Genomic DNA, 56,915 nt, shown 5'->3' on the forward strand with positions numbered 1-56,915 from the left:
GAACGCGCCGACGTACTTCGCGAGCGCGTCGCCGACGCCGGTCGCCGACAGGCTCTCCGGGCTCGTCGTGCGCAGCCACGGGTCGCCGAGGACGTCCGAAAGGCCCAGTTCGCGGACCCAGATGTTGGCGCGGATCGCGTAGCCCTTGAGGACGATCGCGACGCAGAAGATGGGCATCGAGAACATCAGGAACGCCAGCGTCGTCGCCAGGTAGTCCCAGATCGAGTACTGCTTGACGGCGGCGAGGACACCCACCAGCACGCCGAAGACCAGCGCCAGCACGGACGCCGCGAGCACCAGCTCCAGCGTCACCGTGAACGCGGCCATCACCTTCGGCTGGACCGGGGCGAACGCGTTGCCCTGCGCGATGGAGGTGCCCCAGTCGCCGGTCAGGAAGTGCCCGAGCCAGGTGAAGTAGCGTCCGACGATGCTCTGGTCGAGCCCGAGCTTGTGCTCGGTCTCGGCGATCGCCTGCAGGCTGACCCCCGGCTTGCCCCGCAGCTCGCCGAGCGGGTCGCCGGTGTTGGCCACCATGACGAAGCACAGGAACGTGCCGATCAGCAGGACCGGGATGGAGATCACCAGCCGCCGGAGCACGTACAGCACAAGATTCATCCGAAACCCCCAGATCCGGCGATTCTCGCGGCGAGAACGAGCGCGGGGGTGACCGGAACCCGGTCACCCCCGCGTCGTGCGTCAGGCCTTCATTCTCCGCTGGCGCGGGTCGAAGGCGTCGCGAAGACCGTCACCGATGAAGTTGATCGTCAGTGAAATCAGCACGAGCACGACGAACGGCCCGAAGAACAGCGCCGGCCGCGTCTGCAGCTGGGCGTAGTTCTCCAGGATGACGCGGCCGAGCGAAGTGTCCGGCAGCTGGACACCCAGGCCGATGAACGACAGCGCGGCTTCCGCCAGCACGGCCTGCGCGACCGCGAGGGTCGCGTTGACCGTGATGCTGCCGACCATGTTCGGCACCAGGTGCTTGAAGATGATCCGGAACGTCCCGGCGCCCGACGCGCGGGCGGCGTCGACGAACTCGCGCTGGGACAGCGACATCGCCTCGGCGCGGGTGATCCGGGCGATCTGCATCCAGCCGAACGCCGCCAGCACCAGCGCGACGATGTACCAGGAACCGCCGCCGAACACCTTGGCGAGGATGGCCGCCGCGGCGATCTGCGGGATGATCAGGAACAGGTCCGTCACTCGCGAGATCGCCGAGTCGGAGAACCCGCGCAGGTAGCCGGCGATCGCGCCGAACACGACACCGACCACGGTCGAGAGGACCGACACCGTGAGCGCGATCAACAGCGAGTACTGCGTACCGCGCAGCACCTGCGACACCATGTCCTTGCCGACCTGCGTCGTCCCGAGCGGGAAATCACCGTTGGGCTTGGCGAACGACGGGAACGAGCTGTCCTGGTAGCTGTGCTTCCAGAAGATCGGCAGCAGGATGCTGATCAGCACGATCAGCAGCAGCACCGCCGTCGACACCATCGCCAGCTTGTGGTGCAGGAACTTCCGCAGGACCAGCTTGCCCTGGCTCCGCGGTTCCGGCAGTGCCTCCGGCGGCAGCGTGCCGTCGGCGGTTTCGGTCTCGCTCGCCGCGATAAGAGAGTTCAAGTCAGCCAACGCGAATCCTCGGGTCCAGGATGCCGTACATCAGGTCGGCGATCAGGTTGGCGACGATGACACTGGTGGCGATCACCACGAGCCAACCCATCATCACCTGAGTGTCGTTCTTCGTGACGGCTTCCACCAGCAATGTGCCCATACCGTGCCAGTTGAACACCGTCTCGGTGATGATCGCGCCGGCCAGGACCGAGCCGAAGTTCACCGAGAACAGCGTCGTCACGGGGATCAGGGCGTTGCGGAACGCGTGCCGGAAGATGACCCGGCCGTTCGCGAGGCCCTTGGCCCGCGCGGTGCGCACGTAGTCCGAGTTCATCACCTCGAGCATCGAAGCGCGCTGGAACCGGCTGTACGCGGCGAAACTGATCGCCATGATCGACAGGGTCGGCAGCAGGTACGCGCCGATCGTGCTGGTGATGAAGTCGCCGACGCCGTCGGTCTTCAGCTGCTCCGGGCTGGTCGTGCGCAGCCACGGGTTGCCGAGGACGTCCTGCAGACCGAGGTCGCGGACCCAGCCGTTGACCTCGATCGCGTAGTTCTTCAGCACGATCGCGACGCAGAAGATCGGCATCGAGAAGAGCAGGAAGGCGAGGGTGGTCGCCAGGTAGTCGATGATCGAGTACTGCTTCACGGCGGCCAGCACGCCGACGATGATCCCGATGATCAGCGCGAGGATCTCGGCCCCGACGACCAGCTTGAGGGTGACGCCGAAGGCGGCCAGCACCTTGGGGGCGACCGGCGCGAGGGCGTTGCCCTGCGCGATGGAGGTGCCCCAGTCGCCGGACAGGAAGTGCCCGAGCCAGCTGAAGTAGCGGGGCACGATGCCCTGGTCGAGGCCCAGCTTGGCGGCCGTGGCGGCCAGCGCGTCCTTGCTGATGGTGGGGTTCTGCCGCAGCTCGCCCAGCGGGTCACCGGTGCCGGCGACCATGACGAAACACAAGAAAGTCCCGACCAGCAGGACGGGAATCGAAATCGCCAGACGGCGAAGGATGTAGATCACCAGGTTCAACGAACTGCTCCTCATCCGGGCCTGGTCGTCAGAAGTGCGCTGGACCGCTACCCGGTTGTCTACCGTAGTGGCGGTAACCCTACGGTCAACAGCTACTTCCGGCGGGTACCGGGGCCCGGCTCGTGGCCGGACCCCGGGTACCCCCCAGGTCATCTGGAGCGAGGGGAAAGAAGAGGCGGGACGAGCCCTACTTCTTCGGCTCCCACTCGCCGGCGGACCACAGGACACCGTCGTACGACTGCATGTACACGCGGTCGATGCCCTTGAACGCCCACATGCTCGGCGTCTGGAACAGCGGCAGGGTCGCGTACTGGTCCGCGATCGCCTTGTCGACGTCCTGGTAGGCCTTGGTCTTCACGGCCTCGTCGGTCGCCTTGATCGCGATGTCGTAGTTCTTGTCGATGCCTTCTGGGTCGCACAGGCCCTGGTAGTTCTGGTCGCCACCGTTGGCCTTGCAAACGTAGATGGAGCGCGACTCGGCCTTGGCGGGCGAAGCGGACCAACCGAAGAGCGCGATGTCGTAGTCACCGGTCGAGACGCGGCCACCCTTGAGGAAGTTGGCGTCGGTCTCGTCCTTGACCTCGATGCCCGCCGCCTTCGCCTGCGAGATGATGATCTCGACGGTCTGGCTGCGACGCGCGTTCTGGTTGTGCGTGATCTTGAACGAAGCGCGCTGGCCGCCCTTGGCGAAGATGCCGTCGCCACCCTTGACCCAGCCGGCGTCGGACAGGGTCTTGGCCGCCGCGTCGGCGCCCAGACCCGCCTTGCTGCTGTACAGGTCGGTGTAGCCTTCCTCGCCCTGGTAGAACTCGACCGAGTTCAGGGGCTCGGCGTCGGCCTGGACTTCCTTGAGCAGCTTGTCGGTGATCTCCTTGCGGTTGACCGCCTCGAAGAACGCCTTGCGCAGGTCCTTGTCCTTGAACATGCGGGTGAAGTTCAGGTCGAGGTGCTCGTAGGTCAGCTGCGGGGCCGAACCGTAGACCACACCCTGCGCCGCGAGGCCCTTCATCGTCTGGGCCGCGGTGGCGTCCGGCTGGGTCGACGCCGCGACGTCGATCTCACCGTTCTGCAGCGCGGTGGCCATGGCCTTGGTGTCTTCCATGGCCTTGACGACGATCTTCGACGGGCCGCCCTTGCCGCCCGACCAGTTCGCGTTCTTCTCGAGGGTGACGGCCTTCTGGTTGGCGTCGAACGCGGTGATCTTGTAGGGACCCGACGACGGCATGATCGACGCGTCGAAGCCCTTCCACTTGTCCGTCCAGAAGTCACCGGCCGCCTTGAGCTGCGCCGGGTCACCGGTCGGAGCCAGCTTGGTGATGTCCGCGATGCCGGTCTTGGCCTCGAGGACGTGCGCCGGCATGATCGCGACGCCGTTGAACAGACCCTTGTAGTCGAGGTACGGAGCGCTGTAGTCCGTCTCGAACGTCAGGTTGTCCTTGCAGGTCGCGGTCTTGATCTGGGCGTACCCGGTGGTCGAAGCCGAGTTGAACGGCGTCTTGCCGTCCGGGCCCTTGGCCAGGCCGCTCTGGGACAGCCACGCCAGGTACAGATCCTTGCAGTCGTACGGCTGACCGTCCGACCACTTGAGGTTCGGCTTGAGCTTGTACGTGACGACCTGGGGGTCCTTCGACGTGATGGCCGCCGAGTCGAACACGTCCCCGTTCAGCACCTGCTTGTTGTTGCCGTCGAGCTTGAAGGCACCGGAGAGCACGGCGTTGACGATGTAGTTGTTGTAGGAGCTGTTGGTGTCCGGCGTCTGGTTGTTGTACGCCGAGTACCCGTCGTCGATACCGATCGTGACCGTCGCGTTGTACCCCGGGGTGTCCGCGAGCTTGAACACGTCGCCTTGCTCGGCCTTGCCGACAGCCATCGCCTTGACGTCGGTCGACGATCCGTTCTGGTCGGTGCTGCCCGAACCCGAATCGCCGCCGCTGCAGGCGCTCAGCAACAGCGAAGCGCCGGCGACGAGCGACAAAGCGGAGACTGCTTTGGATCTCCTCATGAAGTGTGCCCTCCTAGCACTGAGCCCTTGAATATCGGGACAAGGGCCCACACCGCTCCGGTTTGGATGGGCCGGAGCCTACGACACGCCAAGCGACACTCAACTGGCGCACTGCGGGAGCACGCTAGAAAGGAAAAGCACCGACAGTCACCAGTTCAGGGTCGATCGTGACCAAAGGGTGACATCCAGTCGACATCCAGAAATACGACGGTTACCTCATGGATTCACAAGCTCCCACTCGAACGCGTTGGTGAAGATCACCCGGTAGTACTGAATGCGTAGCCAAGCGATTACTTGGGGCCGCGTGTCCAGTTCACCGCGGACCCGAACGGGCCCACCATCGGGGGGCCCGGCGTGACGCCCGAGATGCCCGATCCGATCGCCAGGGTGTCAGCCAATTGGAACAACGGGATTACCACGTTCTGACGCCAAAGTTCAGGCTCAAGAGTGGTGAGCGCTTCGGCGATCGGCGTCGATCCGGACAGCGCCGCGTCGATCGACGGCTGGAGCGACGGGTCGCAGAGCCCGGCGGAATTGCCCGGAACGATCGGCTTGGTCTTGTCCGTTCCCGAGGCGGTCTGCTCCGGGCGGCAGCCGAAGGTCGACGCAAGCACCGACGCCGTGTCGCCGCCGACCGCCTGCGGGACGACGGCGATGTCGATCCCGACGTTGCCCGCCGCGTCGCCGGACGGCTGCTGGACCCCGTCGACGACCGGCATCGCCAGCAGGCCGCTGAACAGGTCGCGCGGCGGCGGGGTGATCGCGTTGACTTCGACGCCCTGCGCGACGAGCTCGGCGCTGAGCTCCTTGGCGATCGTCGCGTACGGCTCCTGGGCGGCCGGCGAGGCGATGACCAGCGAAAGGGCCTTGCCGTTCTTGCGCCAGGTGCCCGCGGTCTTGACGTAGCCGGCCGCCTTCAGCGACTCTTCGGCCTTCGCGACGTCGGGCGCGGTGGGCGGGCCGGGCGGGATGGTCGCCGCGTACCCGGCCTCCGACGGCGCCTTCACCTGGGCGTCGGCGTGGAGCGTCGACGACGGGCCGCCGTTGACGCCTTCGGCGACCAGCTTGCCGCGGTCGATCAGCGCGGCGACGCCGGCCCGGACCTGGCTGTCCCGCAGCGTGGCGCTGACCGGGCGCAGCAGCACGCCGGCCATCACCGGCCGGGCCACGGTGTGCAGCTTCACGGCCGGGCCGAGGTCGCCGAGCCGCTTGAGCTCATCGCCGGTCGTCCTGGCCAGCGCGAACTGGTCGTTGCCGCTCTGCAGCGCGGGCAGCAGGGTGGTCTGGTCCGCGCGGCGCAGGACGACCCGGTCGATCGCCGCGGGCTTCTCCCAGTAGCGCTCGTTGCGCTCGAGGATGACCTCGCCGCGGGCGGTGTCGATGCTCTTGATCGAGAACGGACCGGCGACGGCGGGGAAGTTCGAGGCGAGCGCGCCCCGCCAGCCGTCGGGCGCGTCCTTGAGCAGGTGGGCGGGCAGCAGGTCCGAGAACAGCGTCCGCCAGCCGGGGTACGGCTTGGCGAAGGTGACCTCGACGCGCTTGCCGCCTTCGCGGGACTGCAGGTCGGTGATCTGCCGGTACCCGGCGGGCTCGATCACGCCGGGCTGGTCGCGCATCTGGGTGCGCAGGTAGTCGAAGTCCTCGGCCGCGATGGGCGCGCCGTCGGACCAGGAGGCGTCGGCGCGGATGTCGTAGGCGACCACGAACGGCTGCTGCGAGATCACCTGCGCGGCCTTCATCAGGTTCTTGTCGAGCTGGGTGCTGCCGTCGTCCTTCTGGCGGAACACCGAGGGCAGCAGCAGCTGCGACAGCGCCGAGGTCGCCTGGGACGAGTCCGCGAGGTTGTGCGGGTTGTACCCGCCGAGCACGTCGTCGACGCCGACGACGATCTGCGACGGCGTCTTCCCGGTGGTGGACACGGGCGCGACCGACGAGGAGACGACCGGGGGCGGCGGGGTGTTGGAGCAGGCGGCGAGCAGCACGGCCGCGAGTGCCAGTACCGGCACCGCCTTGCGATTCACTCGCACGCCCAGTTCCTCCCAGATTCCACCGATCGGGGCAGCCATGCTCCCACGACCGCCCTCGCCGCCGGAACCGAGATTCCCATACCCGGATCACCCGGGCCCGGCCCCCCGTGGTGCCGCTATGGGGAAGGACGCGCGGACCACCGTCCGGGTTCCCGGACTGTTCCGGAACGGCGGAACGAACACGGGCCGGACACGAGAAAGGTTCACATCGGTGGTGAGCACCAGGCGCCGTGGCCGTCGGAGCCCCTATAAAGATATAAGGAGAAGAACAGCGGAATTCGTGACGCCGGGTTCGGTGTCACTCTACCCAGCGTGGCGAACCGGAAACGAAAGAGCCTCCCGGCGGAAGACACCGGGAGGCTCTTTCGGGTTTCGGGAAAGGTCAGCCGTTGTCGCGGCTCTTGGCGCGCGAACGCTCCTTCGCGCGGGTGTTCACGTCCAGGGTGACCTTGCGGACCCGGACGACCTCGGGCGCGACCTCGACGCACTCGTCGACCGAGCAGAACTCCAGCGCCTCTTCCAGGCCCATCTTGCGCGGGCGGGCCAGCGTCTCCATCACGTCGGCGGAGGACTGACGCATGTTGGTCAGCTTCTTCTCCTTGGTGATGTTGATGTCGAGGTCCTCGAAGCGCGGGTTCTCGCCCACGACCATGCCCTCGTAGACGTCGGCGCCCGGCTCGACGAAGAAGGTGCCGCGGTCGGCCAGCTGGATCATCGCGTACGCGGTGACCGGGCCCGACCGGTCGGCGACCAGCGAGCCGCTGTGCCGGGTGCGGATCTCGCCCGCCCACGGGAAGTAGCCCTCGAACACGTGGTTCGCGATGCCGGTGCCGCGGGTCTCGGTGAGGAAGTCGGTGCGGAAGCCGATCAGGCCACGCGCCGGCAGGACGTAGTCGAGCTTGAGCCGGCCGGAGCCGTGCCCGCCCATGTGCTCCATGCGGCCCTTGCGCGAGGCCAGCAGCTGGGTGATCGCGCCGAGGTGCTCTTCCGGCGAGTCGATCGACAGGCGCTCGAACGGCTCGTGCACCTTGCCGTCGATGATGCGCGTGACCACCTGCGGCTTGCCGACGGTCAGCTCGAAGCCTTCGCGCCGCATCTGCTCGACGAGGATCGCCAGCGCCAGCTCGCCACGGCCCTGGACCTCCCAGGTGTCGGGGCGCTCGGTCGGCAGGACGCGGATCGAGACGTTGCCGATCAGCTCCTGGTCGAGGCGGGCCTTGACCAGGCGCGCGGTGACCTTGTCGCCGCCGTTGCGCCCGGCCAGCGGCGAGGTGTTGACGCCGATGGTCATCGAGATCGCGGGCTCGTCGACGGTGATCCGGGGCAGCGCCACCGGGTTGTCGGAGTCGGCGAGGGTGTCGCCGATGGTGATGTCGGGGATGCCGGCGATGGCGACCAGCTCGCCCGCGCTGGCCTCGGTCGCCGGGACGCGGGTGAGCGCCTCGGTGACCAGCAGCTCGGAGATCCGGACGTTCTGCACCGTGCCGTCTTCGCGCATCCAGGCCACGGTCTGGCCCTTGCGCAGCTTGCCGGCGTGGATGCGGATCAACGCGATGCGGCCGAGGAAGTTGGACGCGTCGAGGTTGGTGACCAGCGCCTGCAGCGGCGCGTCGAGGTCGGCGGCGGGCGGCGGCACGTGCCGGAGCAGGGTGTCGAACAGCGGGTCGAGGTTCTCGCTGTCGGGGATGTCGCCGTCGGCGGGCTGCTCCAGGCTCGCCTTGCCGGCGCGCGCGGAGGCGTAGACGACCGGGAGGTCGAGGATCGCGTCGTGGTCGGCGTCCTCGATGTCGCTGGCCAGCTCGAGCAGCAGGTCGTGGGTCTCCTCGACGACCTCGGCGATCCGGGCGTCCGGGCGGTCGGTCTTGTTGACCAGCAGGATCACCGGCAGGCCGGCTTCGAGGGTCTTGCGCAGCACGAACCGGGTCTGCGGGAGCGGGCCCTCGCTGGCGTCGACCAGCAGGACGACGCCGTCGACCATGGCCAGGCCGCGCTCGACCTCGCCGCCGAAGTCGGCGTGGCCGGGGGTGTCGATGACGTTGATGGTCACCGAGCCCTCTGGCGTCTGGCGGTGGATCGAGGTGTTCTTCGCGAGGATCGTGATGCCCTTTTCGCGCTCGAGCTCACCCGAGTCCATCACGCGGTCGACGAGCTCGGCGCGCTCGGCGAAGGCGCCGGACTGGCGGAGCATCGCGTCCACCAGCGTGGTCTTGCCGTGGTCGACGTGGGCTACGATCGCGACATTGCGCAGGTCGGGCCGGGTCTTACCGGTCGGCCGGCCGGTTTCGACGGTAGCGCTGGCTGCGGGCACGCGAGAACTCCTGAACTTCAAGGGTTGGATGGCCGCGTCAGCCCGTCAGGGGTCTCGTGACCGGCTCTGGTCACACGCGGACCTCACCAAGGATACCTGGCGCCCCCATGTGAGCAGTCCCACGCCCCCAGATCGGTTAGGCTCACCTAACGTGGATACCCGGTGAGCATCGCCGATCCGAGGGAGCGTGCGCGTGGGCAAGAAGCCGGACGACCCGCGGAAGGTCGTGCGCAAGCTGATGAAGGCCGGCAAGGTCAAGAAGAAGTGCTGCCGGTCGAAGCCGCGCTGCAAGAAGTGCCCGGTATTGGCTCTGAAGAAGGCGAAGCTGGACCTGGCCGCCTAGCTTTCGGATGACTCAGTGGGGCACGGCCTCGTTGATCTGCCTGAGTTCCGGCGCGGTCTTCGTCGGCGAGAACTCGATGACCTCGTACTGCGCGAGGTGCTTCACGCAGAAGGGGTCGGACGCCAGGATGGCGTCGAGCTTCCCGCGGGACATCGGCCGCGTGATGATCACGCCGCCGGTGCGCGGGTTCCGCCGCCCGGAGGCCAGGAAGTGGCCGTGCTCGTACTGCTTGTTCAGCCAGTCCGCGTGGTCCGGCAGCGCGTAGTCGATTTCCTCGATCGGGGCCGTGTAGTTCAGCAGGACGACATACATGCCAAGACCGTAACTCCGTTCGCGCGCTCGCGCGTCGCGGCGATGCGAACTGGTGACGGACCGGGCTATAGTCACGGCATGCACGCGCAGACCGCCAGCTGGTGGCCGCCCTCGGCGGCCGTCTAGTCCTGCGCTGAACCACCAGCGGCCGCCCCGGACGGGCGGCCTTTTTCGTGCCTTCTCCGGGGTGGTCCCTCCTCGGAAGGAAGACACACATGAGCAAGCTGTCCGGGATCACGCCGTCCGGTCACGTCCACCTCGGCAACCACCTCGGGGCGGTCCGCCGCTGGGCTCTCGATGGCGGGGCGGACGACCTGTACTTCGTCGCCGACCTGCACGGCATGACGACCCCGCACAACCCGGCCAGACTCCGATCCTTGGCGAGCGAACAGCTCGCCGTGCTGATCGCCGCCGGCATCGATCCCGAGCGGGTGTTCGTCCAGTCCGACCTGGCCCGCGAGCTGGGCGCGCTGATCTGGGTCCTGGAGTGCACCTGCAACTACGGCGAGGCCGCCAGGATGATCCAGTTCAAAGAAAAATCAGCGGCGCGCAGCGCCTCCGTTGAGGGCGGCGGCGGGGGCATGGATGGAAAGTCGAAGGGCCAGGCCGGCGTGCGGCTGTCGCTGCTGACCTACCCGGCGCTGATGGCCGCGGACATCCTCCTGCAGGGCGCGGGCGAAGTCCCGGTCGGCGAGGACCAGCGCCAGCACGTCGAGCTGACGCGGACCCTCGCGAAACGCTTCAACAGCACGTACGGGGAGGTGTTCACCGTCCCGGAGGCGGTGCTCCCGCCGGCGGGCGCGCGGGTGAAGGACCTGACCGACCCGACGCGCAAGATGTCGAAGTCGACGCGCGACGCGGCGGGCGTGGTGTTCGTCCTCGACGAGCCCGACCAGGTCCGCCGCAAGATCCGCCGCGCGGTCACCGACGGCGGCTCGGTACCGGTGCACGCCCCGGACACCCGCCCGGGCATGGCGAACCTGCTGGAGATCCTGGCCGCGTGCCGGGGCGGCTCGCCGTCGGACCTGGCGGAGGAGTTCTCCTCGTACGGAGCGGTGAAGGACGCCGTCGCCGACGCCGTGATCGAGGAGCTCCAGCCCCTGCGTGAACGAGCGTTAACGCTGCTCGACGACGTCGCGGAGCTGGAGCGGGTCCGCAAGGCGGGCGCGGAACGCGCTCGCGAGCGCGGCTCGCACCGGCTCGACGCGGCGCTGCGGATGATCGGCGCTAACTGAGCAGCTGCCGGAAGGCCGGGAGCAGGATCCGGTCGGCGGGCAGCCAGTCGACGTCGTCGAGGTCGTCGGGCCCGAGCCAGCGCAACGCCCGGTGCTCGACGGCCCGCGGCTCGTCACCGGTCGAAACGAGCGAAGCCGCGTAGATCCGCAGGACCTTCCCGCCGGGGAGCGGGACGTCTTCGCCGACGCGGTCGCCGACCTCGACGACGACGTCCAGCTCCTCGCTGCACTCGCGGGCCAGGGCGAAAGCCTCGGACTCCCCCTCCTCGACCCGGCCGCCGGGCAGTTCCCACTGCCCCGCGTGCTTCGGCGGCCACGCCCGCTGCTGAGCCAGCAGCTTGCCGTCACGCACCAAGGCGGCTCCCACGATCACAGCGTTCACAGTCCCGGAACTTACCCGGAAGCCCCGCCGGGGACCGCACGCCAGGCGACCACGAAGCGCGCGCCGCCGTCCGGCGACTCGGCCACCTGGACCCGGCCTCCCCGCCGCCGCACGGTCTCGGCCACCATCGCCAGGCCCAGTCCCGTGCCGCCGGAGGACCGGGCGCGGTCGTCGGCGATCCGGTAGAACCGGTCGAACACCTTCTCCCGGTGCTCCGGGGCGATGCCCGGCCCGTCGTCGTCGACCACCACCCGCACGGACGAGCGGGACGCGAGCACCGAGACGACGATCTGGCCGCGCGCGTAGCGGCACGCGTTACGCAGCAGGTTGTCGAGCACCAGTTCCACCTCGGCGTGCGCGGCGGACGCCCAGGCCTGCGCGACCGCGTTGCTGACCCGCGTCTCCGGCGCCCCGGCCGGTAGCCGGGCCACCGCCGCGCGGACCTCGCTCACCAGCTCGACCGGCTCCGGCTGCGGCACCTCCCCCGCGTCCGAACGGGCCAGCGACAGCAGCCCGTCCAGCAGCGCCGACAACCGCTCGGCTTCAGTGAGGATGTCCGAAAGCGTCTCCTGCGCCAGCTCCGGATCGGGGTTGGCGACGGCGACCTCGGCCTGCACCCGGATCGACGCGACCGGCGAGCGCAGCTCGTGCGCGGCGTCGCCGGTGAAGCGCCGCAGCCGTTCGCTCGCCTGCTCCTGCCGCTCGAGCAGGGCGTTGAACTCCTCCGCGAGCGCGCGCAGCTCGTCGTGCGAGTCCGGCAGCGTCAGCCGCGCCCCCGGTGGCAGCGACCGCACCGAGCCGCGCATGCGCGCGACCGGCCGCAGTGCCAGCCGCACCACCAGCCACGTCGCGAAGCCCGCCACCAGCGCGCCGATCGACGCGACGACCACCAGCCACACGCCGCCGTAGTGCACCGCGGCGGAGAACCCGACCAGGCCGGCGCCGGCGACGACCAGCCGTTGCGCACCGTCCGGCGCGCTGACGACCGTGCCCAGGTACCGCGCGCCGTCCCGCTGCACCGGCTGTCCCGCCTTGAGCGCCGAGATGTCCGCGGGGCCGAGCCCGGCCGGGGCACCGCCGTCCACCGGAGCACCCGCGATGTCCAGCAGCCGCAGCGTGACCGGGGCCGCGCCGGACAGCGGCCGGCCGGCGCTCACCTCGGCACCGGCCGGGCCGAGCGCGCTCACCAGCTCGCGGTCGACCGAGTCGATGAGCAGCGGAGAGAGGCTCGACGCGGCGAGCGCCGCCAGGCCGAGCAGGCAGGCCAGGGTGATCGTCGCGGCCAGCACGGTGATCCGGGCCTGCAGGGACCGGCCCCGCCACCACGAGATCACGGGGTGATGACCTCGTCGAGCTCCGCGTCGGACGCCAGGTAGCCGTGCCCGCGTACGGTCCGCAGGAGCGCGCCGGCGCCGACCGCGTCGAGCTTGCGCCGCACGTAACCGACGTAGACCTCGACGAGGTTGCGCGTCACGGCCTGCTCTTCGCCCCAGACCGCGCGCAGCAGCTCGTCCTTCGTCACGACCGTGCCCGCCCGCCCGACGAGCACGTCGAGCAGCGCGAACTCGCGCGGGCTGAGGCCGACCTCCTCGCCGTTCCAGTGCACCTGCCGCAACCCGCGGTCGACCTCCAGCGCGCCGAGCCGCAGCGTGCCGCGGCCGGCGTCCGGCCCCACCCGGCGCAGCACCGCGCGGACCTGCGCGACCAGCACCACGAAGGAGAACGGCTTGACGAGGTAACCGTCGGCGCCGAGGTCGAGGCCGTCGGCCTGGTCGATCTCGCCGTCCTTGGCCGAGACCAGCAGCACCGGCGTGGTGACGCCGTCCTTGCGCAGCCGCTCCAGCACGCGGTAGCCGGACAGGCCCGGCAGCATGATGTCGAGCAGCACGACGTCGAACGAGCCGGTGCTCGCCAGTTGCAGCCCGCTGGGGCCGTCCGCGGCGGTGACCACGTCCATCCCCTCCGCGCGCAGCCCGCGCTGCAGGGCCTTCCGCACGCCCGGTTCGTCGTCGACCACCAGCACCCGAGGTTTCACGAGACTCATCATGGCCGGTTCGCGCAGGTCGTGCCTCGGTTCTCAGCGCGATCTCAGCGTGGGAGGGAGAACCTTCAGGGGTATCTCAGCCTCGAGAGGGAAGCGTCGTGGCCAGGGAGCCGGGCACACTCGAGCCCGGGCACACCACAGGGAGAGACGCATGAAACCGAAGACGAAGGGCATCACCGCCGCGGTCGTCGGCACCGCGCTCGGTGCGGGCGGCCTCGCGTTCGTCGCGATGCCGGCCAGCGCCGACGACAAGCCCGCCCTGCCGCAGATCAGCGCCGAGGACCTCGTGCAGTCGGTCGCGCAGGCGAAGCCGGGCGCGTTCGACGGCACGGTGAAGGTCAGCAACGACCTCGGCCTGCCCGCGATGGCGGGGAACGCGCTGCCGGGGGCGTCGGCGCTGAAAATGGACTCGGCGCACATCTTCAGCGACGGCGCGGGCAAGAGCCGCCTCGCCGTCACGCAGGGGGCCAGCCAGGAGACCGTGGTCCACGACGGCACGACCGTCTGGGACTACAGCTCCAAGACGAACACCGCGACGAAGGTGACCGTCCCGGCCGATGTGGCCAAGCAGAAGGGCGCGGGCAGCGAGAAGACGCCCGACCCGGTCACGGCGTCGGCGGAACTGCTCGCGAAGGTCCGCGAGAGCAGCACGGTGTCGGTCGACGGCACCGCGACCGTCGCCGGCCGCCCGGCGTACGAGCTGGTCCTGACGCCGAAGCCGACCGAGCGGACGCTGCTGCGCGAGATCCGCGTCGCGGTCGACTCGCAGACGCGGATGCCGCTGCGGGTGTCGGTGCTGAGCAACGGGACGGCGACGCCGGCGCTCGAGGTCGCGTTCACCGAGGTCGAGTTCACCCAGCAGCCGGCCGACCTGTTCACCTTCACCCCGCCGAAGGGCGCCAAGGTGCAGGAGAAGTCGCCGACGATCGACCAGAAGGACAAGGACCTGGCCGAGCAGGCCAAGCAGGACGTCAAGGTCGTCGGCGACGGCTGGGACACCGTCGTCACCGGCAAGGTCCCGGCGGACGCGCTGAACGCGGCGCCGAAGCAGCAGTCCGGTCGTGAAGGCCGTGGCGGCAACGTGGACCCGAAGGCGCTGCTCGAGCGGTTCGCCAAGAAGGTCAACGGCACCTGGGGCAGCGGCTACCTCGTCACCACTAAGGTCGGCAGCGCGGTGCTGACCGACGACGGCCGGTTCGCGGCCGGTGCGGTGCCGGAGCAGGTCCTGTACGAAGCGCTGGGTCAGAAGTGACCAGCACTGCTGTCGAGTCCGGGGCGGACGTCTCTTCGGAGGCGTCCGCCCCGGCGGTCCCGCTGGCCGCGCGCACCCGGGGCCTGCGCAAGGTTTACGGCAGCACGGTCGCGGTGGACCACGTCGACCTCGACATCCCGGCGGGCGCGGTCGTGGGGATGCTCGGGCCGAACGGCTCGGGCAAGACGACGACGATCCGGATGCTGCTCGGCCTGGTCCGGCCGACCGAGGGCGAGGTCGAGCTGCTCGGCCGTCCGATGCCGGACGCCGCCGCGCACGCGTTGCCGGACGTCGGCGCGCTGGTCGAAGGGCCGGGCTTCCACCCGTTCCTGTCCGGGCGCGACAACCTGCTGCGCTTCGCCGCGGCGGAACCGCGGTTGTCGTCGGCCGGGATCCCCCGCGCCGTCGACACCGCTTTGGAGCGCGTCGGCCTGACCGGCGCGGCGCGGCGGCGGTATCGCGGTTACTCGCTCGGCATGAAGCAGCGGCTCGGGCTCGCTTCGGCGTTGCTCGTGCCGCGGAAGATGGTCGTGCTCGACGAGCCGACCAACGGTCTCGACCCCGCGGGTACCAGGGAGATCCGCAGGATCATGGCCGAGCTGCACGCGGAGGGCGTCACCGTGCTGGTGTCGTCGCACCTGCTGGCCGAGGTGGAGGCGACGTGCACGCACGTGGCCGTGCTGCAGGCCGGCAACGTCGTCGCGCAGGGCGAGCTGGCGGAGCTGCTGGAGTCCGGGAACGCGGCCCTGCTGGTCCGCACGCCGGACGCGGAGCAGGCGGTGGAAGTGCTGCGCGAGAACCGGATCGGCGCGCGGCTCACGCCGGACGGCGTCCGCGCGGATCTGACGGCGACGGAAGCACCGCGGGTGCTGCAGGTCCTGGTGGGCGCGGGGGTCGCGGTCCACGAGGCGACACGGGCCCGCACCGGGCTGGAAGACCTGTTCGCGCGGCTGACGGAGGGGTCGGAATGACGGCGGTCCTCGAAGCACCGGCGGCCCGCACGGGCCACGACACGGTGCCCTTGACCCGGCTGCTGGCCGCGGAGCTGCGCTGGATCTTCCGGCGGCCGCGCACGCTCGCCGTGCTGGGCCTGCTGGCCCTGATCCCGGTGGTGATCGGCATCGGCTTGACGCTGGTGAGCGGGCCGCCCGACGCCGGCGGACCGAACCCCGACGGCGCGTTGCTGGCGTCCGCGGTCAACAACGCGTTCGTCCTGCCCATCGCGGCGATCGTGATGTCGCTGGCGCTGCTGCTCCCGCTGGCCTCGGCCATGGCGGGCGCGGACGCGATCGCGGGAGAGACCTCGCACGGCACGCTGCGCGGCTGGCTGATCGCCCCGGTCGGCCGCGGCCGGCTGCTGGCGGTCAAGGCGTTCGGCGTCGCGACGGTGTCGGTCGTTTCGGTGCTGGCGATGTGCGTGACGGGCGTGGTGACGGGGCTCATCATCAACGGCACGGACTCGCTGTTCACGCTATCGGGCACGACGTTGTCGCTGGGCGGCGCGCTGGCGCGGATCCTGCTCGTCGCGGGCTGGGTGGTGCTGCAGCTGTGGGCGGTCGGCGCGGTGGCGCTGGCGATCTCCAGCTGGACCGAGCACCCGATGCTGGTGGTGGCTTCGGTCCTGGCGGGCGACATCGTGTTCACGATCCTCGGGTTCCTGACGTCGCTTGACTGGCTGCACCCGTTCCTGCTGACGCAGAACTGGTCGGTGGCGCCGGCGGAAGTGCTGCAGGACCCGATGGGCACGCAGATGCTCGGCGAGGGCGCCCTGCGGGCCGCGTGCTACATCGTGATCGGCCTGTCCCTGGCCTACGCACGCCTGTCCACTCGCGACGGCTGAGACCGGTCGTGAGTGAGAAACAGTGTTAGAACACTGTTTCTCACTCACGACAACCCGACCACCGCAAGGCCGTCGGGGTCCAGCGTGAGGTGCACCGCGTCGCCGGCGCGCAGGTCCGAAGCCGCCGGGGCGACCGCGTCCACTGTGGACTCGGTCAGCCGCACCACCAGCCGCACGTGCTCACGCCGGTGGACCGCCGCCACGACCTCGCCCGGCACGCCTTCGGCCGCCACCCGCAGTGCGTGCGGCCGCATGCCCAGCCGCACCGGGCCGTCGTCGACGTCCGGCAGTGCCACGTCGCCCAGCTCCGTGTGCACGTGCCCGGCCGCCGCAGTTCCGTCCACGAACGTCGTCACCCCCAGGAACCGGGCCACGCCGTCGTCGGCCGGGTTGCGCCACACCCGCCGGACCGCGCCCTCCTGACGGACTTCGCCGGCGTCGAGAACCGCGACCCGGTCGGCCAGCGTGAACGCCTCCTCCTGGTCGTGCGTCACCAGCAGCGCCGTGATCTTGCTGCGCCGCAGCAGGTCCGCCAGGTCGATGGCCAGCTGCTCGCGCAACCCGGCGTCCAAACCGGACAGTGGCTCGTCGAGCAGCAGCAACCGCGGTTTCGGCGCCAGCGCCCGGGCCAGCGCCACCCGCTGGGCCTGACCGCCGGACAGCTCCGTCACCCGCCGTCGTTCGAAGCCGGAGAGTCCCACCAGCTCCAGCAGCTCGGCCACGCGCGGAGCCCACGAAGCCCGCGGCACGCCGTGCATCCGCAGGCCGAACGCGATGTTCGCGGCGACGTCGCGGTGGCCGAACAGCTGGCCGTCCTGGAACACCAGCCCGAACCCGCGCCGGTGCACCGGCACCGCGCCCAGGTCCTCGCCGTCCCAGCTGACCGAGCCGTGCGCCGACGGCTCCAGCCCGGTGATCGCGCGCAGCAGCGTCGACTTCCCCGATCCTGACGGGCCGAGCAGCGCCAGCACCTCGCCGTCGGCGATGTCCAGGCGGACGTCGCGGACCGCCGCGAACGATCCATAGTGGACGGTCAGGTCCCGCACCGACAGCGCCATCAGAACTCTCCCACCCGGCCGCGCGCGGCCCCGAGCCGGTCGATCAGCGCGACCGCCAGCACCGTCACGAGCATCAGCAACGCGCACGCCGCGTACGCCATCTGGTTGTTCAGCTCGCCCGGACGCGCCATCAGCGTCGCGACCGCGACCGGCAGCGTCGGCGCCGTCGGCCGGGCGAGGAAGCTCGTCGCGCCGAACTCGCCGAGCGCCACGACGAACCCGAACCCCGCGGCCGCGACCAGCGGGCGCAGCGTCAGCGGCAGGTCGATCTCCCGCCACACCCGCAGCGGGCTCGCCCCGAGCGTCGACGCGGCCTGCCGCAGCCGGACGTCCACCGACCGCAGCACCGGCAGCACCATCCGCACGATCAGCGGGATGATCACCAGCGCCTGGGCCAGCGGCACCAGGTACGGCGACGTCCGGAGGTCGCCAGGCAGCGCGTCGAGCGTGACCAGGTAACCGAACCCGACGGTCACGGCGGACACGCCGAGCGGCAGCATCAGGACGGCGTCCATCGTCTCGCCGAGACCACGCGCGGCACGCACGGGTGAGCGCCGCAGCGCCACCAGCACCACGGACGCGAGCACACCGACCACCATCGCCAGCAGCGTCGCGTCGACGGCCACCTTCAGCGAGTTCAGCGCGGCGTCCCAGCCGGACACCTGCAGGGCGCCCTTCTCGCCGGTGCCCGTGAGGGCCCGGTACCCGGCGAGGCTCCAACCGTCCTCAGTGGACACGGACTCGGCGAGCAGGGCGACGATCGGCGTCAGCAGCAGCCCCAGCACGATGCCCGCGGCCCCGACGACCCACCACTCGCCGCCGCTCGGCCGCCGCGCTCCACCGGAGCCGGTCCGAGCACCGTCCTTTCGCCGTCGCGCCAGCCCGCCGAGCACCAGCGCGGCGACGACGGCGGCGAACTGGATCAGCGACAGCGCCGCGGCGCCCGACAGGTCGAGGAGGTCGACCGTCCGCAGGTAGATCTCGGTTTCCAGGGTCCGGTACCGGGCACCGCCGAGGATCAGGACGACGCCGAAACTGGTGGCGCAGAACAGGAACACCACGGCCGCGGCCGACGCGATCGCGGGCGCCAGCGCGGGCAGCGTCACCGACCGGAAGGCCCGCCACGGCGACGCGCCCAGCGCCCGCGCGGCGTCGGTCGTCCGCGAATCCAGCCGCGCCCACAGCCCGGCGACGGTCCGCGCGACGACGGCGACGTTGAAGAAGGCGTTGGCCAGCACGATCGGCAGCACGCCGCCGTCCGGCCACAGCGCGCGGAACGCGAGCCCGACGACGACCGTCGGCAGCACGAACGGCACGAGCACCAGCGTCCGCGCCAAGCCGACGCCGGGCAGCCGCACCCGCGCGAGCAGGAACGCGACCGGCAACCCGGCCAGCACCGCCACGACCGTCGACGCGGCCGCCGTCCCGACCGTGAAGCCGGCCAGTTGCCAGGTCCGCGGGTCGCCGAGGACGACGTCAAGACCTCCGGCGGCGAACCCGCGGCCGACGATCGCCACCACCGGCCAGGCGAAGAACACCACCAGGAACCCGATCGGGGCCAGGCCGAGCAGCGCCAAGCCGAGCCCGCGGCCGGTCCGCGATGGCGCTAAGACTGGTGCTTTTCGGGGGTTCCGGGTGGCGGAGCCCCCGGCCCGGGGCGGAGCCCCGGATGTCACTGCAGGAGCGTGCGCCATTCGCCGATCCACTTCTCGCGCCCGGCCTGCACCTGGTCCGGCGGCAGCGTCTGCGGCTTCTGCGGCAGCGGCGCGACCTGCGCCCAGCCCGCGGGCAGGTCGACGCCCTGACGCGCCGGGTAGACGTACATGTTGGCCGCGACGGTCGCCTGGAACTGCTGCGAGAGCAGGAAGTCGACGACCTTGCGCGCGTTCTCGGCCTGCTTGCCGTTCGCCAGCACACCGGCGTACTCGACCTGCCGGTAGCAGGTGTCGAGCAGCGCCTTCGTGCGCGGCTTCCCGTCGTCGCCGACCTCGGCGGCCGGCGAAGACGCGTACGAGACGACGATCGGCCGCGGCCCCTTGCCGGACGAGCCCGAGAACTGCTTGGTGTAGGCCTCTTCCCAGCCGCTGACCACCTTGACGCCGTTGGCCTTGAGCTTGGTCCAGTAGTCCTTCCAGCCGGTGTCGCCGAACTTCGCGATGGTGCCGAGCAGGAAGGCCAGGCCGGGCGACGCCGTCGCCGGGTCCTCGGCGACCAGGAGGTCCTTGTACTTCGGGTCGGCCAGGTCGTCGTAGGTCGACGGCGCCGGGATCCCCTTGGTGCTGAAGTAGTTCGTGTCGACGTTGACGCAGACGTCGCCGACGTCGACCGCGGAGAGCCGGTGCTCGGGGTCGACGGCGTAGCGCTGCGGCCCGCGGTCGGCCTCCGGGCTGGTGTAGGGCTCGAAGACGCCCTCGGTGAGCGCGCGGGAGGCGAAGGTGGAGTCGACGCCGTACGCGACGTCGCCGATCGGGTTGGCCTTCGTCAGCACGAGCTTGTTGGTCAGCGATCCGGCGTCGCCCTGCCTGAGCACGGAGATCTTGATGCCCGACTGCTTCTGGAAGGCGTCGAGCACCTCCTGCGGCCCCAGGAAGGAGTCGTGCGTCACGAGGGTGACGGTGGGCGTCTGCTGCGTGTCACCGGACCCGTCCGACAGCGAGCACGCCGCGGCCACGGCACTGACGGCGGCGATGGCCGTCGCGGCGCGAACAGCCCTGCGTTTCATCTACCCTCCTGCACTTCGCCGGACGAGGAGGTCGAGCCCTCCCATCGCCGGCATGATCCGGTCAGGTGCGAACGGTCGCGGGTGACCCGCCTCTCAGCCCGGCTGACCGGACTCCCGTGGCAACCGTGCAGCGTAGTCCAGGACGGACGACCATGGAGACATGACGGAAATCTTGAGCGACGACGAGGCCGACCGGCGCCTGGGTGCCGGCTGGACACGGTCCGGTGCGGTGATCTCCCGCGAGGTGGAGCTGGCGAGCTTCCCCCAGGCGATCGAGGTGGTCGACCGGGTGGCGGAACTCGCCGAAGCCGCCGACCACCACCCCGACATCGACATCCGCTGGCGCACGCTGACCTTCCGGCTCAGCACCTACTCGGCGGGCGGCCTGACGGCGAAGGACTTTTCTCTCGCGGCCCAGATCGACTCGGTCATCTCGGGACTGTGATCTCGGTAACGCTGAGTGCACTTTTCCGGCGGTTTGACGTCTCTCGGTTACCGGAACCTTCGGGAGGGAGACAAGACATGACCCAGGCAATCGTGGTCGGAACGGCGGCTTTCGCATCGATGGTGGCGGCGGCCGGCGGTGTGCTCTGGTTCACCGCCCGCAACCGCCGTCACCTGGACGGCTGAGAGTTCGATCACAGCGGCTAACGCCGGGGGTGATCAGCGCGCTGTTCCTGCGGAAGCATCGGTTTTCGGCCCTAGGAAACGCCATGAACAGCACCGCCGCCCTCACCCCCGCTCAGCGCGCCTGGATCAACGCCCTCGCGCCCGCGGTGGTGTTGATCGCCATCGCGCTGCTGGGCCTCCTCGGCTGACCGAAGCCGTCACCGGCGCGATCAGTAGCGGGGCATGTTCGGGATCGCCTTCTCGGCGACGCCGATGAGATCCTCGACCTTCGCCACATCGGCCGTCACGTCCTCGGCCGTCACCGATGGCGCCTCCGAAGAACGGTAGGCGACTTCGTTGCGCCGCACCCGCATCCGGTTGAAGGGCCGCAGAAGCGGCCCCAACGGCGGATCGAGCTGCGCGAGAACCGCTTCGTACACGGCGATGTGGCCACCACGGCTGGTGGCACGCAGACCTTGGTTCTGCAGGACGGCCGCCAAAGCACGACGCGCGCCGTCGTACGCCAGTGTGTAGGCGCCTTCCGGATCCGAGTCCAGCAGCTGCCGGGCCGAAGCGACGTGCGTGCGAGCCCTGGCGATCTCCGCTTCCGCAGCCTCTCGCGAAGCCGGGACGGGTTCGAGCGAACCGCGCGCGATGAGCGCGTCGATCGTGGCGCGCCCCTGGTTCCACCGGGTCATCGGGTCTCCTGATCGAGAGGCAGCGGGACCAGCGGACGTTCACGCACGCTGGTGAGGAACGGATCCGTGCTGCTCGCCGCCCACGACGCCGGCGAGATCCGGTGGACGTTGACCTCGCGGCCCAGCCGCCGCGACACACCCTCGGCCAGGTCGAAGAGCGTGTCCGGATCGGGCGAACCGACGACGAGAACGTCGACGTCACCGGGCGGCGGCCCCGGTTCGCCGCGGTAGCGCGCGGCCCAGGACCCGTAGATGTAGGCCTCGCGCACGTCCGCCAGTCCGGACAGTGCTTCGGCGAGCAGCGGCATCGGCCCGAAGGTGACTGAAATGACCTCGCTCAACGGCTGGTAGAGCGCAGTGTCCGTACGCGCTTTGACGAGACGGCTCCGGCCCACCCGCCGGTCTTCCAGGATGCCGCCACCGACGAGCCGTTCGACCTCGCGCAGCACGGCCGTCGGCGTGACGCCACAAGCCTCGGCGAGCTCGGTGATGCTGTACTCGCGCTCCGGGTGAAGCAGGACCAGCGCGAGCAGCTCACCCTGCATGCGCGAACGCAGCAGCGGCAGCAGACTGGGCGAAGCTTTCATTGGACGCAGTATATCCTGCGTCCAATGAAAACAACAGTCAGTAGTTCTCGCTCACGAAGCGTGGGTCAGACGTTGAAGCGGAATTCGACCACGTCGCCGTCGGCCATGAGGTAGTCCTTGCCCTCCATGCGGACCTTGCCCGCCGCCCGGGCCGCCGCCATCGAGCCCGCCTCCATCAGGTCGTCGTACGAGACGATCTCCGCCTTGATGAAGCCGCGCTCGAAGTCCGTGTGGATCACGCCCGCCGCCTGGGGGGCCGTCGCACCCTGGGGGATCGTCCACGCGCGGGACTCCTTCGGGCCCGCCGTCAGGTACGTCTGCAGGCCGAGGGTGTGGAAACCCGCGCGGGCCAGGGAGTACAGACCCGGCTCCGGCTGGCCGACCGACTCGAGCAGCTCGCGCACCGACTCCTCGTCGTCCAGCTCCAGCAGCTCCGCCTCGACCTTCGCGTCGAGGAACACCGCGTCCGCCGGTGCGACCAGCTTGGTCAGCTCCTCGCGGCGCGCCTCGTCGGTGAGCACCGACTCGTCGGCGTTGAAGACGTACAGGAACGGCTTCGTCGTCAGCAGGCTCAGCTCGCGCAGCGCGTCGAAGTCGACCTCCTTCTGCGCCTGGAAGAGCGTGCGCCCGGCGTCGAGGATCTCCTTCGCCTTCTGCGCGTTGTCCAGCGCGGGCTTGTTCTCCTTCTTCGTCCGCGCTTCCTTCTCCAGCCGCGGCAGCGCCTTGTCCAGGGTCTGCAGGTCGGCGAGGATCAGCTCGGTGTTGATCGTCTCGATGTCGCTCGACGGGTCGATCCGGCCGTCGACGTGCACCACGTCGGGGTCGTCGAACACGCGGATGACCTGGCAGATCGCGTTGGCCTCACGGATGTTCGCCAGGAACTTGTTGCCCAGCCCGGCACCTTCGGACGCGCCCTTCACGATGCCCGCGATGTCCACAAAGGACACCACGGCGGGGACCGTCTTCTCCGACTTGTACAGCTCGGCCAGCTTGTCCAGCCGGGGGTCCGGCAGCGGCACGACACCGACGTTCGGCTCGATCGTCGCGAACGGGTAGTTCGCGGCGAGCACGTCGTTGCGGGTCAGCGCGTTGAACAGGGTGGACTTGCCGACGTTGGGCAGGCCGACGATACCGAGGGTGAGGCTCACGACCCCGCAGTCTACGTGTCCGCGCCGGTCGGGCCCCACGCACCCAGCGCCGTGGCGGATTTCCGCCAGCGACGGTGCTGACCTGCTGGCATGCTCGAATCCATGGTCACGATCACCGAAGCGCCCCCGCTCTGGCGCGACGCCGAACGCTGCTACCGCGTGGTGACCGCCCGCGACTCGCGCTTCGACGGCCAGTTCATCATGGCGGTCCGCACCACCGGGATCTACTGCCGCCCGTCGTGCCCGGCGTCGACGCCGAAGGCGCAGAACGTCCGCTTCTTCCCGACGTCGGCCGCCGCGCAGGCCAACGGCTTCCGCGCCTGCCGCCGCTGCCTGCCCGACGCCGTGCCCGGCTCGCCGGACTGGAACGTGCGCGCCGATCTCGCGTCGCGGGCGATGCGCCTGATCGCCGACGGCACGGTGGAGCGCGAAGGCGTCCCGGGCCTCGCGCGGCGGCTCGGCTACTCGGAACGCCAGCTCGGCCGGGTGCTCACCGCCGAGCTGGGCGCGGGCCCGCTCGCCCTGGCCCGTGCCCACCGCGCGCATTCGGCGCGGCTGCTCATCGAGATGTCCGAGCTGCCGTTGACGGACGTCGCCTTCGCGGCGGGCTTTTCCAGCGTGCGGCAGTTCAACGAGACGATCCGCGAAGTGTTCGCGACGACGCCTTCGCAGCTACGCGTCTCCGCAGCTTCACGGCGTGGACGTCAGAGTGACGTCAGCGGGACGCGGCTCAGCCTGCGGTTGCCGTTCAGACCGCCGTTCGACGCTTCGGGATTGCTTCGCTTCTTCGCGGCCTACGCGGTGCCGGGCGTCGAGGAGGTCACTTCGGAGACCTATGCGCGCACCCTGCGGCTCGCCCATGGCACCGGAGTCGTGCGGCTGACGCCTTTGCCCGACCATGTGCGCTGCGAGCTGCGGCTCACCGACCTGCGCGACCTCGGCAGCGCGGTCAGCCGGGTGCGGCGCCTGCTCGACCTCGACGCCGATCCCGCGGCGGTCACCCGCGTCCTCGGCGCCGACCCCGCGCTGGCCCCGCTGGTCGCGGAAGTGCCGGGGATCCGGGTGCCGGGCGCGGTGGACGGCGAGGAACTGCTGCTCCGCGCGCTCCTCAGCGAGGTACCGCTCGGCGAGGACGTGCCGGGTGAATGGGGTGTCACGCGGCTGTTCCCGACCGCGGCCGAGGTCGCGACCACCGGCCACCCCGTCGCCACCGCTCTGGCCGAGGGACGGCTGGAGGTGCACGTCGGCCGGGACGCGGCCGAACTGCGCGCCGAGTTGCCGGCGTACGTCGAGCCGTCGATGGCGGACTACGTCGTGATGCGAGTCCTCGGCGCGCCGGACGTCCTGCTTTCGGACGACACCGCCGTCCGGCGCGGCGCCGAGGCATTGGGGATCGCGCCGGACTCACTCGCCGAGCGCGCCCGCGCGTGGACGCCCTGGCGCTCTTACGCCGGGATGTTCCTCCGGCACGCAGCCGGCTCGCCGTGATTCAGCCCTGTTCGCCCTGCCACAGCACGGCTTGGGCGACGATCACCCGGTCGCCGTCGAACGTGGCGGCCGGCGAGCCGTACAGGCGGTAGCCGAGTTCGAGTGCTTCGCTGACCCGGAAACAGAACTTCGCGTCGTCCGGGCCGGTGAGCATGCGGTAGCGAGGCAGGCCGTTCGGCGGCTGGTCCGTCATGACTTCATCCTGTCCGAGCGATCACCCGGCGCGCACCTCCAAGGTCGAGCCCGTGCGGGACTTCCGGACCCGCAACCGCGTCGGGATGCGCTGCCGCAGCTCCTCGACGTGGGAGACCAGCCCCACCACCCGGCCGCCGGCGCGGAGCTCGTCGAGGATGTTCATGACGACGTCGAGGGTTTCGGCGTCGAGCGTGCCGAAGCCCTCGTCGACGAAGAGCGTGTCCAGCAGGGCGCCGCCGCTCTCCCCCGCGACGACGTCGGCCAGGCCCAGCGCCAGTGCCAGTGACGCGAGGAACGACTCGCCGCCCGACAGGGTCTTCGCGGGGCGGATGGTGCCCGAGTAGTCGTCCAGCACGTCGATGCCGAGCCCGCCGCGGGTGCCGCGTGCCCCGGCCGCGTCCGAGTGCACGAACGAATACCGGCCCTGGCTCATCGTGCGCAGCCGGTGGGTGGCGGCGACCGCGACTTCTTCGAGCCGCGCGGCCAGCACGTACGACCGCAGCGACATCTTGCGGCTGTTCTGCCCGCGCCCGTTGACGACCTCCGCGAGGGCCCGCAGTTCGGCGTACTCCGCTTCGGCCGGGGCGAGCCCGGACAGGGTCTTGCGCAGCAGGCCGGCCAGCCGGTTCAGCTCCCCGTGCTGCGCGGTGGCCGCTCGCAGGGCCGCGTACGCCGAGTCGGCGCGCGCCCGCGCCAGCTGGGCCGCGTCGGCCGCGCGGCCGACGTCCGCGACATCGTCCGGCGAGATCCCGAACAGGTCCGGCTCGGCCAGCAGCGCCCGTGCCCCCGCCGCGGCCGCCTCGGCTTCGGCGATGCCCTGCTCCAGCTTCTCGATCTGCTCGTCCGGCAGCATCGCGGCCCGCGCCTTCTTCAGGGAGGTGAATCCCTTCGCCTCGACTGCCGCCTCGACCAGCGCCCGCTGTTCGGTGACCCGCTCCCGGGCGCCGACGACTGCCGTGCGGGCCTCGGCGACCGCCTCCAGGGCCTCGGCGAGGCCGAGAAGGTGCTTCCGGCGGGCGCCGACGTCCGCGAACTCGCCTCGCCCGGCGACCAGGCGGCGTTCGCGCTCGGCCAGCCGTTCTTCCAAGGCGCGGACGTCGGTCAGGGCTTCGGTCGCCGTCTGTTCGGCCCGGCGCAGGCGCTCGGTCCGCAGCTCGGCGTCACGCTCCAGCAGCAAAACCTGCTGGCTCAGCTTCGCCCTGGCTGCCGCCTTTTCGGTGAGGACGGCGACGGTGGTCCGGGCTTCCGCCAGCTCCGCGGTGATCGACTCGGCCGTGCGCCCGGCCAGCCGTTCGATCAGCCCGGCGAGCCGTGCCTTCGCCTCCTCCAGCGCGACGACGACCCGCTGCCGCACGGCGTCCGCCGCCTGCTCGGCCTCTTCGGCGGCGCGTTCCTCGGCCGGGTCGACCAGCTCGACGTCCCGGTCGGCCTTCGCCGGGTGCTCGGCCGACCCGCACACCGGGCACGGCGCGCCGTCCGGCAACGCGGCGGCCAGCTCGGCCGCCATCCCGTCGAGCCGCCGCTCCCGCAGGTCCAGCCGCCGCTGCCGGGCTTCCTGGTGCGCGTCGACGACTTCGCGCAGCTTCGCCTCGCCCCTTTGGACCTTTGCCCGGGCCTCGGGTAGTTCGGCCGCGTCACGGGCGACGGCTCGCAGCTCGTCGACTTTCGCCTTGGCGCCGTCGAGCTTGGCTTCGGCTTCGGCCGCTTCGAGCGCGTCCGCCCGCAGTTTGGCCAGCTGGCCGGGGATCGCGGCCAGCTCGACGGTCAGTTCCTCGACCTGCTGCCGGGCCGTGACGGCGGCGAGCTTCCGGTCGTCCCGCCGCATGATGTCGACCTGCTGCTGCTCGGCCTCGGCGACGAGTTCCGCGACCGCGCCCGCCTCTTCCCTCGCGGCGGCTGCACGCGCCTTCAGATCGCCGGTCGCCCGCGTCCCGAACTCCCGCAGCCAGGCGCCGCGGGCCTTTTCCGCCTGCTCGGCTTCGGTCAGTTCGGCGGCCCGCCGGTCCAGCAGGTCGGCCTCCACGGCGACACCGGCCGCCCGCCGCGCGGCCGCGACCTCCTGTGCCCACTCGGCGCGCTGCGGCGCCTGCTCGGTGATCTCGAGCAGGCGCAGGTGCGCGGTGCGGACCCGCCGGATCTTCTCGGCACCGGCCCGTTCTTCCTGCAGGTAGACGTCCGCCCGCTGCGCGGCCGCTCGCGCCCGTTCCTCTTCGGCCGTCACCTGCCCGACTCGGGACTCCGACTCGGCGAGCACGGTGCCGACCCACTCGGCCACGTCCGTCTCGGGCGGGTCCTGCTGCGCCTCCTGCGCGTATCGCGCCAGCAGTTCGCGCACGTCCGCCTGGCGTCCGGCCAGCTCCCGGCCACGCTCGGCCCGCAGGTCGGTGAACCAGCGTTCGACGTCGGCGAAGCGCTCGGTGCCGAACAGCCGTTCCAGCAGCTTCTCGCGCTCGGCGGTGTCCGAACGCAGGAAGCGGGCGAACTCGCCCTGCGGGAGCAGCACCACCTGGAAGAACTGGGCCGCCGTCATCCCGAGCAGCCGCTCGACGGTGCGCGCGACCTCTTCGATCCGGATCAGGCCTTCCGGCGGCAGCCCGGCGGGCGCGGGGCCGACCCAGCTCAGCGACACCCGCGCCTGCTGGGTGGTCGTGCCCTCGCCGCGCCGCTTCGGCCGCTGGTACTCCGGGTTGCGGACGATCTTCAGCCGGTGCCCCTGCACGGTGAGCTCCAGCGCGACCTCGGTGACCTGGTCGGGGCCGGCCAGGTCACAGCGCAGCCGCTTGGCCTCGTTGCGGGCGCCAGGGACCACGCCGAACAACGCGAACGCGATCGCGTCGAGCAGCGTCGTCTTGCCCGCGCCGGTTTCGCCGTGCAGGAGGAAGAGACCGTCGGCGCCGAGCACGTCGAAGTCCACCACTTCGCGTGCGCAGTACGGCCCGAAGGCTTCGACCTCCAGCCTGTGCAGCCTCATTTCGCGAGGGCCCCCCGGTCGGCCGCTTCCAGGGCCCGGAACAGGAGCTGCTCTTCGCTTTCGGTCGGCGGGGCGCCGCGGCAGTCGTCGAGGAAGCTGCGCGAGACCTCGATGTCGGTCCGGCCGCGGACGGCGTCGGAGTAGCGCAGCGGGGCACCGGCGTGCCCGCCCTCGGGCTCCCACTCCAGGTGCACCGCGTACGGGAAGCGCTCGCGCAGCCGCCGCATCGCGTCCACCGGACGGACCCGGTCGGTGACGGTGACCGACAGGAAGTGGCCGAGGTGTTCGTCGTGCGCCGGGTCGTTCAGGAGGTCTTCGATCTCGCCGCGGAGGGTGGCCAGCGCCCGCGGAACGGGCAGCTCGTGGCGCCGGACATCGGCGAGGCCGTCGGCGCCGAGGTCGACCAGCCAGACCGATTTCCGTTGCCGGGCTTCGGAAAACGAGTACGCCAGCGGACTCCCGGAGTACCGCAGGTGCTCGGCGAGCGTCTGCGGGCCGTGGAGGTGGCCGAGCGCCACGTAGTCGACGCCGTCGAAGACCGAGCCGGGCACCTGCTCGACCCCGCCGACCGCGATCGTGCGCTCGGACTCCGTCGGCTCGCCGCCGGTGACGAACGCGTGCGCGAGGACGACCGACCGGACGCCGGGCCGGGTTTCGAGGTCCGCGCGGACGCGGCGCATGGCCTCGGTGAGCACGCCGGTGTGGCCGCGCGCGTCCGGCACGCCCAGCGCGTGCCGGGCGGGTTCCGGTTCCAGGTAAGGGATGCCGTAGACGGCGACCGGGCCGTGGTCGTCTTCGAACAGCACCGGCTCGGCCAGCCCGCCGACGGTGGTGCGCAGGTGCAGGCCGCCGGCCGCGGCGAACTCCGCGAAGGCGCCGAGGCGGGGCGCGGAGTCGTGGTTGCCCGGCGTGACAACGAGTTGCGCGCCGGCCGCGCGGATGCGGGTGCCGGCCGCGGTGGCCACCCGCACGGCTTCGGCCGAGGGCACCGCGCGGTCGTAGATGTCGCCTGCCACCAGGACGGCGTCGATCGCCTCGCCGGCCACGAGGTCGGCGAGGTGCCCGAGCACCGCTTCCTGTTCCGCGAGCAGGTCGGCGCCGTGGAACGTGCGGCCGACGTGCCAGTCGGAGGTGTGCAGGAATCTCACGGTGGCCAAGGTACGACCCGGCTCCGACGAAATCCCGCAGGCACGCCGCCGCCTCACTCGAACGTGTGTACTAACACGAGCGTGCCGGATCGGACACGCCCTGGGCGATTCCGGGTTCTTCGCAGGTCAGCTACCCAGAGCGACGGATCGGGTGCGATTTTTGTCGGTGGGGTCCGCCATGATGTCCCCGCGGTCCGATCCAGGCGGCCCGGGAGGGAGGAGACGAAGTGGCGACAGTGCTGACCACCGCGGCGATCGTGCTCGCGGTCCTGCTGCTGTTCGCCGTCGCGGTGCTGTGGCGGCTGTACCAGGACGGGATGCGCCGGGCGGACGCGGCGGCCCGGCTGGTGGCGGCCGAGCGGGCGAAGGCGGACCAGCAGCAGCTGGCGCTGCGGCGGTATGAGGTCGCGTTCGCCTCGATCAGCGGGCGCGGCGAGCTGGGCGAGCAGGTGCTGGTCGAAACGGCGCGAGCGCTCGGGCTGCGCGAGGACCTGCACTTCACGCTGCAGACGGACCTGGCGGGCGGCGGCGCGGCGAAACCGGACATGGTGCTGCGGGTGGGCGGCGACCGCACGGTGCCGGTCGACGCGAAGGCGAGCATGGCGACGTGGTCCGAGGCGGTGGAGACCGACGACCCGGACGAACGGATGGACGCGTTGCGCACGCACGTCCGGCAGATCCGCTCACGGGCCGCCGAGCTGGCCGGCAAGGGCTACCAGCGCTGGGCGGACGCGATCTACGGCACGATCATGTTCGTCCCGTCCGACGCGGCGGTGGTCGCGGCACTGGACACCGACCCGGAGCTGCTGCGCTGGCTCATCGACCGCCGGGTGTTCCTGTGCGGCCCGACGGGCTTCGGGGTCCTCGCCTCGGCGGCCCTGTTCGCGGCGAGCGACCGGACCCTGGAGGCCGACGTCGAACAGGTGCGGGCGGGAGCGGCCGCGGCGCACCGGGCGGCGGGCGGCGCGGTGGAGGCGCTCAACCTGTCCAGCACGCACCTCCAGCGCTTCCTCTCGGCCCGGCGGCGGGAGCTGGAGGCCCTGGAGACGTTCCGGGCCACAGTGGCCCCGCTGACGGACGCCGCGGGGAGCCCGGCCCCGGTGCCGACGGTGCGGAAGGGGGACGAACTGGCGGCCAGCTGACCACCCGCGGGTGGCGAGGACGGGAGACGGCTTCGGTGGCGTGCGCCACCCGAGCGGCGGCCGCAGCCTGGAGCGAATCCGGCGCATGATCGGGGACACAGCGGTTCCCGGCCATCGGCGTCCGGCGCGCTGACCAGAGCCTTCCCGGTCGGGCGCGATGGCTCCGGCGTTCGCGAGCGGCAGCAGCGATCCTCGGCCACACCGGCACCGGCCTGGGGTGACTGGAGGGCCCGAGGAGGCCGTCACAGCGGTCACCGACCCCTGCTCCGGTGACCTTCGGAGCAGGGCCGCCGGGCCCCTGTTCGAGCGCTGTAGCCCCACGTCGGCGGCGGTGCTGGCAAGATCTTCACATCCACGAGATACGGTGTTGTCTCGTGACCGCGATTCGCGATCGCCAGAGCGATCCAGATGCCGACGACGTCCCCGTGCCGTGGGATGAGCGTCCTGTCGTCGGTTCGAGGCGCGGACTGCCGTGGTGGGCGGCGGTCCTGGTCGGCCTCGGCCTGGCGATCGTAGGCGCCCTCCTGGGCAAGCCGAGCCAGGCGAACATCCCGCTGGTCTTCACCGTCTGCTACATCGCCGGGGCCGTGATCGCGGTCTGCGCGGTGCGGCGCCGCGGCCTCTTCGGGCCCATGGTGATGCCGCCGCTGGTGCTGGCCGTGACGGTGCCCGGGGTGATCCTGCTGACCTCCGGGTCCCAGGGCGACGACATGTTGACGAAGGCGTTGAACATCGGCACCCCGCTGATCAACGGCTTCCCCATGATGGCCATCACCACGGGCATCACCCTGCTGATCGGGCTCGTCCGGATCTTCCGCGAGCGCGACCCCGACGCCCCGAAGAAGATCAAGAGCGGTGCCAAGGCCGACCGCCGGCGAGCGGACGAGGACGACGAGAAGCCGTCGTCGCGCGCCGCGGCCACGTCGGCCGGGGGACGCCCGCGGCCGGCCGGTTCGAGCCGGTCCGGCCAGACTCCGCTGCCGCCGGGCGCCCGGCGCGGCCGGGAGGGCGAACCGCCTCGGCGTCCGCGTCCGCCCGCCGAGGGGGAACGCCGCACGCCCCGCCCGCCCGCCGACCGCGACCCGGGGACCCGTGGCGCCCGGAAGCCCCCGCCGTCGACCCGGCGCACGCCGCGCCCGGACGAAGGCGACCCGCGTCGCCGCGAACCGCGTGACGACGCTCCTCGGCGACGTCCGCGCCCGCCCGCGGAGGACGGCCGCGACGCTCCGCCTCGCCGTCCGTCCGGCGGACGGGGTGCCCCGCCGCGCCGGAACCGTCCTTGGGACGAAGAAGAGCGCTGACGACCTGCTGAAACTGAAACGGCGGTCGCCTCCCGCGGGAGGCGACCGCCGTTTTCGTGGGGCCTTCAGACCTTGCGCAGTTCCTTGGGCGGTGCGAAAGAGATCTTCTCGTTGGCGGTCGTGACCTCGTCGACGTCCGCGTAGCCGCGCTCGGCGAGCCAGTCCAGCAGCTCCATGACCAGCACCTCCGGCACCGACGCGCCCGAAGTGACACCGACCGTCGTCACGCCGGAGAGCCAGGCTTCGTCGACCTCGTGCGCGAAGTCCACCAGGTACGACGCCTTCGCCCCGGCCTTCAAAGCCACCTCGACCAGGCGCTTCGAGTTGGACGAGTTCGTCGACCCGACCACCAGGACCAGGTCGCACTCGGCCGCCATCGCCTTGACCGCGACCTGGCGGTTCGTCGTCGCGTAGCAGATGTCGTCGCTCGGCGGGTCCGCCAAGCCGGGGAAGCGCTCGCGGAGCTGGTCGACGCGCTCCATCGTCTCGTCGACCGACAGCGTCGTCTGGGACAGCCAGATCACCTTCGACGGGTCGCGGACCTCGACCTTGTCGACGTCCTCGGCCTTGTCGACCAGCTGCACCTTGTCCGGCGCCTCGCCGGCCGTGCCCTCGACCTCTTCGTGGCCCTCGTGGCCGATCAGGAGGATGTCGTAGTCGTCCTTGGCAAACCTGTTGACCTCCTTGTGCACCTTCGTCACCAGGGGGCAGGTCGCGTCGATCGTGCGCAGGTTCCGCTCGGCCGCCTCCGTGTGCACCATCGGCGAGACGCCGTGGGCGGAGAACACCACGAGCGCGCCCTCGGGCACCTCGGACGTCTCGTCGACGAAGATCGCGCCGCGCTCGCGCAGCGTGTCGACCACGTGGCGGTTGTGGACGATCTCCTTGCGGACGTACACCGGGGCGCCGTAGACCTCGAGGGCCTTCTCGACGGCGATCACCGCACGGTCCACGCCCGCGCAGTAACCACGGGGTTTGGCGAGCAGCACCCGCTTGCCGGAAGCGGTTCCGGTGATCGTCGGGGTACCCGCGGGCTCGATTCCGGGACTCGCTGAACTCATGCCCCCAGGGTACGGGCAGTCCCGTGACGGCCTCGCAGTCCCTTTCGGGTGAGCTTCGTCCCCCTGCCTCGCTGTGCCAGAGGTCACGCACCGCGCCCGAACTCATCCTTTCGGTTGGGCAGGAGGGGTGGTCATGCGGCAGGCTGGACGCATGAAACCATTCCCGCTCCCCCTCCGGGTCGCCGCGGGCCTCGCCGTCACCACCGCCGAGCGGGTTCGCGAACTCCCCCGGCAGCTCGCCGGCCTCCCCGTGACCGTGGCCAGCCAGGTCCTGCAGGCGTCCATGCGCGTCCAGCAGCACGTGACCGAGCTGGCGATCAAGGGCGACAACGCGCTGTCGAGCCTGCGCCCGGTCGAGGACACCCCGAGCTGGGCGACGTTCGACGAAGACGCCGAGCCCGACGTCCCGCCCGCGCGGCCGAACCTCGCGCCGGTCGCCGACGTGCCGGAGCCGCGCTCGGAAATCAACGGTCACGTTCCGTCAGTGGCCGAACTCGAAGCGGAGCTCGGTGACCCGTGGGCCGCCGAGGAACGCGCGCTCGCCGAGGACCACGCCGACGGCGAGTTCGACAGCGAAGCCGAGGAAGAACCGCCTCGCAAGCCCCAGCCCGGCACACCCAAGATCGACAAGAAGGTCAAGAGCGAGACCCCGAGGACCAGCGCCGCGGGGTACGAAGGGCCCGCCGGGCTGACCGGCTACGACCAGCTCACCCTCCCGCAGCTGCGGGCCCGGCTGCGCCAGTTCTCGATCGACCAGCTCGAGACGATCCTCGAGTACGAGCGCGCGCACGCCGACCGCTCGTCCTTCACCGGGATGCTGGCCCGCCGGATCGCCAACGCGCGCAAGGCCGAACGAGCCAAAGCTGAGCCCCCCGAAGACAGCGGCGACGGCGCGGAAGGCCCGTGACCACCGAATCCGCACAGGCACCCGCGAGCACCGCGGAAAAGCCGTGGCCCGTCCGGACCGTCGCGCGCAAGATCGGCGACTGGATCCACCGGCTCGGCACCGTGTGGGTCGAGGGCCAGGTCACGCAGGTCAATTCGCGGCCGAACACGCAGACCGCGTTCCTGACGCTGCGTGACCCCTCGGCGGACGTCTCGATGTCGGTCACCTGCCCGAACTGGCTGATCCGCGAGATGGAGCCGCCGCTGCGCGAAGGCGCGAGCGTGGTGGTGCACGCGAAACCGTCGTACTTCTTCGGCCGCGGCACGATCAGCCTGCGTGCCGACCAGATCCGCGCCGTCGGCATCGGTGAGCTGCTGGCCCGGATCGAACGCCTGCGCAAGCTGCTGGCCGCCGAAGGCCTGTTCTCGCCGCAGCGCAAGCGGCCGATCCCGTTCCTGCCGAAGGGCGTCGGGCTGGTCACCGGCCGCGCGTCGGCCGCCGAGCGGGACGTACTGGTCAACGCGCAGGCGCGCTGGCCCCACGTCAAGTTCAAGGTCCTGAACACCGCCGTGCAGGGCTCGCAGGCCGTGCCGCAGATCATGCGCGCGCTGAGGATCCTGGACGCCGACCCCGAAATCGACGTCATCGTCATCGCCCGGGGCGGCGGCAGCGTCGAGGACCTGCTGCCGTTCTCCGACGAGGCACTCTGCCGCGCGGTGTCGGCCGCCGGCACGCCGGTGGTCAGCGCGATCGGGCACGAGCCCGACACCCCGCTGCTCGACCACGTCGCCGACCTGCGCTGCTCGACTCCCACCGACGCGAGCAAGCGCATCGTGCCGGACGTCCGCGAGGAGACCGAGCGGGTGCGCCAGATGCGTGACCGCGGGCGCCGCGCCCTGCACGGCTGGGTCGACACCCAGGCACGGCTGCTCAACCAGATCCGCAGCCGCCCGTCGCTGGCCGACCCGCTGGGGCCGGTCCAGCGCCGCCAGGACGACGTCGACGTCCACCGCGAACGCGCGCGCCGCGCCATGCTGACCCTGCTCGCCAAGGACCAGGCCGAGATCGCGAGCGCGCGGGCCCGGCTGACCGCGCTCGGCCCGGCCGCGACGCTGGCCCGCGGGTACGCGGTCGTGCAGTTCGTCGACGCCGAAGGCAACCTCCAGGTACTCCGCTCCGTCTCCGAAGTCGAGACCGGTGCCCGGCTGCGCGTGCGCGTGGGCGACGGCGCGATCGGCGCGGTGGCGGAAGGAGAGCAGGGGTGAAGGCGACGTTCCTCCCGCTCACCGTGGACGCGGCCCGGCGCCTGGGCGCGCGGCCGCTGCTGGACCAGGCGGTGCGCACCGACCGGGCCGCCGCCGAATGCTGGACGGCGTTGCTCGCCGGCTGCGGCAGCGCCGCCCGTCGCGACCTGGGGCCGCAGCTGCGGCGGCTGTCCGAGGCGACGTCGACGCAGGTGGGCTCGCGCTGGTGGTTCGCCGAGGGAGCCGGGCACCGCAAGCGGGTCGCCGGTGCGCAGGAGAACCTCGAAGAAGCGATCGCGGACGGTGACGGGCAGGAGTTCGCCCTCGCGTTCGTCGGGTACGACCACGCGATGGCCAGCGCGGTAGTGTGCGCGAACAGCGTGCGAACCCCGAAGGTCGGAGAACACCGAGCGTGAGTGAACAAGCCAGCGAGGAACTCGGCTACGAGCAGGCCCGCGACCGCCTCGTCGACGTCGTCCGCGAGCTCGAAGCCGGTGGCCTGTCCCTCGAGCAGTCGCTCGCGTTGTGGGAGAAGGGCGAGAAGCTCGCGAAGGTCTGTGAGCGCCATCTCGAAGGCGCCCGCGAGCGCATCGAAGCCGCACTGGCGTCCGTAGAGGACGACTCCGAGCAGTGAGGTAGGCCATGCCGACGGTATCTGGAAACACGGCCGGTATCTGACAGACTGTCTACCCGCCAGTTCCACGATCCGGGAGGCAATGATGTCCACCGCAGAGAGTCGTCGTGAAGCGCCCGACCGCAACCTCGCGATGGAGCTGGTCCGGGTCACCGAAGCCGCCGCCATGGCCGCCGGCCGCTGGGTCGGCCGCGGCGACAAGATCGGCGGCGACGGCGCGGCCGTCGACGCGATGCGCCAGCTCGTCTCGACGGTGTCGATGCGCGGGGTCGTGGTGATCGGCGAGGGCGAGAAGGACGAAGCCCCGATGCTGTTCAACGGCGAAGAGGTCGGCAACGGGGACGGCCCGGACTGCGACGTCGCGGTCGACCCGGTCGACGGCACCACGCTGATGGCCAAGGGCATGCCGAACGCGCTCGCCGTGCTGGCGGTCGCCGAGCGCGGCGCGATGTTCGACCCGTCCGCGGTGTTCTACATGGAGAAGCTGGCCGTCGGGCCGGAGGCGGCGGGCAAGGTCGAGCTCGGCGCGCCGATCGCGGAGAACATCCGCCGGGTCGCCAAGGCGAAGAACAGCAGCGTCGGCGACGTCACCGTGTGCATCCTCGACCGCCCGCGCCACGAGCAGATCATCAAGGAGGTCCGCGAGGCCGGCGCGCGGATCCGGTTCATCTCCGACGGCGACGTCGCGGGCGCGATCGCCGCGGCCCGCCCGACCACCGGCGTCGACATGCTGATCGGCATCGGCGGCACCCCCGAGGGCATCATCGCGGCCTGCGCGATGAAGTGCCTCGGCGGCGAGCTGCAGGGCCGGCTGTGGCCGAAGGACGACGCCGAGCGCGAGAAGGCCCTCGCCGCCGGGCACGACCTCGACCGGATCCTGCTGAACGACGACCTGGTGCGCGGCGACAACGTCTTCTTCTGCGCCACCGGCGTCACCGACGGCGACCTGCTGCGCGGCGTCCACTACCGCGAGGGCGGCGCGACGACGCAGTCCATCGTGATGCGGTCCAAGTCCGGGACCGTCAGAATGATCGACGGCTACCACCGGCTGAACAAGCTGCGGGCGTACTCCTCGGTCAACTTCGACGGCCACCTGGACGCGCCCGCCGACGACGTCGTGCCCCCGCTGCCGTAAGGAGATCCGTGACCAGGCGAGCCCCGGCCCTGTTGGCATCGTGCGTGCTCGCCCTGGTCCCCGGCACCGCCGCGGCCGCTCCCGCCGTCGTCGGGGGTTCGGACGCGGACCAGCCGTACCCGTTCGCGGTGTCGCTGCATTCCGCGTCGGGGAAGCTGTTCTGCGCCGGCGCGCTGATCGCGCCCACGTGGGTGGTCACGGCCGCGCACTGTGCGTTCGACAAGACCCCGGCCGCCATCTCGATGCGGACGGGCTCGAACGACGTCGGCCAAGGTGGCGAGGTCGCCCCGGTCGCCACGATCGTCGTGAACCCGGCGTTCAACACGCAGAGCCCGGCGGGCGACATCGCGCTGCTGCGGCTGGCGGCGCCGGCCGCGGCGGCCCCGGTCACGCTCGCGACGGCCGCGGCGCCGGGCACGGCGACCCGGATCCTCGGCTGGGGCCAGACGTGCCCGAAGGTCGGCTGCGGCGGGCTCCCGACGACGCTGCAGCAGCTCGACACGCACATCGTCGAGGGCTCGAAGTGCACGTCGGTGTTCGACGGGACGGCCGAGCTGTGCACGGACAACCCGGGCGGCAAGGCCGGGGCCTGCTTCGGCGACTCCGGTGGTCCCCAGATCGTCCGGGACGGCGACCAGTGGCGGCTCGTCGGCGTCACCAGCCGTCCGGGCAACAACGACCCCGAATGCGCGTCGGCGCCGTCGATCTACACCTCCGTCGTCGCCTACGCGCCGTGGATCGCGGAGAAGACGAAAGCCTGAACTGAAAGCCTGAACTACTCGGCGTTGCTCGAGTGGCCCGGGAACAGGTGGGCCTCCGGGTCGAGCGCGACGGCGATGTTGTTGACGGCCGTCGCGGCTTCGCCGAAGCCGGTCGCGATCAGCTTGACCTTCCCCGGGTACGCGGCGACGTCACCGGCGGCGTAGACGCGTTCGCGTGCGGTCGCCATCGTCGAGTCGACGGCGATGGCCCGGTGGTGGATCTCCAGGCCCCAGCTTTCGATCGGGCCGAGGTCGGCGGTGAACCCGAGCGCCGCGACGACGGCGTTGGCCGGGAGCCGCTCGTCGCCCGCGCCCTTGATCGAGACGTCGACGGCTTCGAGCGTCCCGTCCGGCGCTTCCACGAACCGCGTGACCTCGGCGTCGGTGATGATCCGGGTGCCGAGCTCGCGGGCCTGCCGGACGATCGACTCGGCGGCGCGGAACTTCGCGCGGCGGTGCACGAGCGTCACGCTCGCCGCGACCGGGTGCAGCGCGAGGATCCAGTCGAACGCCGAGTCGCCGCCGCCGACGACCACGACGTGCTGACCCGCGTGCGCCTGCAGCGACGGGACGAAGTGGACCATGCCGCGGCCGAGCCAGCCGTCGCCGGCCGGCAGCGGGCGCGGGGTGAACTCGCCGATGCCCGCGGTGATCAGCACCGCGCCGGCGCGCAGCGTCTCGCCGCCGTCGAGGGTCAGCTCGACGCCGTCCCCGAGGGTCTCCAGCTTCTCGGCCTTGCGCCCCAGCAGGTACTTCGGCTTCCACGGCGCGGCCTGCTTCACCAGGCCGTCGACGAGGTCGCGGCCGCGGACCTCGGCGAACCCGCCGACGTCGTAGATCATCTTCTCCGGGTACATCGCCGTCACCTGGCCGCCGGGCTCGGGCAGCGAGTCGACCACCGCCATCGAAAGACCGCGGAACCCGGCGTAGTAGGCGGCGAACAGGCCCGTCGGACCCGCGCCGATGATCACGAGGTCGTACGAGTCGCCGTCGGCGTCAGTCATGCTCGCTCCAGCCAGTGGTGGATGGCGGTGATCGAGAACACATCCGATCCTAGCGTCGCGGACCGCCGAGGGTGGGCGACGCCACCACGCGGCGACCCGCGAACAGGTCCAGAATCGGTGTCATGGCTGATCAGGAATACCGGATCGAACACGACACGATGGGCGAGGTCCGCGTGCCTGCCGACGCGCTCTACCGCGCGCAGACCCAGCGGGCCGTGGAGAACTTCCCCATCTCCGGCCGGGGCCTGGAGCGCGCCCAGATCCGCGCGCTCGGCCTGCTCAAGGCGGCCGCCGCGCGGGTGAACCTCAAGCTGGGCGTGCTCGACGCCGACGTGGCGGACGCCATCGCGGCCGCCGCCGACGAGGTCGCCGAGGGCGTCCACGACGCGCACTTCCCGATCGACGTGTTCCAGACCGGGTCGGGGACGTCGTCGAACATGAACGCCAACGAGGTCATCGCGACGCTGGCTTCGCGCGCGCTCGGCCGCGACGTGCACCCGAACGACCACGTCAACGCGTCGCAGTCGTCGAACGACACGTTCCCGACGACCATCCACGTCGCCGCCACCGAAGCCGTGCTCAAGGACGTCATCCCGGCGCTCGAATACCTCGCCGGCGCCATCGAGGTGCGCGCCGCGGAGTGGGCCGACGTGGTGAAGTCCGGCCGGACGCACCTGATGGACGCGGTGCCGATCACGCTCGGCCAGGAGGCGGGCGCGTGGGCGTCGCAGGTCCGCTACGGCGTCGAACGGCTGAAGTCGGGCCTGCCGCGGCTGGGCGAGCTGCCGATCGGCGGCACGGCCGTCGGGTCCGGCCTGAACGCGCCGGACGGCTTCGGCTCGTCGGTCGCCGCGGAACTCGCGACGGTGACCGGGCTGCCGCTGACCGAGGCCCGCGACCACTTCGAGGCGCAGGCGACGCAGGACAGCGTCGTCGAGACGTCCGGGCACCTGCGCACGGTCGCCGTGTCGCTCAACAAGATCGCCAACGACCTGCGGTGGCTGGGTTCCGGCCCGCGCACCGGCCTCGCCGAGCTGGCGCTGCCGGACCTGCAGCCGGGCTCGTCGATCATGCCGGGCAAGGTGAACCCGGTGATCCCGGAGGCGACGCTGCAGGTGGTCGCGCAGGTGATCGGCAACGACGCGGCCGTGGCGTTCGCCGGTGCCGCGGGCAACTTCCAGCTGAACGTCAACCTGCCGGTGATCGCGCGGAACGTCCTCGAGTCGGCACGTCTGCTCGCGGCCGTTTCGCGGCTGCTGGCGGACAAGGTGCTCGCGGGCATCACCGTGAACACCGAGCGCACGCGGACCTACGCCGAAGGCTCGCCGTCGATCGTGACGCCGTTGAACAAGTACATCGGCTACGAAGAAGCGGCCGCGGTCGCGAAGCAGGCTTTGAAGGAGCTGAAGACGATTCGCGAGGTCGTCATCGAGCGCGGGTACGTGAAGGACGGCAAGCTCACCGAAGAGCAGCTGGACGAGGCCCTCGACGTGCTGCGCATGGCCCGCGGCGGCCGCTGACCAGGGAAAACGTCCCGTTGTCCTGACAGTGCCGACTAGAAACTGTCGGTGGTCCGGGTCATGATGTCCGGGTGTTGCTGAGCGAGTTGGTCCGCGCGTCCGCCGAGCTGGCGGCGACCAGGTCCAGGAAGGCGAAGATCGCCCTCCTGGCCGCGGTGCTGCGCGCGGCGGAGATCGCCGAGCTGCCCACGGTGATCGCGTACCTGACCGGGCAGACGGCGCAGGACAGGCTGGGTGCGGGCTGGCGCACCCTGGCCGGGCTGGGCACGTCGCCGGCGGCGGAGCCCGTCGTCACGGTGACCGAGGTGGACGCGGCCCTGACGGCGGCCGCGGGCGTCGCGGCGGGCACCGGGTCGAACACGCGGCGGCAGGAAGTGCTGCGGGCGTTGTTCGAGCGGCTGACGGAGGACGAGCAGCAGTTCCTGTTCCGGCTGGTCACCGGCGAGCTGCGGCAGGGCGCGCTGGAAGGCGTGATGGTCGACGCGATCGCGGCGGCGGCCGAAGTCCCGGCCGAGGCCGTGCGGCGGGCCTTCATGCTGTCCGGGAAGCTGGGCGTCACCGGGGTCGCGGCGATGACCGGCGGCCAGGCGGCGCTGGCGGAGTTCCGGCTCACGCTCGGCACGCCGGTCAAGCCGATGCTGGCGTCGCCGGCCGAGTCGCTCGACGAGGCCGTCGCCGAGCACGCGGAGGCGATCGTCGAGTACAAAATGGACGGTGCGCGGATCCAGGTGCACCGCCAGGGCGACGAGGTGCACGTGTGGACGCGCACGTTGCGCGAGATCACCGGCAGCGTCGCCGAGCTGGTCGAACTTGTGCGGGCGCTGCCGTGCGAGTCGGTGGTGCTGGACGGCGAAACCCTCGCGCTGACCGACGCCGGGCGGCCGCGGCCGTTCCAGGACACGATGAGCCGGTTCGGCAGCACGCGCGAGGAGCAGGTCAAGGCGCTGCTGCTGCGGCCGTACTTCTTCGACTGCCTGCACCTCGACGGCGTCGACCTGCTGGACGCGCCGCTGTCCGAGCGCAACGCGGCCCTGCGCAAGGTCGCCGGGGCCCACGTGATCCCCGGCGAGGTGGGCACTTCCCGCGCGGACGCCGTGCTGGAGGCGGCCATGGAAGCGGGCCACGAAGGGGTGATGGTCAAGGACCTGGCGTCAGCGTACGCGGCCGGGCGGCGCGGGCGGGCGTGGCTGAAGGTCAAGCCGGTGCACACGATCGACCTGGTGGTGCTCGCGGCGGAGTGGGGCCACGGGCGGCGCACGGGCACGCTGTCGAACCTGCACCTGGGCGCCCGCGACCCGGACGGCGGCCCGCCGATCATGGTGGGCAAGACGTTCAAGGGCATGACCGACGAGCTGCTCGCCTGGCAGACCAGGACGTTCCAGGAGATCGAAACCCACCGCGACGACTGGACGGTCTACGTCCGCCCCGAGGTGGTGGTGGAGATCGAGCTGGACAGCGCCCAGGTGAGCACCCGCTACCCGGGCGGCCTGGCCCTGCGGTTCGCCAGGGTGGTCCGCTACCGCCCGGACAAGGACCCGGCGGACGCGGACACGATCGACACGGTCCGCGGCCTCCTGCACGGCGACCGCCCCGAAGGAGCCTGACCGACCCCCCAGGCACGCGACCCGACCCTCCAGGCACGCGAGTCGACCGTCCAGGCACGCGAGTCGACCCTCCAATCACGTGTGATGCCCTTCCAATCACGAGTGATGCCCCCTCAATCACGCGAGATGCCCCTCGCCTCCCGGAAAGGAGCTACGAAAGTCTCGATTACGACATCTCGTGCGTCGGCGGCGCTTTCCTCGTAAAAGGAAAGACGAAAGTCGATGTTGCCCGCTCCCCTTCCTCGCCAGAGTGGCTGACGGAGTTTCCGGCAGCCAGGGGAGAACCAGCATGAGATTGCGCGCCACCGCGGGCCTGCTCGCGAGCACCACCCTGCTCGTGACGGCGTTCGCCGTCCCGGCGTCCGCCACGCCCGTGCCGAGCACGCCGAACGCGGGGCACCAGCCGTCGAAGCACCACTTCTCGGCGGCCGCGCGGTCGTTCGCCGGCGCCGACACCGTGGAGAAGCGCGTCGCCAAGCTGGAAGCGGCGATGGCGTCGCTGCCGAAGGAAAGCACCGCCTACAACGCGACGAAGCTGTGGAACGCCGGCATCACCGGCGCGGGCAGCAGCGTCGCGACGCTGGTGTCCTTCGGCGACGACAAGGTCAAGCAGGTCCTCGACACCTACTCGAAGAACCACGGCCTGCCGCCGGCGAACCTCGAGGTGATCCAGCCGTCCGGGCCGGTGCCCGCGTGCACCGCTCCCGGTGTCGACACCGCGACCTGCCAGGGCTGGGGCGGCGAGACCGACCTCGACGTCACGATGATGCACGCCATGGCGCCGAACGCGAAGATCATCGTCGCGGCGACGCCGGTCGCGGAGACGCAGGGCTTCACCGGCCTGCCCGAGATGATGCACGCCGTCGACTACATGACCGAGCACAAGCTGGTCGACGTCATCTCGATGAGCTTCGGCACGACCGAGGAGAACTTCCCGTCGTTCGACTCGATCAAGACGCTCGACCCGGCGCTGGACCGCGCGAGCAAGGCCGGGATCACGATGGTCGCGTCCTCCGGTGACGACGGCCCGACCGGCGGTTACCTCTACGGCCCGGGCAACTACCCGTACCGCGTCGCGAGCTGGCCGGCGTCCGACCCGCGCGTGACGACGCTCGGCGGCACCCAGCTGCACCTCGACGCGAACGGCAACCGCACCAAGCCGGACGACGTCGTGAACGTCGCCGACAACGGCTTCGCCGAGGGCGCCGGGCTGTCGAAGACGTACGCGCGGCCGAACTGGCAGGACGGCGTCAAGAAGATCACCGGCAGCAAGATGCGCTCGTTCCCGGACATCAGCATGGAAGGCGTCAACGGCACGTCGCAGTCCGCGCCGCTGTTCGCCGGCGTGCTCGCGCTCGCGGTGCAGGCCAAGCACGGCAAGCTCGGCCAGATCAACCCGGCGCTGTACGGAAAGCTGGGCCCGGCGGGCACGAAGGCGGGGATCGTCGACGTCACCGAGGGCGACAACAGCCAGGACGGCGTCGTCGGCTTCACCGCGGCGAAGGGGTTCGACATCGCCACCGGCTGGGGCACGGTCGACGCCTCGGTTTTCGTCCCGGCCTTGGTGAAAGCGCTCCGCTGACTCGTCCGGCCGCGGAGGTGACGTTCGATGGTTCGAACGTCACCTCCGCGCCGAATTCGTGCCGAATGGCGACATTTTTCCCGACCCGGCCGGGCATCGGCGATCCCTAGAGTGCGCTCCTCGCAAGCGATCCCGCTCACTTCCCGAGCGGTCACGGAGGAGCCACAAGTGGTCAGCAAGGAACAGATGAAGGCGTCGATCCACGCCGCTTTCGATTCGGTCGTCGCCGACGGGGCGAGCTACACCAAGGTGTACGCCGCCGAAATCAGGCAGAAGAACTACCTGGTCTTCCGCACGACCAGCGTCAGCAACTTCGCGCTGGGCTTCAAGCCGGGGCAGACCGACCTCGTCCTCGTCCCGCTCGAGGAGAAGGGCGGCACCGTCACGGCGGGCTCGCCGCTGACGATCACCGATGCCAACCGGGCGTCGGTGAAGAAACGCGATCTGCAGGGCCGGTTCGTGATCAAGACGACCGACGGCCGGACGTTCCGGCTCAGCATCATCCCCTCCGTGACGAAGCTCCTGGCCGCCGCCTACCAGCTGCCGGTCGAGCAGAAGGCGGAGTACGAGGCGTTCACCGCGCTGCGGGACACGCTCACCGCGGCGTAGGCACCACGCTCGGGGCTGTCCACGCGCTGGGCAGCCCCAGTCCGCCGGAACTCGCCTCGATCGAGTAGTCCACAATGGATTCCGCACGGAGTTACCGACCGGTATCGTCGGCGGATGCACAGCACGAAGCTCACCCGCGCCTGGTTCGCGGTCACCGCACTGGTCGCCCTGACCGGCCTGGTCGTCCAGGTGATCGCGACCGCGGGCGACACCTCCGGCCGCTTCACGACGGTCGCGGGACGGGTGGCGAACCTGTTCTGCTTCTTCACGATCGACTCGAACCTGCTGGTCATCGCGACGTCGGCGCTGGTCGCTTTCGGCTCGGCGCGGGGCGCGCTGTTCCGGGTGCTCTGGCTCGACGCGCTGGCCGGCATCATCGTGACCGGCATCGTCTACCAGGTCGCCCTCGCCGGCCTGTACGACCTGCACGGCCTCGCGTTCTTCGCCGACACGATGCTGCACAAGGTGACGCCGATCCTCTTCGTGCTCGGCTGGCTCCTGGTCGGCCCGCGCGGGCCCTTCACGTGGCGCACTGTCTGGTGGTCGCTGGCCTACCCGCTGGCGTGGCTCGCCTTCACGCTCCCCCGTGGCGCGCTCACCGGCTTCTACCCGTACCCGTTCGTCGACGCGGGCGCCCTCGGCTACGTCCAGGTGACGGTGAACTGCGTCTTCATCGGGCTCTTCTTCGCCGCGCTCGGCGCGGGCGCCTTCCTGTACGACCGCCGGTTCGCCCGGCTAGGGTCGGGCCTATGACGGCGATCGTGCAGAACCTGGTGACCTCCGGCGTCTTCCGGCTCGACGGCGGCAGCTGGGACGTCGACAACAACGTGTGGGTCGTGGGCGACGACACGGCGGTGATCGTCATCGACGCGGCGCACGACGCGAAGGCGATCGAGAACGTCGTCGGCGACCGGAAGCTGGCCGCGATCGTCTGCACCCACGCGCACAACGACCACGTCAACGCCGCGCCGCAGCTCGCCGAAGCGACCGGCGCGCCGATCCTGCTGCACCCGGACGACCGCGTCCTCTGGGACCAGACCCACCCGGACCGCGCGCCGGACCGCGAGCTGGAGGACGGCCAGACGATCACCATCGCGGGCACCGCGCTGCGCGTCATCCACACGCCGGGTCACGCGCCGGGCGCGGTCTGCCTGTACGCCGAAGAACTCGGCGTGCTGTTCACCGGCGACACGCTCTTCCACGGCGGCCCCGGCGCCACCGGACGGTCCTATTCGGACTATCCCACCATCGTGCAGTCGATCCGCGAGAAGCTGTTCACGCTCCCGAACGCCACGAAGGTCCACACCGGACACGGCGAGGGCACGACGATCAGTGCCGAGAAGGCCGCTTCGGACGGTTGGGACCAGCCTTAAGAGGTGTGCTTCCGGGCGACGAGGGCGAACTCCTCGATCGCCCGGTCGAAGGCGGCGCCGGCTTCCCGGACCGGTGTGGGCAGGAACCTCCGGTCGAACTTCCCGTCGTCGTCGAACTCCCACCGGGTGTGGTGGAGTTCCATCTCCTTCTTGCGGAGCACGTTCGCCTGCTCGACCAGCTCGTCCGGCCCGCTCATCACGAGCAGCCCGTAGCACGCGCGCATGTCGGTGCGAGCCGTGTAGTACGCGTCTTCGAACTCGATCTCCCGCTGCGCGTCGGTTTCGGCCTCCTTGGCCAGGTTCCGGCGGCGGTGGATCACGTTGATGTCGATGATGTGCTTGCGCGCCCGTGTCGCGGCTTCGATCAGGCCCGCACAGCGGTCGGCACGGTCCTGCCGCAGCTTGGCCCGCCGCGCCGCGTTGAGCTTCAGCGGCTCGACCAGCGCTCCCAGCGTCACACCGGCCAGCGAGGCGACGGCAGCGACGATCGCGGCGCTGACCGCCGTCAGCACGTCAACCTCGGCGGCGCCGGCGACACGCGTACGCGCTGCTTCGCCTCGTCGGCCAAGCTGCGCGCCCATTCCTGCAGGCCGGCGACGTCGATGCCGTGCGGCGGCTCGCTCCGGAACGGCTCGATGTTCGCCGCGCCCCGCTCCAGCAGCGACACCGCGCCGACGTTGTTGCCGCGCGCGGCGTGCGTCAGGCCGACGGCGAGCTGTGCGAGGCCGCGCCAGAGTTCGCGGTCCGGCTGGTACACGCTGGTCTTCCAGGCGTCCTCGAAGACCTCGTGCGCGTGGAACGGCTTGCCGTCGTCGAGCAGCCGCTGCGCCTCCGCAAGCGTTTGCGCCGGGGTGCGGACGACGCCTTCCGGCTGGCGCTCGACGCCGTCGGAGCCGTACGGCAACGGCCGCCCGAGCCCGTCGCGCGGCCGTGCGTTGCGTGCCCGTCCCTCGTCGTCCCGGTCGCGGCGGCTCATACCCTCAGATCCTGCCACGGGCCCGGCAGGTAGTCTGGTGACTCGTGCGTTTCCTCGACGGCCACCGGCCCGCCCACGACCTGACCTACGACGACGTGTTCCTGCTGCCGAACCGTTCGGACGTGGAGTCCCGCTTCGACGTCGACCTGTCCACCGCGGACGGCACCGGCGCGACCATCCCGATCGTGGTCGCGAACATGACCGCGGTCGCCGGCCGCCGGATGGCCGAGACCGTCGCCCGCCGCGGCGGCCTGGTGGTGCTGCCCCAGGATGTCGACAGCCACGCCGTCGCCGAGATCGTCGGCTGGGTGAAGAGCCGCCACACCGTGTGGGACACCCCGCTGGTGCTCACCGGCGGTGACGCCGTCGCCGACGCCCTCAACCTGGTCCACAAGCGGGCGCACGGCGCTGTCGTCGTCGTGGACGGCGAAGGCCGCCCGGTCGGCATCGTCGACGAAGCGGCCTGCGCGGGCGTCGACCGCTTCGCGCGGCTCGCCGACGTCGCGCAGCCTCCGGCCGTCGCGGTCCCGCTGACCACCCCGGCGCGCGAGGTGTTCGAGCTGCTCAATGGCCACGGCGCCCACCTGGCGCTCGGCCTGGACGCCGACGGCCGCCTCGCCGGCGTCCTGACCGCTGTCGGGGCGCTGCGCGCGGAGATCTACACCCCGGCCGTCGACGACGCGGGCAAGCTGCGCGTCGCGGCCGCGGTCGGCGTCAACGGCGATGTCGCGGGGAAGGCCGAAGCCGTCCTGAAGGCCGGCGTCGACGTGCTGGTCGTCGACACCGCGCACGGGCACCAGGAGAAGATGATCGCCGCGCTGAAGGCCGTCCGGTCGGTGTCGCCGCGGGTCCCGGTGGTCGCCGGGAACGTGGTCACCGCCGAGGGCACGCGCGACCTGATCCAGGCCGGCGCCGACGTCGTCAAGGTCGGTGTCGGGCCGGGCGCGATGTGCACCACCCGGATGATGACCGGCGTGGGCCGCCCGCAGTTCTCCGCGGTCGCCGACTGCGCGGCCGCCGCGCGTGAGCTGGGCAAGCACGTCTGGGCCGACGGTGGGGTCCGCCACCCGCGCGACGTCGCGCTGGCGCTGGCCGCCGGCGCGTCCGCGGCGATGGTCGGCTCGTGGTTCGCCGGCACCTACGAATCCCCCGGTGACCTGCGGTTCGACGAGCAGGGGCGGCCGTACAAGGAGTCGTTCGGCATGGCGTCGAAGCGCGCGGTCGGCGCCCGGACGCGCACGGACAACTCGTTCGACCGGGCGCGCAAGGCGCTGTTCGAGGAGGGCATCTCGTCGTCGCGGATGGCGCTCGACCCGCAGCGCCCGGGTGTCGAGGACCTGCTGGACTCGATCGGCTCCGGCGTGCGCTCTTCCTGCACTTACGCGGGTGCGCGGACGCTCGAGGAGTTCCACGAACGCGCGCTGCTGGGCGTCCAGTCGGCGGCCGGGTTCGCCGAAGGCCGTCCTCTCCCCGCAGGCTGGTAATCAGCCCGCGCAGCAGACGTGTTCCGACCACTCCGGAACGTGCCACCAGTGCTGTTTCTCCGCCGATCGGGCCGCGGGCGCCACCTCGGTGGCCGCCCGCCGGCCCGGCTGGTTCCGGTAGGGCGCCAGCAACTCGCCGACCGTGCGCAGCACCCCGCCGACCATCACGGTACGGACGTTCGCGGCCGCCTTGATGTCCTGCAACGGGTTGCCGCTGACGAGCGACAGATCGGCGTACGCACCACGCTTGAGCACACCGATCCGGTCCTGAAGCCCCAGCCACCGCGCCGGGTTGCGGGTGGCGGTCGTGAGGGCCTCGTACGGCGTGAACCCGAACGCGACCATGGCCCGCAGGTTCTGGTGGGTGGAGACGGCGACGTTGTCCAACGGGGAGTCCGTGCCGGTGACCACGAACCCGCCCGCCCGGTGGATCCGCAGCACCATGTCGACGTTCCCGGCGAGGACCTGGCGCAGGTACGCGTTCTCCGGGTTGCCCGCGGTGTCCGCCGTGGTCTTGAGCAGCTGGTATTCCCACGGCGGGAACAGGACCTCGGTGCGCTCGTCGGTCACGAGCGACTTGTCGTCCGCGTACAACGCCCTGGAGGTGAACAACGTCGGCGTGATCGACATCCCGGAGCGGGTGAACAGGGCGACCGCGTCCTGGTACGACCGGCCGATCCGGCTGACGGTGTGCGAGTACCCGAGCCGGTTGGTGGCCCCGGTGTGCTCCATCGCGTCCATGCCGATGTTCGCCGCCGGGTACAGGTAGTGCGACGACAGCGGGATGCCCGCCCGGTGCGCGGCCCGGACCACCGCCTGCTGGTAGGCCACGGGAAGCCGGACGTACGTCTTGATCATGTCGTACTCCAGCTCGACCGCGCGGGACAGCTCCAGGTTCAGCTGCTCGGGCGAGAGGGTCGGCCGCATGAAGTTGTAGTAGATCCGGGAGCCGTCGATGGCTTCCCCGGTGCCGAAGTACCTTGGCCCGACGCGGTTTCCGGACTCCAGGGCCTCGCGCGTCTCCAGCATCTGGTACACCGGGTCGCCGGGCGAGCGGGTCGTGGTGATGCCGTAGGACAGCCACAGTCTGCCCTGCCGGTCACCCCACTGCCTGCCGCGCAGGTGCCAGTGGTTGTGGATGTCGACGAGCCCGGGCATGGCGGTCAGGTCGTGCGCGCCGACGGTCCCGGGTGCGTCCCGATGCGGCCGGACGTCGGCGATCCGGCCACCGTCGACGACGATGTCGACGTCCCGCCGCAGTGTCCGGGCGATGCCGTCCCACGCCGCGCCGACGTAGATGACGGTCGGGCGCGGCGGGCGCGGCCGGGCCCAGGTGAAGTCGAGCCGGATCGTGCGCGGTTCGCCGCCGGTGATCTTCTGGGCCTTGAGCTGCCCCTTCGACAAGTACACGAGCGTGTCGTTCCCTTGCCACGCAAGGGAGTCCGTGACGTCGTGGGTGACCTGCCGCGGCGCCCCGATCAGCCGTCCGGTGCCGTCGACCGGGGCGATCCAGGCGACGCTCTCGACCGTGAACGCCAGGTACCGGCCGTCGGGTGACCACAGTGGACCGTCGTCGCCGCGGGTGGCGAGCGAACGGAACGGCATCGGCTCGGCGTAGCGGAGTTCGTGGGTCTTGAGGTCAACCGTGAGGATCTGGCTCGTGCCTTCGCGGTACCGCCGCGAGTACGGCTTCACCGCGGCCAGTGCGATGACCGACCCATCAGGCGACCAGGTGGGTCTGCCCGGCATGAACAGCGGTGGCGTCACCTGCTGGGCGGCGGCCGTGGCCACGTCGTAGATCCACGTGGCGCCGTCCTGGTCGGCGTACGCGATCCGGCCGCCGTCCGGCGACCATCGCGGCGCGACCTGGGCGCCCGCCAGCTGCGTGAGGACGGTGTCCTGGCCGGTGCCGAGGTCACGCAGCCACAGGTCGGCGGTGCCGAGCCGGTCGCTCGTGTAGAGCAGCTTTGTCCCGTCCGGGTGGAAGTCCGGGTCGGAGTTGAAGTAGCCGTCGCCGATCAGCCGCTGCGGCCGGCCACCACCGGCCGCGACGACGTAGATCGCGTTGAGGGCCCGGAACGCGATCCGCTTGCCGTCGGAAGACACCACCGGACCGGCGATGCCCCGGACGGGCTTCGGCGCGGGCGAGTCCAGGTCACGGACCCGCCTCCGGTAGGCACGCGGTGCCGTGGACACGCCTGCTTCGAACGGGATGTCCTTGACGGCGCCGGACTGGTCGCGCCGCCGGAGGTGCCCGTCGGCGGTGTAGAGCACAGTGGATCCGGACCAGTTCGCGGCGAAGCCGAAGACGTCCTCACCCTTGGTCAGCTGCTGGTCGCCGAGCATGAGGTCCGCCTCGGCGCCACGGAGCCGCAGGTAGCTGGGCTGCCCGCCGGGACCGAACGCGGGGCCGTAGAACTTGTCGGCGCCGCTCGCGGTGACCAGGCGAGTGCGGGCGCCCGTGGCCAGGGTGACGACGTCGATGGCGGTGTCGTTCACGGTGAAGACGATCTTCGTGCCGTCGGCCGACCACCGCGGCGACGCCTCTTCGTCCGGGGTGGACACCACCGTGCTGATCGCTCCGGAGGCGACGTCCAGCAGGTGGATGCCGTAGCTGCCGTCCCGGTCGCCGCTGAAGGCGATCTTGGCGCCGTCCGGTGAGAACACGGGCTCCCGGTGGTCGAACCGCCCGCTGGTGAGCTTGCGGAGCGTGCCACCGGCGACATCGATGATGTACAGGTGGAAGTTGCCGTCGCGGTAGGACTGGAACGCGATCCGGCGGCCGTCCGGCGACCAGGTCGGGAGCGTGGCGTCCTGCAGGTCGTCGGTGAGCCGCCGGGCGCGACCCCCTGCGGCGGGCAGCACCCAGATTCCGGTGACCAGGTCGACCGCGATCCACCGGCCGTCCGGCGACAGCGCGGCGGACATGTTCGTGCCCTCCCGCAGCACCACGCCGTCCGATCCGGCGTCCGGCCGGACGTCCGGTTCGGCCTCGGCGACCCCCGCCCCGGCCACGGTCAGCGCGGCGGCGGCTGCACCACTTCGGACGAGAAGCTCACGACGGGAAAGATTTTCCGGCCCCATGCGGCCAACTATGCCCAGCCCCGGATCGACCGTATAGCGGCCGAGCGGGTTTTTCACCGGCTATCCGGCAACAGCGGAAACGGTTGCCGGGCCGGTGACTGCGGTCGTGAGTGCGTAACAGTGTTAGAACACTGTTACGCACTCACGACCGGGCGCAGGGTCAGCCGTGGTCCTCCAGCATCTCGGTGACCAGGGCCGCGATCGGCGACCGCTCCGAGCGCGTCAGCGTGACGTGCGCGAACAGCGGGTGCCCCTTCAGCTTCTCGATCACCGCCGAGACGCCGTCGTGCCGCCCGACACGCAAGTTGTCACGCTGGGCGACGTCGTGCGTGAGCACCACCCGCGACGCCGTGCCGAGCCGCGAAAGCACCGTGAGCAGGACGTTGCGCTCCAGCGACTGCGCCTCGTCGACGATCACGAACGTGTCGTGCAGCGAGCGGCCGCGGATGTGCGTCAGCGGGAGCACCTCGAGCATGCCGCGGTCGAAGACCTCGTCGAGGACGTCCTGGCTGACCAGCGCGCCGAGGGTGTCGAACACCGCCTGCGCCCACGGCTGCATCTTCTCGCTCTCGGACCCGGGCAGGTAGCCCAGGTCCTGGCCGCCGACCGCGTAGACCGGCCGGAACACCACGACCTTGCGGTGCTGACGGCGTTCCATCACCGCCTCGAGGCCGGCGCAGAGGGCGAGCGCCGACTTGCCGGTGCCTGCCCGGCCGCCCAGCGACACGATCCCGACGTCGGAGTCGAGCAGCAGGTCGAGCGCGACGCGCTGCTCGGCGCTGCGGCCGTGCAGGCCGAACGCCTCGCGGTCGCCCCGGACCAGCCGGATGCGCTTGTCCGCCGTGATCCGCCCCAGCGCGCTGGAGGTGCCCGCGAGCAGCCGCAGCCCGGTGTGGCAGGGCAGCTCGGCGAGCTCGTCCATGCCGTATTCGACCGGGTCGACGGTGCTGCCGCCGAACAACGTGTCGAGCACGTCCTGCTCGACGTCGACGTCCGCCATGCCGGTCCAGCCCGACGGCGTCACTTCCTGCGCGCGGTACTCGTCCGCCTCGAGACCGACGGCCCCGGCCTTGACCCGCAGCGGGATGTCCTTCGTCACCAGCGTGACCGCCGCGTTCTCCGCCGCCAGGTTGAGCGCGCAGGCGAGGATGCGGTGGTCGTTGGAGTCGGTCCGGAACCCGGACGGGAGCACCGACGGGTCCGAGTGGTTCAGCTCCACCTGCAGCGTGCCGCCGTGGTCCCCGATCGGGAGCGGCGCGTCGAGCCTGCCGTACTGCCGGCGCAGGTCGTCGAGCATGCGCAGGGATTCCCGGGCGAACCAGCCCAGCTCCGGGTGGTGGCGCTTCGCCTCCAGTTCACTGATGACGACCAGCGGAAGCACGACGGCGTGCTCGGCGAACCGAGTGACCGCCCACGGGTCCGAAAGGAGGACCGACGTGTCGAGCACGTACATGTGCTGCTGGGATTCGGGCGAGGTCGAGGCTTTCTCCGGGCCAGGAACGGCACCGGTCGAAGAACGGCCAGAGGCCTTACGGGGCAAACGCTGCGCAGTCACGACGGCATCTCCCTCGAGGGCGTGTGCACCTCACGCCCGCACTCGCTGGGCCGGGCACCTCCCTGGCTGGACCACTCCTCCTGACCGGTGGGTCAGGTGGCGCGGCCACGAGGGCCGGGTGCCGGCCCCCTCGAGCGTCTCGTGGGCGGCTGAGCCGCCCCCTCGATCACCGCCACGACCAGGGCCTCCCGTGAGGACCCGCATGGGACGCGCGCCCTCACCTCGGAAGGTACCCACGAATGCGGGATCGCGCAGGGAGCCAACACGGTGATTCGCCAAACCGTCACCTCACCGTCGCCTCACCGGACACCTACACCGGGTGACGGACACCCCTGCTGACCAGCGGCGCTTCGGGGTTCTAGGAGCCGAACCGGCGGTGCCGCCACGCGTAGTCACGGATGGCACGCAGGAAGTCGACGCGGCGGAAAGCGGGCCAGTACGCCTCGGTGAACCAGAACTCCGAATGCGCGGACTGCCAGAGCAGGAACCCGGAAAGCCGCTGCTCACCAGAGGTGCGGATGATCAGGTCGGGGTCCGGCTGGCCCGAGGTGTAGAGGTGCTCGGAGATGTGGTCGACGTCGAGGATCTTCGCCAGCTCGTGGATGGACGTGCCCTCGTCGGCGTGCTGGAGCAGCAGCTTGCGCACGGCGTCCGCGATTTCCTGGCGCCCGCCGTAACCGACCGCGACGTTCACCTCCATCCCGGTCCGGCCCTCGGTCCGCGCGGCGGCTTCGCTGAGTCGCTTCGCGACTTCGGCCGGCAGCAGGTCGAGGGCGCCGACGATCCGCAGCCGCCACCCCGTCCCGGGCGCGGCGAGCTCGTCGGTGACGTCGGTGATGATCTTCAGCAGCGGCGTGAGCTCGTCCGGGTCCCGGTTGAGGTTGTCGGTGGACAGCAGCCACATGGTGACGACCTCGACATCGGCTTCCTGACACCAGCTCAGGAAGTCCGCGATCTTCTTCGCCCCGGCCCGGTGCCCGTCCGAAACGTCCGTGAAGCCCGCTTCACGGGCCCACCGGCGGTTGCCGTCGAGCATGATGGCGATGTGCCGGGGATGCCGCCCGGCGGCCTGCTGGATGAGGCGCCTGCCGTAGGCGCTGTACACGACGTCGGACAAGAAGGAGCGAACACTCACGTCGAGGTAGCGTACGCACCCGATGTGAGGCGTGTGACTTGAGCACTGCCGGAGAACCTACGGTCCCGTAACCTGGATACGTGAGCCTGACGACGGAAGAACCCGAGCCCGTGGTGGACCTCCGCCCCCGGCTGCGCGGGCACATCCACTTCTGGACGTTCTTCGGCGCCCTGGCCGCGGCGGCGGCGCTGGTCAGCCTGGCGGCGTCCACAGTGTCCCCGATCGCGACACTCGCGACATCGGTCTACGGCCTGACAGTGCTCGGCCTGTTCGGCGTGAGCGCGCTGTACCACCGCCGGTTCTGGAGCCCCCGCGCGTACAAGTGGATGAAGCGCGCGGACCACTCGATGATCTTCCTGTTCATCGCGGGCACGTACACACCGTTCACCCTGCTGGCGATGTCGAAACCGACGGGCTACGTGATCCTGTCGATCGTGTGGGGCGGCGCCATCGCGGGCGTGGCGTTGAAGATGCTGTGGCCGAACGCACCCCGCTGGCTGGGCGTCCCGATCTACATCGCCCTCGGCTGGGTAGCGGTGTTCGTGTTCCCCGAATTGGCGACGCACGCCGGGGTCGCGGCTTTGGTGCTGTTGTGCGTGGGCGGGCTGTTCTACACGCTGGGCGCGGTGTTCTACGCCGTCAAGTGGCCCAATCACCGGCCCGAGACGTTCGGGTACCACGAGTACTTCCACGCGTGCACTGTGCTCGCGGCCGTGTCTCACTACATCGCGATCTGGCTGGCGATGTACGCCTAGCTGCGCGTTTGTGTTTGTGGATCTTTCTCAGGCCGCCGCCAGGCCCCATCCCGACGCCTGATCGTCACCACGGGCGGTAGCACCGCGTCAAGACGATGAAGCGTGTCATCCTGTCCCGTCCGGCCGAGCCGCCGAACGCGATCGCGGCGATCTGGTGGCCAGGAAGAAAAGCGCGGCGCTCACTCGGCTCGAGTGAGCGCCGCGCGCCGGCTTTCGATCTTCAGACGGTGATGCTTCGACGGGCCGTGGATGGCTGGGGCACACTCTTCCAGCCAGCCGCGGCTCCGCTTCGGATCAGCCTGCCGAGTTGCCGTTGCAGGCGACGTACGACGGGTTGTGGTCGACCGTCAGCAGCTCCAGCGGACCGTTCCACTGCCACGGCAGCACGCAGGCGTTGTTGAGGATGCTGATGCCGCCGCCGTTGCCGCCGGTCGAGTTGTTGTTGCACGCCGCGTACGCGGGCGCGTGACCGGAGTGCAGCAGTTCCAGGGGACCGTTCCACTGCCACGGCGCGGCGCACAGGTTGTCGCCGATGCTGATGCCACCGCCGGGGTGGTGTCCACTCTCACCGGCGGAGGCCGGCGCGGCAACAGCGAGCATAGCTCCACCAATGACTGCAGCTGCGAAGAGCGTTTTCTTCATCATGCTAAAATGATGCGACAGAAATTCACCGTCCACTATCGACATCACCCGATGAGTTGGACAAAGTCACCTGGCCAGGGAACGAAAACACTTTTCGCCGTGCGGGATCGGTGACGCCGTGCGAGAGTCGGAGGTTCCCCTCTCGCGAGCGCGTCACCAATCCGGCCAAGCTCCCCTTCGGACAGTGGACGTCAGCCGAACATCCCCGGCTGGTACTCCCCGGCCGGGTTGCGGGCGATCACGTTCAGCCGGTTCCACGCGTTGATCGTCGCGACCAGCGCGATCAACGCCCCGATCTGCTCGTCGTCGTAGTGCTTGCGAACCGCCGCCCACGTCTCGTCGCTGACACCTTCGTGGGCGTCCGCCAGCCGGGTGCCCTCCTCGGTCAGCGCCAGGGCCGCGCGCTCCGCTTCGGTGAAGACCACCGCTTCGCGCCACGCCGCCACCATCGCCAGGCGGACCGCCGTCTCGCCGGCCGCCGCCGCGTCCTTCGTGTGCATGTCGAGGCACATCCCGCAGCCGTTGATCTGGCTCGCGCGGATCTTCACGAGCTCCTGCGTCGCCTTGGGGAGCGACGACTCTTCGACCGGCCGCGAAGCCGCGATCAGGCGCTTGACGAACTTGCCGGCGATCTCGTTCTCGAACAGGTTGAGCCGCGCTTCCATGGTTGTTCCCCTTTCGTCGTCTGCTTCACCCCATTGACGAGATGCGCGGCCGCGTTGTGACAGGCCGGGACGTGACGCCGGTCACGTGCACACCTTCGCGGCATCGCCCGCGACGCCGGTCACGCCCGGGACACCCCGCTCCACCTGCGGCGCCCACCCCCGCCTGGCCAGCGGACGACGCTTCAAACAGCCACGTTCGAGGGTCACCCACCGGAACACCACGACGGTTGCCGTGCTCGCCGAAGCGGCCGACGGTGGCTTCACCAGGACCCAACGAGGGGAAGGAGCACGACCGCGATGGCCAAGACCATGCAGCCCCAGGAACTCATCGACAGCGCCGTGGTCGACCCGGCCGGCAACAAGCTCGGGAAGGTCGGCAACGTCTACCTCGCCGACGCGACGCGCCGCCCGGAGTGGATCACCGTCAAGACCGGCCTGTTCGGCACCAAGGAAAGCTTCGTCCCGCTTTCCGGCGCACACACGGACAAGGACGGCATCCACGTCCAGGTCGACAAGGACAGCGTCTCCGACGCGCCCCGCATCGACGCCGACGGGCACCTTTCGCCCGAGGAGAGCGAGCAGCTCTACCACCACTACGGCCTGCCCGTGCCGCGCACGTCGCCCGACGGGCGCATGGGCGGCAAGGCAGGCGACCGGACGCAGCGCCGCGACCCGGCCATGGGTGGCCGTGGCCGGTCCGAAATGGACGATCAGGCCGCCATGACCCGCTCCGAGGAGCGGCTGAACGTCGGCACCGAGCAGGTCGAGACCGGGCGCGTGCGGCTGCGCAAGTACGTCGTCACCGAAGAGCAGCAGGTCACCGTTCCGGTCCGGCACGAAGAGGTCCGCGTCGAACGGGAGCCGATCACCCGCGGCGAAAGCGGCGCCGAGATCGGCGAAGCCGAACAGGACGTCGTGCTGCACGCCGAAAAGCCCGTGGTGCGCAAGGAAACCGTGCCGGTCGAGCGGGCGCGGCTGCGGACCGAGGCGGTCACCGACGAGCAGACCGTGTCCGGCAAGGTCCGCAAGGAGCAGTTCGAGGTCACCGGCGACGAAGGCAAGCGCCGCCGATAACGGCTCCCGCGGGGGTGGCCGGTCCCCGATACCGGCCACCCTCGCGGGTCACCACGTTCAGGAGCGCAGCATCGGCGCCGCCAGGAACTGTTCCGGGATGGCGAACGCGTCCACCAGCGTGCGCGCGTGCGGGCGCAGCTCCGAGCACAGCCGGTTGACCGCCGATGTGACGGCCTTCGCGCGCGACGCCGTCAGGCGGCCGTGGCCCAGGAACCACGCCAGGTCCTCTTCGATCGCCGACAACGCGTACAAGTCGCAGACGCGCTCGAGCAGCGCGCGGGCGTCCGGGTCCGCACAACGCTCGATGGCCGACGCGAACGCTTCCAGCACGAGCCGCTCGACGTGGACGCGGCCGGCGCGCAGCACGTGGTCCTGCGCCGAGTTGAACACGCCGAACGGGTCGGAAGCCGCCTTGCGGAGGCGTTTCGCCACGCCTTCGACGACGTGGTCCTCGCGGTCCTCGAACAGGCGCAGCTGCCAGTCGCGGCGGAAGAACGCGTCGGTGTCGGACGCCTCGGTGAGCAGCTCGACGGCCTTGCGCGCCGACGTCCGCTCCAGGACCGCGCTGACCACCTGCTCGGCGAAGAAACGCGCCGTCGCCAGCGGCGAGAGGTCCTCGAAGTCCTGCTTGTAGCTGGTCAGCAACCCCTTCGCGACCAGTTGCAGCAGCACCGTGTTGTCG

53 protein-coding genes (2 of these 53 running past the window's edge) are annotated in these 56,915 nt (G+C 70.8%); 24 read left to right on the plus strand and 29 right to left on the minus strand.

Annotation, left to right across the window (positions count from 1 at the left end):
* From CF165_RS16640 to typA, 6 genes are all read right to left on the minus strand, one after another.
* Positions 1 to 615, minus strand: partial view of an ABC transporter permease gene (locus CF165_RS16640; RefSeq protein WP_093948398.1) — the 5' portion only. 402 nt of this gene lie to the left of the window's left edge; 615 of the gene's 1,017 nt are visible here — the first part of the coding sequence; its start codon is at positions 613 to 615; its stop codon lies beyond the left edge, outside the window.
* Positions 616 to 696: 81 nt separating this feature from the next.
* The gene (locus CF165_RS16645; protein WP_093948399.1) at positions 697 to 1,629 is read right to left on the minus strand and encodes an ABC transporter permease; all 933 of its coding nucleotides are present in this window, start codon (positions 1,627 to 1,629) and stop codon (positions 697 to 699) included.
* A complete protein-coding gene (locus CF165_RS16650) occupies positions 1,622 to 2,638 on the minus strand; it encodes an ABC transporter permease (protein WP_093948400.1) in 1,017 nt (338 codons plus the stop codon). The genes CF165_RS16645 and CF165_RS16650 overlap by 8 nt, the downstream gene beginning before the upstream one ends.
* A 187-nt stretch (positions 2,639 to 2,825) precedes the next feature.
* On the minus strand, positions 2,826 to 4,640 hold the full coding sequence (locus CF165_RS16655) for an ABC transporter family substrate-binding protein (protein ID WP_167441456.1): 1,815 nt from the start codon (positions 4,638 to 4,640) through the stop codon (positions 2,826 to 2,828).
* A gap of 290 nt (positions 4,641 to 4,930) precedes the next feature.
* A complete protein-coding gene (locus CF165_RS16660) occupies positions 4,931 to 6,667 on the minus strand; it encodes an ABC transporter family substrate-binding protein (protein ID WP_093948402.1) in 1,737 nt (578 codons plus the stop codon).
* A gap of 382 nt (positions 6,668 to 7,049) precedes the next feature.
* Entirely contained in the window at positions 7,050 to 8,975 is a 1,926-nt protein-coding gene (gene typA / locus CF165_RS16665) for a translational GTPase TypA (RefSeq protein ID WP_093948403.1), read from the minus strand.
* 193 nt (positions 8,976 to 9,168) lie between these two features.
* Here typA and CF165_RS51755 point away from each other — a divergent pair, with 193 nt between their 5' ends.
* A complete protein-coding gene (locus CF165_RS51755; protein WP_020641186.1) occupies positions 9,169 to 9,318 on the plus strand; it encodes a hypothetical protein in 150 nt (49 codons plus the stop codon).
* Between the two features lie 12 nt (positions 9,319 to 9,330).
* Here CF165_RS51755 and CF165_RS16670 read toward each other — a convergent pair whose 3' ends face one another.
* A complete protein-coding gene (locus tag CF165_RS16670) occupies positions 9,331 to 9,630 on the minus strand; it encodes a YciI family protein (protein ID WP_093948404.1) in 300 nt (99 codons plus the stop codon).
* 215 nt (positions 9,631 to 9,845) lie between these two features.
* Here CF165_RS16670 and trpS point away from each other — a divergent pair, with 215 nt between their 5' ends.
* A complete protein-coding gene (gene trpS / locus CF165_RS16675; RefSeq protein WP_093948405.1) occupies positions 9,846 to 10,865 on the plus strand; it encodes a tryptophan--tRNA ligase in 1,020 nt (339 codons plus the stop codon).
* Here the strand turns inward: trpS and CF165_RS16680 are convergent.
* From CF165_RS16680 to CF165_RS16690, 3 genes are read right to left on the minus strand one after another with little or no spacing between them, the layout of a single operon-like run.
* Positions 10,858 to 11,247 carry a (deoxy)nucleoside triphosphate pyrophosphohydrolase gene (locus CF165_RS16680; protein WP_093948406.1) on the minus strand — a complete coding sequence of 130 codons (390 nt, stop codon included), beginning with the start codon at positions 11,245 to 11,247 and terminating at the stop codon, positions 10,858 to 10,860. The two genes, trpS and CF165_RS16680, sit on opposite strands and share 8 nt — an antisense overlap.
* Positions 11,248 to 11,258: 11 nt before the next feature.
* Complete coding sequence (locus CF165_RS16685; protein WP_093948407.1) at positions 11,259 to 12,581, minus strand: sensor histidine kinase; 1,323 nt, start codon at positions 12,579 to 12,581, stop codon at positions 11,259 to 11,261.
* Positions 12,578 to 13,294 (minus strand): response regulator transcription factor, encoded by a 717-nt coding sequence (locus CF165_RS16690; RefSeq protein WP_167441457.1) that lies wholly within the window; start codon positions 13,292 to 13,294, stop codon positions 12,578 to 12,580. Before CF165_RS16690 ends, CF165_RS16685 begins: the two co-directional genes overlap by 4 nt.
* A gap of 148 nt (positions 13,295 to 13,442) precedes the next feature.
* On the opposite strand from CF165_RS16690, the gene CF165_RS16695 reads away from it, so the two are divergent.
* From CF165_RS16695 to CF165_RS16705, 3 genes are read left to right on the plus strand one after another with little or no spacing between them, the layout of a single operon-like run.
* Complete coding sequence (locus CF165_RS16695) at positions 13,443 to 14,543, plus strand: LolA family protein (RefSeq protein ID WP_093948409.1); 1,101 nt, start codon at positions 13,443 to 13,445, stop codon at positions 14,541 to 14,543.
* Positions 14,540 to 15,514, plus strand: coding sequence for an ABC transporter ATP-binding protein (locus tag CF165_RS16700; RefSeq protein ID WP_093948410.1), 975 nt, complete (start codon positions 14,540 to 14,542; stop codon positions 15,512 to 15,514). The genes CF165_RS16695 and CF165_RS16700 overlap by 4 nt, the downstream gene beginning before the upstream one ends.
* Positions 15,511 to 16,383 (plus strand): ABC transporter permease, encoded by an 873-nt coding sequence (locus CF165_RS16705; protein ID WP_093948411.1) that lies wholly within the window; start codon positions 15,511 to 15,513, stop codon positions 16,381 to 16,383. The genes CF165_RS16700 and CF165_RS16705 overlap by 4 nt, the downstream gene beginning before the upstream one ends.
* A gap of 44 nt (positions 16,384 to 16,427) precedes the next feature.
* Here the strand turns inward: CF165_RS16705 and CF165_RS16710 are convergent, their stop codons facing one another.
* From CF165_RS16710 to CF165_RS16720, 3 genes are all read right to left on the minus strand, one after another.
* Complete coding sequence (locus CF165_RS16710) at positions 16,428 to 17,441, minus strand: ABC transporter ATP-binding protein (RefSeq protein WP_093948412.1); 1,014 nt, start codon at positions 17,439 to 17,441, stop codon at positions 16,428 to 16,430.
* Positions 17,441 to 19,003 carry an ABC transporter permease gene (locus tag CF165_RS16715; protein ID WP_093948498.1) on the minus strand — a complete coding sequence of 521 codons (1,563 nt, stop codon included), beginning with the start codon at positions 19,001 to 19,003 and terminating at the stop codon, positions 17,441 to 17,443. The genes CF165_RS16710 and CF165_RS16715 overlap by 1 nt, the downstream gene beginning before the upstream one ends.
* A 110-nt stretch (positions 19,004 to 19,113) precedes the next feature.
* Positions 19,114 to 20,163, minus strand: coding sequence for a thiamine ABC transporter substrate-binding protein (locus tag CF165_RS16720; protein ID WP_093948413.1), 1,050 nt, complete (start codon positions 20,161 to 20,163; stop codon positions 19,114 to 19,116).
* 160 nt (positions 20,164 to 20,323) lie between these two features.
* Between CF165_RS16720 and CF165_RS16725 the strand changes: the two genes are divergently transcribed.
* The gene (locus tag CF165_RS16725) at positions 20,324 to 20,608 is read left to right on the plus strand and encodes a 4a-hydroxytetrahydrobiopterin dehydratase (protein WP_093948414.1); all 285 of its coding nucleotides are present in this window, start codon (positions 20,324 to 20,326) and stop codon (positions 20,606 to 20,608) included.
* Between the two features lie 394 nt (positions 20,609 to 21,002).
* Here the strand turns inward: CF165_RS16725 and CF165_RS16730 are convergent, their stop codons facing one another.
* The 3 genes from CF165_RS16730 to ychF form a co-directional block, all read right to left on the minus strand.
* Positions 21,003 to 21,470, minus strand: coding sequence for a hypothetical protein (locus tag CF165_RS16730; RefSeq protein WP_093948415.1), 468 nt, complete (start codon positions 21,468 to 21,470; stop codon positions 21,003 to 21,005).
* Positions 21,467 to 22,057 (minus strand): ArsR family transcriptional regulator, encoded by a 591-nt coding sequence (locus CF165_RS16735; RefSeq protein WP_093948416.1) that lies wholly within the window; start codon positions 22,055 to 22,057, stop codon positions 21,467 to 21,469. The genes CF165_RS16730 and CF165_RS16735 overlap by 4 nt, the downstream gene beginning before the upstream one ends.
* A gap of 65 nt (positions 22,058 to 22,122) precedes the next feature.
* A complete protein-coding gene (ychF, locus tag CF165_RS16740) occupies positions 22,123 to 23,205 on the minus strand; it encodes a redox-regulated ATPase YchF (RefSeq protein ID WP_093948417.1) in 1,083 nt (360 codons plus the stop codon).
* 90 nt (positions 23,206 to 23,295) lie between these two features.
* Between ychF and CF165_RS16745 the strand changes: the two genes are divergently transcribed.
* Entirely contained in the window at positions 23,296 to 24,693 is a 1,398-nt protein-coding gene (locus CF165_RS16745; protein ID WP_205660871.1) for a DNA-3-methyladenine glycosylase 2 family protein, read from the plus strand.
* Position 24,694: 1 nt separating this feature from the next.
* On the opposite strand, the gene CF165_RS16750 is transcribed toward CF165_RS16745, so the two are convergent.
* Genes CF165_RS16750 through CF165_RS16760 form a run of 3 tightly spaced genes read right to left on the minus strand, consistent with a single transcriptional unit; the run spans position 24,695 to position 29,007 of the window.
* Complete coding sequence (locus CF165_RS16750) at positions 24,695 to 24,886, minus strand: DUF1737 domain-containing protein (RefSeq protein ID WP_093948418.1); 192 nt, start codon at positions 24,884 to 24,886, stop codon at positions 24,695 to 24,697.
* 21 nt (positions 24,887 to 24,907) lie between these two features.
* Positions 24,908 to 27,859 carry an AAA family ATPase gene (locus tag CF165_RS16755; RefSeq protein WP_093948419.1) on the minus strand — a complete coding sequence of 984 codons (2,952 nt, stop codon included), beginning with the start codon at positions 27,857 to 27,859 and terminating at the stop codon, positions 24,908 to 24,910.
* Entirely contained in the window at positions 27,856 to 29,007 is a 1,152-nt protein-coding gene (locus CF165_RS16760; protein WP_167441458.1) for an exonuclease SbcCD subunit D, read from the minus strand. The genes CF165_RS16755 and CF165_RS16760 overlap by 4 nt, the downstream gene beginning before the upstream one ends.
* Before the next feature lie 227 nt (positions 29,008 to 29,234).
* On the opposite strand from CF165_RS16760, the gene rmuC reads away from it, so the two are divergent.
* Both rmuC and CF165_RS16770 read left to right on the plus strand, forming a co-directional pair.
* Complete coding sequence (gene rmuC, locus CF165_RS16765; RefSeq protein ID WP_093948421.1) at positions 29,235 to 30,149, plus strand: DNA recombination protein RmuC; 915 nt, start codon at positions 29,235 to 29,237, stop codon at positions 30,147 to 30,149.
* 374 nt (positions 30,150 to 30,523) lie between these two features.
* A complete protein-coding gene (locus tag CF165_RS16770) occupies positions 30,524 to 31,450 on the plus strand; it encodes a DUF6542 domain-containing protein (protein WP_167441459.1) in 927 nt (308 codons plus the stop codon).
* Positions 31,451 to 31,515: 65 nt separating this feature from the next.
* On the opposite strand, the gene CF165_RS16775 is transcribed toward CF165_RS16770, so the two are convergent.
* Positions 31,516 to 32,511 (minus strand): 4-hydroxy-3-methylbut-2-enyl diphosphate reductase, encoded by a 996-nt coding sequence (locus CF165_RS16775; RefSeq protein ID WP_167441460.1) that lies wholly within the window; start codon positions 32,509 to 32,511, stop codon positions 31,516 to 31,518.
* Between the two features lie 151 nt (positions 32,512 to 32,662).
* Between CF165_RS16775 and CF165_RS16780 the strand changes: the two genes are divergently transcribed.
* From CF165_RS16780 to CF165_RS16805, 6 genes are all read left to right on the plus strand, one after another.
* Positions 32,663 to 33,418 carry a lipid droplet-associated protein gene (locus CF165_RS16780; RefSeq protein WP_093948422.1) on the plus strand — a complete coding sequence of 252 codons (756 nt, stop codon included), beginning with the start codon at positions 32,663 to 32,665 and terminating at the stop codon, positions 33,416 to 33,418.
* Complete coding sequence (gene xseA / locus CF165_RS16785; protein ID WP_093948423.1) at positions 33,415 to 34,662, plus strand: exodeoxyribonuclease VII large subunit; 1,248 nt, start codon at positions 33,415 to 33,417, stop codon at positions 34,660 to 34,662. Before CF165_RS16780 ends, xseA begins: the two co-directional genes overlap by 4 nt.
* Complete coding sequence (locus tag CF165_RS16790; RefSeq protein ID WP_093948424.1) at positions 34,659 to 35,057, plus strand: hypothetical protein; 399 nt, start codon at positions 34,659 to 34,661, stop codon at positions 35,055 to 35,057. Before xseA ends, CF165_RS16790 begins: the two co-directional genes overlap by 4 nt.
* Positions 35,054 to 35,275, plus strand: coding sequence for an exodeoxyribonuclease VII small subunit (locus CF165_RS16795; protein WP_093948425.1), 222 nt, complete (start codon positions 35,054 to 35,056; stop codon positions 35,273 to 35,275). Before CF165_RS16790 ends, CF165_RS16795 begins: the two co-directional genes overlap by 4 nt.
* A gap of 85 nt (positions 35,276 to 35,360) precedes the next feature.
* Entirely contained in the window at positions 35,361 to 36,410 is a 1,050-nt protein-coding gene (gene glpX / locus CF165_RS16800) for a class II fructose-bisphosphatase (RefSeq protein WP_167441461.1), read from the plus strand.
* Positions 36,411 to 36,418: 8 nt separating this feature from the next.
* Positions 36,419 to 37,171 (plus strand): S1 family peptidase, encoded by a 753-nt coding sequence (locus tag CF165_RS16805; protein ID WP_093948426.1) that lies wholly within the window; start codon positions 36,419 to 36,421, stop codon positions 37,169 to 37,171.
* A 14-nt stretch (positions 37,172 to 37,185) separates the two neighbouring features.
* Here the strand turns inward: CF165_RS16805 and CF165_RS16810 are convergent, their stop codons facing one another.
* The gene (locus tag CF165_RS16810) at positions 37,186 to 38,175 is read right to left on the minus strand and encodes an NAD(P)/FAD-dependent oxidoreductase (protein ID WP_167441462.1); all 990 of its coding nucleotides are present in this window, start codon (positions 38,173 to 38,175) and stop codon (positions 37,186 to 37,188) included.
* Between the two features lie 122 nt (positions 38,176 to 38,297).
* Between CF165_RS16810 and CF165_RS16815 the strand changes: the two genes are divergently transcribed.
* The 6 genes from CF165_RS16815 (at position 38,298) to CF165_RS16840 (ending at position 44,863) form a co-directional block, all read left to right on the plus strand.
* Positions 38,298 to 39,695, plus strand: coding sequence for a class II fumarate hydratase (locus tag CF165_RS16815; RefSeq protein ID WP_093948427.1), 1,398 nt, complete (start codon positions 38,298 to 38,300; stop codon positions 39,693 to 39,695).
* 71 nt (positions 39,696 to 39,766) lie between these two features.
* A complete protein-coding gene (locus tag CF165_RS16820; RefSeq protein ID WP_093948428.1) occupies positions 39,767 to 41,299 on the plus strand; it encodes an ATP-dependent DNA ligase in 1,533 nt (510 codons plus the stop codon).
* 289 nt (positions 41,300 to 41,588) lie between these two features.
* Positions 41,589 to 42,881, plus strand: coding sequence for a S53 family peptidase (locus CF165_RS16825; protein ID WP_167441463.1), 1,293 nt, complete (start codon positions 41,589 to 41,591; stop codon positions 42,879 to 42,881).
* A 168-nt stretch (positions 42,882 to 43,049) separates the two neighbouring features.
* Positions 43,050 to 43,490 carry a hypothetical protein gene (locus CF165_RS16830; RefSeq protein ID WP_093948430.1) on the plus strand — a complete coding sequence of 147 codons (441 nt, stop codon included), beginning with the start codon at positions 43,050 to 43,052 and terminating at the stop codon, positions 43,488 to 43,490.
* A gap of 114 nt (positions 43,491 to 43,604) precedes the next feature.
* Positions 43,605 to 44,243, plus strand: coding sequence for a Pr6Pr family membrane protein (locus CF165_RS16835; RefSeq protein ID WP_093948431.1), 639 nt, complete (start codon positions 43,605 to 43,607; stop codon positions 44,241 to 44,243).
* Positions 44,240 to 44,863, plus strand: a complete 624-nt coding sequence (locus CF165_RS16840; protein WP_093948432.1) for an MBL fold metallo-hydrolase — start codon at positions 44,240 to 44,242, stop codon at positions 44,861 to 44,863. The genes CF165_RS16835 and CF165_RS16840 overlap by 4 nt, the downstream gene beginning before the upstream one ends.
* On the opposite strand, the gene CF165_RS16845 is transcribed toward CF165_RS16840, so the two are convergent.
* Positions 44,860 to 45,375 (minus strand): hypothetical protein, encoded by a 516-nt coding sequence (locus CF165_RS16845; protein WP_093948433.1) that lies wholly within the window; start codon positions 45,373 to 45,375, stop codon positions 44,860 to 44,862. The two genes, CF165_RS16840 and CF165_RS16845, sit on opposite strands and share 4 nt — an antisense overlap.
* Positions 45,369 to 45,839: a DUF309 domain-containing protein gene (locus CF165_RS16850; RefSeq protein ID WP_093948434.1), complete on the minus strand. Its 471-nt coding sequence runs from the start codon at positions 45,837 to 45,839 to the stop codon at positions 45,369 to 45,371. Before CF165_RS16850 ends, CF165_RS16845 begins: the two co-directional genes overlap by 7 nt.
* A 44-nt stretch (positions 45,840 to 45,883) precedes the next feature.
* Here CF165_RS16850 and guaB1 point away from each other — a divergent pair, with 44 nt between their 5' ends.
* On the plus strand, positions 45,884 to 47,323 hold the full coding sequence (guaB1, locus tag CF165_RS16855) for a GMP reductase (RefSeq protein ID WP_093948435.1): 1,440 nt from the start codon (positions 45,884 to 45,886) through the stop codon (positions 47,321 to 47,323).
* Here guaB1 and CF165_RS16860 read toward each other — a convergent pair whose 3' ends face one another.
* From CF165_RS16860 to CF165_RS16870, 3 genes are all read right to left on the minus strand, one after another.
* Entirely contained in the window at positions 47,324 to 50,407 is a 3,084-nt protein-coding gene (locus CF165_RS16860) for an amidohydrolase family protein (protein WP_093948436.1), read from the minus strand. It lies immediately after the preceding gene.
* A 160-nt stretch (positions 50,408 to 50,567) separates the two neighbouring features.
* Positions 50,568 to 51,860 (minus strand): RNA 5'-3' helicase PhoH2, encoded by a 1,293-nt coding sequence (phoH2, locus tag CF165_RS16865; protein ID WP_093948437.1) that lies wholly within the window; start codon positions 51,858 to 51,860, stop codon positions 50,568 to 50,570.
* A gap of 460 nt (positions 51,861 to 52,320) precedes the next feature.
* Positions 52,321 to 53,097, minus strand: a complete 777-nt coding sequence (locus tag CF165_RS16870) for an isoprenyl transferase (protein ID WP_167441465.1) — start codon at positions 53,095 to 53,097, stop codon at positions 52,321 to 52,323.
* A 113-nt stretch (positions 53,098 to 53,210) separates the two neighbouring features.
* On the opposite strand from CF165_RS16870, the gene trhA reads away from it, so the two are divergent.
* Positions 53,211 to 53,852: a PAQR family membrane homeostasis protein TrhA gene (gene trhA, locus CF165_RS16875; protein ID WP_093948503.1), complete on the plus strand. Its 642-nt coding sequence runs from the start codon at positions 53,211 to 53,213 to the stop codon at positions 53,850 to 53,852.
* Positions 53,853 to 54,146: 294 nt separating this feature from the next.
* Here the strand turns inward: trhA and CF165_RS16880 are convergent, their stop codons facing one another.
* Both CF165_RS16880 and CF165_RS16885 read right to left on the minus strand, forming a co-directional pair.
* Entirely contained in the window at positions 54,147 to 54,452 is a 306-nt protein-coding gene (locus tag CF165_RS16880; RefSeq protein WP_240521634.1) for a hypothetical protein, read from the minus strand.
* Positions 54,453 to 54,685: 233 nt separating this feature from the next.
* Complete coding sequence (locus CF165_RS16885; protein WP_093948440.1) at positions 54,686 to 55,159, minus strand: carboxymuconolactone decarboxylase family protein; 474 nt, start codon at positions 55,157 to 55,159, stop codon at positions 54,686 to 54,688.
* A 297-nt stretch (positions 55,160 to 55,456) separates the two neighbouring features.
* On the opposite strand from CF165_RS16885, the gene CF165_RS16890 reads away from it, so the two are divergent.
* A complete protein-coding gene (locus CF165_RS16890) occupies positions 55,457 to 56,233 on the plus strand; it encodes a DUF2382 domain-containing protein (RefSeq protein ID WP_093948441.1) in 777 nt (258 codons plus the stop codon).
* 57 nt (positions 56,234 to 56,290) lie between these two features.
* Here the strand turns inward: CF165_RS16890 and CF165_RS16895 are convergent, their stop codons facing one another.
* Positions 56,291 to 56,915, minus strand: partial view of an acyl-CoA dehydrogenase family protein gene (locus tag CF165_RS16895; RefSeq protein ID WP_093948504.1) — the 3' portion only. 1,268 nt of this gene lie beyond the right edge of the window; only the last 625 of its 1,893 coding nucleotides appear in the window; its start codon lies beyond the right edge, outside the window; it ends in the stop codon at positions 56,291 to 56,293.

It is taken from the genome of Amycolatopsis vastitatis, assembly GCF_002234595.1.
GTDB lineage: Bacteria > Actinomycetota > Actinomycetes > Mycobacteriales > Pseudonocardiaceae > Amycolatopsis > Amycolatopsis vastitatis.

Bases quoted from the DNA above. Each gene is read 5' to 3' on its own strand.
- CF165_RS16835 (WP_093948431.1), top strand. From the start codon at position 43,605: ATGCACAGCACGAAGCTCACCCGCGCCTGGTTCGCGGTCACCGCACTG.
- CF165_RS16860 (WP_093948436.1), bottom strand. From the start codon at position 50,407: ATGGGGCCGGAAAATCTTTCCCGTCGTGAGCTTCTCGTCCGAAGTGGT.
- CF165_RS16880 (WP_240521634.1), bottom strand. From the start codon at position 54,452: ATGCTCGCTGTTGCCGCGCCGGCCTCCGCCGGTGAGAGTGGACACCAC.
- phoH2 (WP_093948437.1), bottom strand. From the start codon at position 51,860: ATGTACGTGCTCGACACGTCGGTCCTCCTTTCGGACCCGTGGGCGGTC.
- CF165_RS16690 (WP_167441457.1), bottom strand. From the start codon at position 13,294: ATGATGAGTCTCGTGAAACCTCGGGTGCTGGTGGTCGACGACGAACCG.
- CF165_RS16780 (WP_093948422.1), top strand. From the start codon at position 32,663: ATGAAACCATTCCCGCTCCCCCTCCGGGTCGCCGCGGGCCTCGCCGTC.
- CF165_RS16840 (WP_093948432.1), top strand. From the start codon at position 44,240: ATGACGGCGATCGTGCAGAACCTGGTGACCTCCGGCGTCTTCCGGCTC.
- CF165_RS16730 (WP_093948415.1), bottom strand. From the start codon at position 21,470: ATGACCCGGTGGAACCAGGGGCGCGCCACGATCGACGCGCTCATCGCG.
- CF165_RS16655 (WP_167441456.1), bottom strand. From the start codon at position 4,640: ATGAGGAGATCCAAAGCAGTCTCCGCTTTGTCGCTCGTCGCCGGCGCT.
- glpX (WP_167441461.1), top strand. From the start codon at position 35,361: ATGTCCACCGCAGAGAGTCGTCGTGAAGCGCCCGACCGCAACCTCGCG.
- CF165_RS16710 (WP_093948412.1), bottom strand. From the start codon at position 17,441: ATGGCGCTGTCGGTGCGGGACCTGACCGTCCACTATGGATCGTTCGCG.
- CF165_RS16750 (WP_093948418.1), bottom strand. From the start codon at position 24,886: ATGACGGACCAGCCGCCGAACGGCCTGCCTCGCTACCGCATGCTCACC.
- CF165_RS16720 (WP_093948413.1), bottom strand. From the start codon at position 20,163: ATGAAACGCAGGGCTGTTCGCGCCGCGACGGCCATCGCCGCCGTCAGT.
- CF165_RS16705 (WP_093948411.1), top strand. From the start codon at position 15,511: ATGACGGCGGTCCTCGAAGCACCGGCGGCCCGCACGGGCCACGACACG.
- CF165_RS16815 (WP_093948427.1), top strand. From the start codon at position 38,298: ATGGCTGATCAGGAATACCGGATCGAACACGACACGATGGGCGAGGTC.
- CF165_RS16825 (WP_167441463.1), top strand. From the start codon at position 41,589: ATGAGATTGCGCGCCACCGCGGGCCTGCTCGCGAGCACCACCCTGCTC.
- CF165_RS16695 (WP_093948409.1), top strand. From the start codon at position 13,443: ATGAAACCGAAGACGAAGGGCATCACCGCCGCGGTCGTCGGCACCGCG.
- CF165_RS16670 (WP_093948404.1), bottom strand. From the start codon at position 9,630: ATGTATGTCGTCCTGCTGAACTACACGGCCCCGATCGAGGAAATCGAC.
- CF165_RS16885 (WP_093948440.1), bottom strand. From the start codon at position 55,159: ATGGAAGCGCGGCTCAACCTGTTCGAGAACGAGATCGCCGGCAAGTTC.
- CF165_RS16775 (WP_167441460.1), bottom strand. From the start codon at position 32,511: ATGAGTTCAGCGAGTCCCGGAATCGAGCCCGCGGGTACCCCGACGATC.
- CF165_RS16735 (WP_093948416.1), bottom strand. From the start codon at position 22,057: ATGAAAGCTTCGCCCAGTCTGCTGCCGCTGCTGCGTTCGCGCATGCAG.
- trpS (WP_093948405.1), top strand. From the start codon at position 9,846: ATGAGCAAGCTGTCCGGGATCACGCCGTCCGGTCACGTCCACCTCGGC.
- CF165_RS16850 (WP_093948434.1), bottom strand. From the start codon at position 45,839: ATGAGCCGCCGCGACCGGGACGACGAGGGACGGGCACGCAACGCACGG.
- CF165_RS16725 (WP_093948414.1), top strand. From the start codon at position 20,324: ATGACGGAAATCTTGAGCGACGACGAGGCCGACCGGCGCCTGGGTGCC.
- CF165_RS16890 (WP_093948441.1), top strand. From the start codon at position 55,457: ATGGCCAAGACCATGCAGCCCCAGGAACTCATCGACAGCGCCGTGGTC.
- CF165_RS16810 (WP_167441462.1), bottom strand. From the start codon at position 38,175: ATGACTGACGCCGACGGCGACTCGTACGACCTCGTGATCATCGGCGCG.
- CF165_RS16745 (WP_205660871.1), top strand. From the start codon at position 23,296: ATGCTCGAATCCATGGTCACGATCACCGAAGCGCCCCCGCTCTGGCGC.
- CF165_RS16755 (WP_093948419.1), bottom strand. From the start codon at position 27,859: ATGAGGCTGCACAGGCTGGAGGTCGAAGCCTTCGGGCCGTACTGCGCA.